The sequence below is a fragment of the Lysinibacillus sp. NPDC093712 genome, from assembly GCF_050280025.1.
In the GTDB taxonomy this organism is placed as follows: Bacteria; Bacillota; Bacilli; order Bacillales_A; family Planococcaceae; genus Lysinibacillus.
Window position 1 is genome coordinate 1 of sequence record NZ_JBNNUU010000005.1, and the last position, 56,868, is coordinate 56,868.

Below are 56,868 nucleotides of genomic sequence, written 5' to 3' on the forward strand. Positions count from 1 at the left end.
GCCAGGATCAAACTCTCCATAAAAGAAATTTGATTAGCTCAAATTGTTTTGCTGGCATCAATTTTGATGTCCAAAATTTTGTTTCGTTCACTAACATATGTTAGTTAATAAAAACTATATTGATTACGTTTTGCTTGTTCAGTTTTCAAGGTTCATTTTGTTTCGCTTGTCGCGTCATCTCTTGGCGACTTATACATAATAACATCGATTAATCATGAAAGTCAACACAAAATCATAAGTTTTTTTAAAGAGTTTATTTTTATGTTTAAAATTATAGAAATGGGGTTTTTAATATGCTTCGTAAAACGTTGATATCACTGGTTGTCATAGTAGTATTGTTTATCTTTATTAAACCAATAAATTCTACGATGATTTCTGTCTTTAATATTGCTAATGCACCAACGGTTGTAACAAAAGGGCATTATGGCACTTCGCTTATTGTCGAAATTTCCTTTTCTGATGATAAACTTTTAGATTGGCTTAAAAATGTAAAAGCACCTTATCCGCTTCTTCTTTTAGATGCAGCATGGATTGAACGATCACCTGAGCATATAAAAGTAATACAAGAAAGAAAACTACCCACAGGATTACTAGGGCCCGAGGATTCAGTAGAAGAACCAATTGATATTGCATTGCTGCAAAAAGATGTTGGTACTTATGAAAAATATTTAAAGACAGCACCACTTTGGTTTGCTACACGAAATCATCAGTATTCTCAGGATTTACAAAAAAGCTTATTTCAAAAACAAATAAATATTCTTTCTCCTTCACTCATTTGGCAAGGAGAAAAAACGCCCGAATTACAAAAAGGAGATTTTTTATTTTTTTCTTTACATCAAGATACTAAGATCACTTTTAAAGAGCTAAATACATTATTGCAACAAAATAAATTTATGTCGATTGAAGAAAATATATTCGGTTACTCCGTGCAATCTAAAAAAACCCCATAATAAAAGTAGCCTCATCATATTTGAGGCTACTCATTTTTTACATTAACTATGCATTTTTTGCCTGATTAAGTCGCGCTTTACGTCGTTCCTCTAATTTTTTGCGATCTTCATCGGATTTTGCGTTGTATTTTGGTAATACTAATAATTGATAAGCATTTACAGCTAGTAATGGGAATAACAATAATGCAACATACTCGTTAATATTTTCATCGCGCCCCATTAATGCAATTGTCCACTCTAATGTTGTAACAACAATCATAAAGAATAATGCAGACACTAGAACATGTTTTTTCCCTGTCATTTTAACTTTTTGTACAGCTGTAGCAATTGAAGCGAAAATTAATACAATTAACAGCCCTAAATAAAATACCCAGCTTTGTCCATCCTTTATACCAGGTACAAATCGGAAGAACACAATATCAAAAATGGTAATAACAATTAATAATAGCTGTACCCAATTCCATAATGTCAGTGTTCTAAAGATGTTAACACCTACCTGATGAAGCGTTAAATAGGCGAAAAAACCTGCCTGTGCGATAACACTCATCGTAAACCCTAGGAATACCATCCATAAAATCCCTGCTGAAAATTCTCCCCATTGACCATTTGCTACATATGGTTGAAAGAAGCTCCATCGAATAAACAAACTAAAAATTCCGTTGACTACGCCACCAACGAGCATTGCAAAGAAGAAAAACTTTGCCCAATTTCGTATCGTCACAACTCAAAGTCCCCCAATTTCTTCATATATCTGTAATCATTTTAACAATGCATTGTTAAAAAAGCTATTTCTCTTCGCAAGCTATACATAAAGTCATCATAAATGTGAACAATAATTGAAAGAGTCTATCTATAGAAAGGACTGATGTTTCATGCGAAAATTGACTTTATTACTGATTTTGACGCTTTTTCTTGCTGCCTGCTCTCAACAAGATAAAACCTCTACGATGTCTTATGATGAGATAAAAAAAATTATGATTGACTCTCTACAAACAGAGGATGGTAAAAAGGCGTTACGACAGCTTCTAGAGGAACCGAGTTTTCGTGAATTATTGATATTAGAACATGATGAAGTGAAAAAGGCGACAGAAGAGACTTTGCTTTCAAAAGAAGCTGAGGATTTTTGGAAAAAGACATTCGAGGATCCAAAGTTTAAAGAAACTGTAGCCAAAAGTATGCAAAAGCAGCAATCGGATATTATGAAGGAACTAATAAAAGATCCGACATTCCAAAAGGATATGGAGTCATTCTTTGGTCAACCTGATATGCAAAAGCAAATGGAGACGATTTTAAAATCATCCAATCTTCGCAAGCAAATGGAGGAAGTCGTAAAGGAAACGATTGAAAGTCCACTAATGCAAGCGAAATGGCTGGAGCTTATCAAAAAAAGCGGTGAAAGTACTTCATCGGAAAGCGATAGTAAAAAAGATGCTAGCGATGAAAGTGATGGCAGCGCAAATAAGGATGACAAAAGCAAATAACTTCACAAAACAAAAAGGATTTCCTCAGCTATTCGAGGAAATCCTTTTTATTTATTTATTTATTTAATTTTGCAATGATTTTCGAAGCAATATCTAAATAAGTTTGTCCTGTAGAATGATTTTCAGCATACACAGAAGGCGCGAAATCTTCATCAGTCCAATCTGGCTGACCTAGTGGAATTTGTCCAAGTAGCTCTGTACGAAGTTCTTCAGTTAATTTTGCACCGCCACCTTGGCCAAATACAAATTCACGCTCTCCTGATTTTGACTCAAACCACGCCATATTTTCAATAACGCCTAAAATCTCATGTTCTGTTTGTAGAGCCATTGCACCTGCACGAGCCGCAACAAATGCTGCTGTTGGATGAGGCGTTGTCACAACAATTTCTTTTGAAGAAGGTAACATTTGATGAATATCTAAAGCGACGTCGCCTGTTCCTGGTGGTAAATCTAATAGAAGGTAATCTAGTTCGCCCCATTCTACATCACGGAAAAATTGATCTAATACCTTTCCAAGCATTGGCCCACGCCAAACGATTGGTGCGTTATTCTCAACGAAGAATCCCATTGAAATCACTTTTACACCAAAACGGTCAACAGGGTAAATACGATTATCCACTACTTTCGGCATATCTGTAACACCCATCATATCGGGCACACTGAATCCATAAATGTCAGCATCAATCAAGCCTACTTTTTTACCAAGGCGTGCTAAAGCTACCGCTAAGTTAACAGATACTGTAGATTTCCCTACGCCACCTTTACCAGATGCAATTGAAATTACCTGCACTGTGCTTAGTGGTGATAAAATATCTTGAGCTTCTGCTTCTGTTGCTGTTCCACGGAAGCTTTGCAGTTTTTCTGCCGATAACTCTTCAAAACGAATACCAACAGTGTTAGCGCCCGCTTCTTTTAATACATCCACAATTTTCATTTGAAGTTGCATTTGTTCAGGTGTATTTGTTTTAGCAATAGCTATTTTTACACTCACATGATTTTTTTCTTCTTTAATTGATACATTCGTAATACCGTCTGTTTCTGCTAAGGTTTTATGTAAAAATGGATCTTGTAGTTGTCCCAATTTTTCTCGTACTTGTTGTTCAGTTATCACGACGAACACTCCCCTTATTTTCTGTCAATGTTAGTATATCATAATGCTCTGATTTACATAGCAGCTGTTGCTCTATTCAATTTTCCCAAGTAAGTAGTCTTCAATACCTTCAACAATAGCAGTTGCCATTTTCTCTTGATATTTTTTATCTACTAATAGTGCACGTTCCTCATCATTACTGATAAATCCAGTCTCCACTAACGCAGCAGGTACTTCTGCCTTTTTCAGTAAGTAGATTTGTTTGATTGATAAAGCTTCCCGATCCGTATTTTGTAAGTTCGTGCGAATAGATTGCTGAATGCTCTTCGCTAACAATTCCCCATCAGCATGTCCGTCTTTATGATAAAACACCTGCGCTCCACGCCACTTTGTTTCAGGAATTGCATTAGCGTGAATTGTAATAAAAATATCTGGTTGTTCTTTTGCAACAATATCCTTTCGTAAAAAGATATCCTGCTTTTTTCGTTCCCTCAGTGTGCCAAATTTTTCTGATGGCGCGTGTTCTTCAATAACATCTTCATCCGTTGTACGTGTCATCACGACCGTAGCGCCCTTCTTCTTTAATTGCTTCTCCACATGCTGAGCAATTGCAAGTGTAATTTCCTTTTCAATTACTTCGCCCTTTGAAGCACCTCCATCCTGACCACCGTGTCCCGCATCAATGACAATTTTTATGCCACCTAGTGGGTCAGGTAAGAAGAAGTTGCGGTCCGAAGCATTCGTTTCATATGCCACGACCACTATACTCATCAGCATAATTACTCCTAGTGCAAGCCAGCGCTTCACCCATATCCACCACCCTTTATATGTAGTGTACGAAGTTAGTGATGGAACTATGCTAGAAAGTAAACAAAAAAACTCCCAAGCATAGGCTTGAGAGTTTGGGATATATTATTCATGTTTCGAGATACGCAGTGAACACAGCTTCTAGTCAATCAACTTTCATCTTCCCATTTCAGTTCACTTTCTGGCGCGATTAAATCTTTAAAAACCTTACCTTCAAAAACGAAACGATTCGCTTCTATAAAGAAACAATCTTTATTGTTGATGTGAAAGCTAAAATTAGTAGTAGATGAAATTTCTTCAATGCCTTTTAATTCAGGATCTAAACTTTCGATTGTAATTTTGTCAAAGCCATTTGGATGATAGCTAATCCCTGTTAGCAATAACTCATCTCCGTAATCGTAGTCATTTAAACGAAAGCCCTCTATATCTTCGAGCTGACACATGTAGAGGGACAGTACTTGTTCAAAGAATACGACCTTTTTCAACACTTCTTGTTTGTATTTTTTAGCGACAACTAATTTAACGGTTTCTCCAAAATAACCTATATCTACATTCATCACGACACCGAACTCTACTTCTTCTATTAATAGTGTTTGAATTTCTTCCATTATTTTTTCTTGTTCCATAATATCTCCTTCACTTAAAAGAATTCACGTTTTTAAAGCACTAACAAATTATTAAACACTTTATTATTGATGACTAAACGATTCGCTTCCAAAAAGAAATAATCTTTATTGTTTACTTGGAAATAAAAATTGGTATTTGAAGTAATTTCTTTTATACCTTTTAATTTTGCATTTATAGTCTCCACTTTAATTTTGCCAAATCCATATGGGTGGTAGCTGATTTCTGATAATAATGCTTCGTCCTTATCATTCAGCTCGTTTAAACGAAAGCCCTCTGCATCCTCAGACTTACACACGTACACAGAAAGTACTTGTTCAAATAATAGAATGGTCTTTTTAATGCATTTTCTGCTTGTACTAAGCACATCTAATCTTACAGTTTCCTTTAAATAATCGATTTGAACATCAAAAAGCCCTCCAAACTCAGCTTCTGTAAATAACAGTGACTTTATTTCTTCGATTATTTTTTCTCTCGTCATAGTATCTCCACACTACAATCAATTTTAAATATTTTTAGCTCATGTATCCTTTTTAAACTTTAAAAGATTATTAAACTCTCTATCATTGATTACTAAGCGATTCGCTTCAAGAAAGAAATAATCTTTGTCGTTTAATTGAAAATAAAAGTTTGTATCAGCTACATTTTCTTTTATTATATTTGATTTTAAATCTATTTTTTCCAATTTAATTTTACCGAATCCATTAGGATGATAGCCTATCTCTGATAACAATACATCATCTGCATATCCTAGTTCATTTAAACGAATCCCTTCTGCTTCGTCAAACTGACACATGTATAGTGAAAGCACTTGTTCAAATAAAATCATTGTTTTTTCAATTTGTTCTTCACCTAAACTAACTACAACTAATTTTACAGCTTTCTTCATATAATCAATTTTAATATCAAAAACTCTCCCGAACTCTGCTTCAGTGAATAAAAGATTTTCTATTTGTTTAATTATTTTTTCTCTCCTCATAGTAAACTCCTATTTTTTAAATTTTTTTATCAAATTGATAATTGTAGCAGGTGAAGTTTCATCCAAGTCTATATGTGTCTTTTCTCTTTGATGTTCGTATTTACCAGTTATATCAATTGACTTACCCCCCACAGACATACGCCAATACGCTTTTGACCTACCACCTGAACCAGCCTCCATTAAGCGAATAACAATCTTTTGTTTTTTATTTGGAATGGTAATTACCTTACCTTTATTATTTTGGGCAGTTTTCACAGAAATTAACATTAGATTTTGTCACAGGCAAAGGGTGGGGTTGTTCATATAGAGCGAATAAAACTTTCTTAGTATGGTAATGAAAGATTGATGTTTCTCTATAGTGTGTTCGTTATATGATTTGTCAATATTTTCAGATATTTTTTAAAGATCTTATTACATAAAAGTTATTCCGATTTTTTATCTTTAAATTTATTACGTAAAAATAAAGAAATGAGGAAACAAATGAAGTAGCCTGTATATCTCAACTGTTTTGATGTAGCAAAAATTTCAGTAGTTAAGAAATTAAAAATAACAAAGCATATTAGTAAACACTTTGCTGCAACGTCTCGCTTCTTTTCCATATTCATTAGAATGTTTACACATCCTTTGCATATTCCTTATTATTTTCTAGTTAGTAGATGCAGAGATTCATAAATAATGATATTAAAAAGAGGGGACCATACGTAAGCTTTAATTCTTAGGATTTATTCCGATTTTTTACAATCAATTTATAACGTAAAAATGCTGCGATGAGGAATCCAATGATGGGAACAGCATAATTAACCAGCCTTGAAAAAGTAAATATTTCTTTTAAGATAATGAAAACAATAAAGTAGGCGAGAATAAACTTGAAAGCAAGGTCTTGCTTCTTCTTCATATCCATAAGAAACTTACCACATCCTTTGCTATGTAATTTTAAATCTCTAAATACCCCACGCATCCCATCATTCTTTTTTTAAAATTTCACTAAAAATATCGGAGATTTTTCAATATTTTTAATAACTGAACTTTACTAAAAACACAAAAAACCCTCCCCCACAAAAGTGGGAAAGGGTTTTGAAAACGCATATAAATCGGTTGATTAACGTTTTGAGAACTGAGGTGCACGACGAGCGCCGCGTAGACCTGGTTTTTTACGTTCTTTCATGCGTGAATCACGAGTAAGTAATCCAGCTGATTTAAGTGCAGCACGGAAATCTGGGTCTACTTGAAGTAGAGCACGAGCGATACCATGACGTACAGCTCCAGCTTGACCAGTATATCCACCACCGTTAACGTTTACGTGGATGTCATAGCTTCCTGTAGTTTCAGTAGCTACTAATGGTTGTTTAATTACTTCACGTAATGCAGCGAATGGTACGTATTCTTCGATTTCACGTTTGTTGATAACAATTTTACCTGTACCTGGTACTAAACGTACACGAGCTACAGAGCTTTTACGGCGACCAGTGCCGATGTATTGAACTTGTGCCAAAGTAATATCCTCCTCTTAATTTATATTATCCGCGAAGCTCATAAGCTTCTGGTTTTTGTGCAGCATGTGGGTGCTCAGTTCCAGTGTAAACGTTAAGTTTACCGAACATTTTACGACCTAAAGAGTTTTTAGGAAGCATCCCTTTAATAGCTAATTCGATCATACGTGTTGGGTACTTTTCTAACATTTCACCAGCAGTACGAGTTTTTAAACCACCCGCAAATTGAGTATGGTGACGGTAAAGTTTACCCTCTAATTTGTTACCAGTTAAATGGATTTTGTCAGCGTTGATGATGATTACGTGATCACCTGTGTCAACGTTTGGTGTGAATGTTGGTTTATGTTTACCACGTAAGATTGCAGCTACTTCAGAAGCTAAACGTCCAAGAGTTTGGCCTTCTGCATCAACTACTAACCATTTACGGTCTACTTCGTGACCTTTAGCCATGAATGTTGTACGCATGTATATATCCTCCTAATCGATTCGATTACCGTTATTTTTCATTAGTCTACACTATAAGTTTCGGGGCTTATTTTGTGGTGGTAATGAAAATACCATCTGTTATCATATAATGAATGGCTTTTAAAGTCAAGCAATTTCATTAAACACCTGGTGAAGTTGTACAGGGTAACGTTTGGCATTTGCATTGGCATTTTGCCCCTCATATTTTGTTCCATTTAAAGTGAAAATCCGCTCTTAGAAAACATACAATATTCTTTTAAACATTTTGCTCTAATAGAATACTTTTTCAAGGTATAAACCTTGTGGTGGCGCCGTTTTGCCAGCCTTGTCACGATCCATCGATGCAACAACGGTCTCGACATTTTCCACTTCTCTGCGCCCTATGCCAACTTCCCATAAAGTGCCGGCAATGATGCGTACCATATTGTATAAGAAGCCACTACCTTCAATGACCATATGGAGCTCTTCACCATGCCACTCAAATTCGAGCAAATTTACTGTTCGTACTTTATTTTGCACACTAGTATTCGCCGCGCAAAAGCATGAGAAGTCATGCGTCCCGATAATAGCACTTGCAGCCTCCTGCATCGCTTTCACGTCTGGTTTCACACCATTAGTCTCTACTGCGTAATGTCTACGGAACGGGCTTTGTACAGGCTCACAGGACCATATATAGCGATAGCGTTTTCCTGTTACACTATAACGCGCATGAAAATCCTCTGCTACTTCCTCAATTGATAATACACGGATATCTCTTGGAAGCTGGACATTTAACGCCTTCATATATTTTTCTACTGGTATTGCAAGCGGCGTATCAAAATGCAGTGTTTGTCCAGTTGCATGTACTCTTGCATCAGTGCGACCACTTGCCGTTATTTTGACCTTGTTACCTTTATGCATAACAGCAAGTACACGCTCAACTTCTGCTTGTACTGTACGCTCTCCTGGTTGCACTTGATAACCAGAAAATTGCGTTCCATCATAACTAATAATTGCTTTTAATCGTCGCATAAAGCTACTCCTTTAACTTCTATAGAAAAATAATAAAACAGCCATTGCTACTAATAAGGCAAGCGCAAATGTATCACCTATATCCCACTTCAGCTTACGATAGCGCGTACGCCCTTCACCACCACGATAGCCTCGAACCTCCATCGCAGTCGCTAAGTCCTCTGCACGTTTAAAGGCACTTACAAAGAGCGGTACTAACAGTGGTACAACCGCTTTAATACGGTCTTTTATCGGCCCTGAGGATAAATCAGAACCACGCGCCATTTGCGCCTTCATAATCTTATCTGTCTCATCCATCAAAGTTGGAATAAAGCGCAGTGAAATAGACATCATTAGTGCTAGCTCATGAACAGGTACTTTTATTTTTTTCAATGGATTTAGCAATACCTCAATCCCATCTGTAATGGAAATCGGAGATGTTGTCAGTGTTAAAATAGACGTCATAAACACTAAAACTAGGAAACGTGTTGAAATATAAATCCCTTGGCGAACGCCTCCCTCGTAGATGGAGATAAATTTCCAATGAAATAATAGGTCGCCTTCCTTCGTCATAAAAATATGTAGCAAGAAAGTAAACGCCATTAAAAAGAGAACAGGCTTCAAGCCATTTATTAAAAAGTACAAACGTATACGTGACACTAAAACAATGAGTAACGTAAATGCTAATAGCATTGCATATGTTATTGTATTATTAGCTAAAAATACAATAATGATAAATGCAAAAACGAATACGAGTTTAGATCGTGGGTCAAGCCTATGAACAGGAGAATCTCCTGGCAGGAAGCGCCCGAAAATCATCTTCTCCATCATGACTCTGCACGCTCCTCTCTCAATAATCGAGCCATTTCAATCGCTAGCTCCTCTTCTGTTAAACATACCTTTGCTAGAGGTGTATTGATCATCTTTTCAATCTTTTGTTGGAAGCGTACAATACGTGGTGGCTCTAAACGAAATTGCTTTAATGTCTCAACATCCTTGAAAATATCACGTGGTGTTCCACTTAATACATTTTTCCCCTCATGCATAATGACGATATTGTCAGCATAACGAGCTGCATCCTCCATACTGTGCGTAACGAGAATCGTCGTTAAACTACGCTCCCGATGTAATGCATAAAACATATCCATAATTTCTTTTTGTCCACGAGGATCTAGCCCAGCTGTTGGTTCGTCTAAAACAATCACCTCTGGCTCCATAGCCAACACACCCGCAATTGCTACACGTCGCATTTGTCCGCCCGATAGATCAAATGGCGATTTGTCGAGTACATTTTCAGGCAATCCAACTAAACGAACAAGCTCTCTAGCACGTATATCGGCTTCTTTCTCTGAGACACCGAAATTCATCGGACCGAACATAATATCCTTTAATACCGTTTCTTCAAACAGCTGATGCTCTGGAAATTGAAAAACAATACCTACACGTTGGCGAACTGCCTTTAAATTCTTTGCCTTTTTACCAGCTTCCACTGTGCGATCTCCTATTTGCACCTTCCCTGAGGTAGGCTTTAGGAGTGCGTTAAAATGCTGAAGAATAGTCGATTTACCGGACCCCGTATGGCCAATAATCGCTTGGTACGTGTGAGATGGAATCTCAAAGTCCACATCGAATAATGCACGTTTTTCAAAAGGTGTTCCTTGAGAGTATGCATAGCTTACTTGTTGAAGTTTGATGTCCATAAATCATTCACCAACTCTTCTTCTGTCATATGTTGTCCCATTAACGGAACACCTTCCTTTTGCAATAACTTTGATAACTTCATGGCAAATGGCAGATCAAGACCTAACTCCGTTAACTTGTCCCCCAACGAAAAAATTTCGGCAGGTGGGCCTTCTGCAAACTTCTTGCCATCATTCATGAAAAGTATACGATCGGCCAACATGGCTTCTTCTAAATCGTGTGTAATCGATAAAACCGTTAGCCCTGTTTCTGCGCGTAATGTTTGTACAGTTTGTAAAACCTCTACACGTCCTTGTGGATCTAACATAGACGTTGCCTCATCTAAAATGAGCAACTTTGGCTTTAAAGCTAATGCCCCTGCAATAGCGACACGTTGCTTCTGTCCACCCGATAAATGATGTGGCTCATGATCCAAAAAACTGCTCATCTTTACTTGTTCTAGTGATGCATGTACACGCTTTACCATCTCTTCAAACGGTATGCCGTTATTTTCAAGAGCAAAGGCAACATCATCTTGTACTGTAGCTCCTACAAATTGATTGTCTGGATTTTGAAAAACCATCCCCATTTGCGAGCGACATTCCCACAGATTATCTTCATTTAATACTTCTCGTAATATACGTACATCTCCCTGCTGCGGGAATAGTAAACCATTCATTAGTTTGGCTATCGTTGATTTACCAGAACCATTATGGCCAACTATAGCAATCCATTCACCTTCCTGTACGGCGAAGCTTACATTTTCGACAGCATTTCGCAGCTCTGGATTTTCAGGTGTATATGAAAACGTCACATTATTTAACGATAAAATTTCGGGCATTTCTAGAACTCCTCTCTACATGCTCAGCTATACTAACTAACTTACACTTTTTTATGTATGAATTCTACCACAATCAATATGTCGGTATAAGAAAAGTGCCTAAGCGCTTATTCCTATATATTAAAAAAAGCACCATCAATTGGCGCTGTTAATAATAAAAAAGCGCGCACCTCATTCGATAGAAATGCGCTAGTCGTTACATTTACAAGAAACACGGGTGCTCAAGCCCTTGTTCTTTTGAATGAGGTGCGGAGAGCTAAACGAGACGCCACACAAAAGTGTCCGCTCATCATAACGCTCAGCTTAATTATTTGTCGTATAAATCGTTTTATAAAGAAAGAGGGTGGTGGTTCCACCCTCTTCACCACTTGTTTTCTCTTATGATTAAACTAATTCAATCACAACAACAGGTGCACCGTCACCACGACGAGGACCTACTTTAAGAATACGAGTGTAACCACCTTGACGTTCTGCGTAACGTGGTGCAACATCATCAAATAGCTTTTGTAGCGCAAATGAAGTTGTTTCGTTACCTTCTTCGTCAGTAGTTGTTACTAGTTCACGACGGATGAATGCAGCAGCTTGACGGCGTGCATGTAAATCTCCGCGTTTACCTAAAGTAATCATTTTTTCAACAGCTTTACGTACTTCTTTAGCGCGAGCCTCAGTAGTTTCGATACGCTCGTTGATGATTAAATCAGTAGCTAAGTCACGTAACATCGCTTTACGTTGAGAACTTGTACGACCAAGTTTTCTGTAACCCATGGATGTTTCCCTCCTTTATAAAAAATATCTGATCTTATAAGTTTTGTTTAAATCGCTTAGTCTTCTTTGCGTAACCCTAAACCAAGCTCTTCTAACTTCGCTTTTACCTCTTCTAATGACTTACGTCCAAGGTTACGAACTTTCATCATGTCGTCTTCTGACTTATTCGCAAGTTCTAGTACTGTATTAATACCAGCGCGTTTTAAGCAGTTGTAAGAACGAACAGAAAGATCAAGTTCTTCAATAGTCATCTCTAAAACTTTTTCTTTTTGATCTTCTTCTTTTTCGACCATGATTTCAGCAGTTTGTGCCTCATCTGTCATGCCAACGAAGATGTTTAGATGCTCGGTTAAAATTTTTGCTCCGAGCGAAATCGCCTCTTTCGGACCGATGCTACCATCTGTCCACACATCAAGAGAAAGTTTATCGTAGTCAGAAGACTGACCTACACGAGTATTTTCCACTTGGAAATTGACGCGTGATACTGGAGTGTAAATAGAGTCGATCGGGATCACGCCGATAGGAAGATCCTCACGTTTGTTTTGATCAGCAGGAGTGTAACCACGGCCGCGTTGAGCGTACATACGCATACGTAAATGACCGTTTTTAGCGATTGTTGCAATATATAGATCTGGGTTTAAAATTTCTACGTCACTGTCATGTGTAATGTCAGCAGCCGTAACTGTACCATCGCCCTTTACATCAATCTCAATAACTTTTTCTTCGTCAGAGTAGATTTTAAGAGCAAGCTTTTTCACGTTCAAAATAATTGAAGCTACATCTTCTACAACGCCTTCTACAGTAGAGAATTCGTGAAGTACACCATCAATTTGGATTGAAGTGACAGCAGCTCCTGGTAATGAAGACAGAAGGATACGACGTAAAGAATTACCCAAAGTGTTTCCATATCCGCGTTCAAGCGGTTCTACAACAAACTTTCCATATTTGGAATCTTCGCTGATCTCCACCGTTTCAATCTTTGGTTTTTCAATTTCGATCATTTCATTTACCCTCCTTCAAAACATCGAATGTATAGGTTCTTTCCATCATAGATTCGATCGTCATTGACGTATCGTTTAATATCTGCACAAGACAGTCTGTACAAAAAATGATGTTCTCATACAATATGAGACGCACCCATTACACGCGACGACGTTTTGGCGGACGGCAACCATTGTGAGGAACTGGAGTAACGTCTTTAATAGCAGTTACTTCTAAACCAGCAGCTTGAAGTGCACGAATTGCAGCTTCACGACCAGCACCAGGACCTTTAACAGTTACTTCCAACGTTTTCAGACCATGTTCAAGGGATGTTTTAGCAGCAGTTTCTGCAGCCATTTGTGCAGCGAATGGTGTAGATTTACGTGAACCACGGAAACCAAGAGCACCAGCACTTGACCAAGATACAGCGTTACCTTGCATATCTGTAATCGTTACAATTGTATTGTTAAATGTAGAACGAATGTGTGCAATACCAGATTCGATATTCTTTTTCACACGACGTTTACGAGTTTGTTGTTTACGAGCCATGTTAAGAAGGAACCTCCTTTACGTATTATTTTTTCTTGTTCGCAACTGTTTTACGAGGACCTTTACGCGTACGCGCATTGTTCTTCGTATTTTGACCACGAACAGGTAAACCACGACGGTGACGGATACCACGGAATGAACCGATTTCCATCAGACGTTTAATATTTAATGAAGTTTCGCGACGTAAGTCACCTTCAAGTTTGTAAGAATCTAATTGTTCACGGATTAGGTTTAACTGATCTTCAGTTAAGTCGCGTACGCGTGTATCTTCTGAAATACCTGCGCCAGCTAATACTTTCTGAGCTGTAGTTTTACCAATACCGTAAATGTAAGTTAATGAAATTACCACGCGTTTGTCGCGAGGAATGTCAACACCAGCAATACGTGCCATGTACGTTGTGCACCTCCTTTAGAATCAACCTTGTTTTTGTTTGTGTTTAGGATTTTCACAGATTACCATTACTTTACCGCGTCGGCGAATTACTTTACATTTTTCGCAGATCGGTTTCACAGATGGTCTCACTTTCATCTAACCTAACCTCCTTAATAGTCCGGAGCGCAAAAGATTATTTAAAACGGTATGTGATACGACCGCGAGTTAAATCATAAGGAGATAACTCGATAGTAACCTTATCTCCAGGTAGAATGCGGATAAAGTGCATACGGATCTTACCAGATACGTGTGCTAAAATCACATGTCCATTTTCTAATTCTACCTTAAACATCGCGTTTGGCAAAGTCTCAACAACTGTTCCTTCGACTTCAATTACATCATCTTTCGCCATCTACTCTGTCTCTCCTCTCTATATGCAAATTAAAGTTCTCATCGTTACATCAAACGGATATCTGCTGCAACTATAGAAGCAACCTCGTTTCAACATATGTTTGGATTGTATGAGAGATGTTTGAAAGACGCTCGTCTGGTTTCGCTTCACACAATCCACGGAATATACAGGACCAGTCTGGGCACTGAATTTCCCATGTTTACACGAATACCGGAATGTCTTTGATGAGATATTCATACCCGTTACACAGATGCTTCCACGAAACCCATTATACTCTCCCAAAAGTAATGTTGCACTTTTTAAAAGAAATATATACCGGGCACAATATGCTTTTGCAACTCTCAAAAAAATTATGTTTCGGTGTTGCTCCCGCATGCCTCCCGCGGAAGCAGTATTCTGCGCCCGGAGCCGGGTATCAGCTGCGGCTGCTCTGTAAAAGAGCATCAAGATCAGCAAACACTTTATTAATATCTTGCTGTCCATCAATATTTGTTAACACGCCTTTTGCTTCATAGAAGTTAAGCAAAGGTTGTGCTTGATTCATATTTACTTCCAGACGGTTTGCAACCGTTTCAGGATTATCATCCGCACGTGTGTAAAGTTCGCCGCCATCTTTATCACATTTACCTTCCACAGCTGGTGGATTGAAAATTAAATGATAAGACGTACCACATGTTTTACAAATACGACGACCTGATAAACGAGCAATAAGCTCATCTTTTTCAACTTGAATGTTTAACGTATGCTCGATTGCTTTACCAAGATCAGCTAAAATGCTATCTAATGCTTCAGCTTGTGGAACAGTACGTGGGAATCCATCTAATAAGAAGCCCTTTTCACAATCAGGTTTAGCAAGTCGCTCACGAACAATACCAATCGTTACTTCATCAGGTACTAGAGCACCTTGATCCATAAACGATTTAGCCTGTAAGCCTAGTTCTGTACCATCTTTAATAGCGGCACGGAACATATCTCCTGTAGAAATATGAGGAATTGCGTACTTTTCTACAATTTTATCTGCCTGTGTACCTTTACCAGCACCTGGCAGACCCATTAAAACGATATTCATCGGAAATAGTCCTCCCACAAAAGGTTTGCTGATTTCAGGAAACGAAGATCGTTCCCTAAAATCAACATTATTTCATAAAGCCTTTGTAGTGACGTTTAACAAGTTGGGATTCTAGCTGTTTCATCGTTTCTAGCGCTACGCCGACTACGATAATTATACTAGTACCACCGATTTGCACTGAAGCAGGTAGATTCATAAGGTTGATGAATATAATCGGCATTACAGCAATTACAGTTAAGAATATCGCGCCAACAAAAGTCAGACGATATAACACGCTTGTTAAATACGTTTGAGTGTTTTCACCCGGGCGAATACCTGGAATGTAAGCACCTTGTTTTTTCAAGTTGTCTGCCACATTTTCCGGATTCACTTGTACGAATGCATAGAAATATGTGAACGCGACGATCAATGCAACGTAAATCAACATCCCAACAGGTTTCTGATAATCAAACGTGTTTTCAATGAATGCTGTTACATCATTTTGACCAAAGAACGCTGCTAACGTACGAGGCGTAACAAGGAACGCTACTGAGAAGATTACCGGAATAACCCCTGCAGCATTTACTTTTAACGGTAAGTGCGTTTGTTGACCACCTGTTTGTTGGTTGCGTCCAGTAACTCGTTTTGCATATTGAATTGGGATTTTACGAAGTGCTTGTTGCACGTAAATTACACCAACGACAATTGCAAGTAAAATCAAAGCAAGTAATGCAAGGATGATAATGTTAATAAACAGTTTATCACCAGCACCCTCTATTTGTTGTGCATAAATTTGGTTTATTCCTGTAGGTAATGCTGCAACGATACCTGCGAAAATTACAACAGAAATACCATTACCAACACCATGTGCAGTAATTTGCTCAGCAAGCCATACAAGGAAAGCTGTACCAGCTGTCAATACAATTGAAATTGTAACGTAAGTTAGAATTCCCTCTTCTTTAATCAAAGATCCACCATACATTTTGTTGAAACCAAATGACATCGCGAATGATTGAATAAAAGCAAGAATAATTGTAAAGTAGCGAGTAAATTGTGCAAGTTTACGTCTTCCGACTTCACCTTGCTTTGCCCACTCAGCAAACTTCGGTACTACGTCCATTTGCAATAACTGAACAATAATTGAGGCTGTGATGTATGGCATAATTCCCATCGCGAAGATAGAGAAGTTTTTCAAAGCACCACCGCCAAAAGTATTGAGGAAACCAACGAGGTTAAACTCATCAGTTGCCTTTAATACATTTGCGTCAACGTTCGGTACTGGTATGAATGTACCAATACGGAAAACGATTAACATTAAAAGAGTGAAAATGATTTTATTTCTTATATCTCGAACACGCATAAAGTTAGAGATTGTCTGAAACATTAAATCACCTCAGTAGTTCCGCCGGCATTCTCAATTGCTTCTTTCGCTGAAGCTGAGAATTTATGAGCTTTAACTGTAAGCTTTTTGTTAAGTGTTCCGTTTCCAAGAACTTTAATTCCAGCTTTTTCATTGCTCACAAGACCAGTTTCAAGTAATAATGCAGTTGTTACTTCTGCACCGTCTTCGAAACGGTTTAATGTGTCAAGGTTAACGATAGCGTATTCTTTACGGTTAATGTTCGTAAAGCCACGTTTTGGTAAACGACGGAATAACGGGTTTTGTCCGCCCTCAAATCCTGGGCGTACACCGCCGCCAGATCGAGAGTTTTGACCTTTATGACCTCTACCCGCAGTTTTACCGTTACCAGAACCGATACCACGACCAACGCGATTGCGTTGCTTACGAGAACCTTCTGCTGGTTTTAACTCATGCAGTTTCATAGTGGGTGGCACCTCCTTGTTCATTAATTAAAAATTAATTTTCTTTTACAGTAACTAAGTGAGCTACTTTATCAAGCATACCGCGAGTAGCTGCATTATCAGCTTTCTCAACAGTTTGATTTAATTTACGTAAACCAAGTGCTTCAATAGTTTTACGTTGTGCCGGTTTAGAACCGATCACAGATTTTGTAAGGGTGATTTCTAATTTGTTAGCCATTATTATTCCCCCCTTATCCTAATATTTCTTCCACTGATTTGCCACGTAATTTTGCAACGTCCTCTACGCGTTTTAATTCAGTTAAACCTTGAACAGTAGCACGCACCATGTTAATTGGTGTGTTAGATCCAAGTGATTTTGAAAGAATATCAGTAATACCAGCAAGTTCTAGTACGGCACGTACTGGACCACCAGCGATAACCCCTGTACCAGGAGCAGCAGGTTTGATTAGGATTTCTCCTGCACCGAAGCGACCAAGCACTAAGTGTGGAGTTGTTCCACCTACACGTGGCACTTCGATTAAGTTTTTCTTCGCATCTTCAACAGCTTTACGTATAGCATCTGGCACCTCTTGAGCTTTACCAGTACCGAAACCAACATGTCCGTTTCTATCGCCAACTACAACTAATGCTGTGAAGCGGAAGCGACGTCCACCTTTAACAACTTTAGCAACACGGTTAATAGTAACTACGCGTTCTTCAAGTTCTCCAAGTTTGTTTGCGTCAATTCGACTCATGAAATGTGTCCCTCCTTCTTATTAAAATTCTAAACCGTTCTCACGTGCAGCTTCAGCTAAAGCTTTAACACGTCCATGATATAAGTAACCACCACGGTCAAATACTATAGCAGTAATATTTTTTTCCGCAGCGCGTTTCGCGATTGTTTCACCGATTTTTGATGCAGCCTCAACGTTGTTACCAGCACCTTCAAAATCATTCTCTTGAGAAGATGCGCTAACAATAGTTACGCCTGCTACGTCATCGATAAGTTGAGCGTAGATGTTCTTGTTAGAACGGAATACGTTTAAGCGTGGACGCTCAGCAGTACCCGAAATTTTAGAACGTACACGCGCATGACGTTTTTTACGAACTTGATTTTTATCCTGTTTCGTAATCACAAGGGTCACTCCTTTCTAATGCTTAGGCAGCATTATTTACCTGTTTTACCTTCTTTACGACGAACGTATTCGCCTTCGTAACGGATACCTTTACCTTTATACGGCTCTGGTGGACGAACGTCACGGATATTAGATGCAAGAGCGCCAACGCGTTCTTTGCTGATACCTTTAACAATGATTTTCGTATTAGTCGGAACTTCTACTTCAAGACCATCTTCTGGTGTGAACTCAACTGGGTGAGAGTAACCTACGTTAAGTACAAGCTTTTTACCTTGTAATTGCGCACGGTAACCGACACCGATAAGTTCTAATGATTTTTCGAAACCTACAGAAACACCAGTAACCATGTTCGCTAAAAGCGCACGAGTTGTACCGTGGTTTGTGCGGTGTTCTTTTGAATCAGAAGGACGAGTTACAGAAACCGCATTACCTTCTTGATCAATTTTCATATCTTGGTGGAAAGAACGAACAAGTTCGCCTTTAGGACCTTTAACAGTAACAGTGTTGTCATCTGCGACAGTAACAGTTACGTTAGCTGGTACCTCGATAATTTTTTTACCTACACGAGACATTTAGTTGCACCTCCATTCATTTATTGCTAATTACCAAACGTATGCTAGAACTTCGCCGCCAACTTGTTTAGCGCGAGCTTCTTTATCTGTTAATAAACCTTGTGAAGTTGACACTAAAGCGATACCAAGACCGTTTAGTACTTTAGGAACTTCATTTGTTTTAGCATATACACGTAGACCAGGTTTAGAAATACGTTTTAGGCCAGTGATAACGCGTTCGTTTTCTTTTCCGTATTTTAAGAAGATACGGATAATACCTTGTTTGTTGTCTTCCACGTATTCTACGTCACGTACGAAACCTTCACGCTTTAAAATTTCAGCGATTTCTTTTTTCACGTTGGAAGCGGGTACTTCTAACTTCTCGTGACGAACCATGTTCGCATTACGAATGCGAGTTAGCATATCTGCAATCGGATCAGTCATTGTCATTACATTTACCTCCTTCCCAAATTAGGGGATTACCAGCTGGCTTTTTTCACGCCAGGAATTTGTCCCTTATATGCAAGTTCTCGGAAACAAATACGGCAAAGTTTGAATTTGCGATATACTGAGTGTGGACGACCACAGCGTTCACAACGTGTATACTCTTGCACTTTAAACTTTTGCTTACGTTGTTGTTTAACGATCATAGATTTTTTAGCCACGTTTTCGCCCTCCTTGTTTAAATTACTTTTGGAACGGCATACCGAATTGTGTCAATAACTCGCGAGATTCTTCGTCAGAGTTCGCTGTCGTTACGATCACGATGTCCATACCGCGTACTTTTGAAACTTTATCGTAATCGATTTCTGGGAAAATTAATTGCTCTTTAACACCTAGTGTGTAGTTACCGCGACCATCGAATGCTTTTTTAGAAACACCACGGAAGTCACGTACACGAGGTAATGCGATTGCGATTAATTTATCCAAGAATTCATACATACGCTCACCGCGTAATGTAACTTTAGCACCGATAGGCATACCTTCACGTAAACGGAAACCTGCGATCGATTTTTTTGCTTTAGTTACTACTGGTTTTTGACCAGTGATAATTGTCAATTCTTCTACAGCAGCATCTAGCGCTTTAGAGTTTTGAACTGCGTCGCCAACACCCATATTGATAACGATTTTATCAACTTTTGGAAGTTGCATTACTGATTTATATCCAAACTTGCTCATTAGAGCAGGAGAAACTTCATTTAAATATTTTTCTTTTAGGCGGCTCATGTGTGTACCTCCCTTCTTATATTTGCTAATTAGTCGATTACTGCACCTGATTTTTTTGCAACACGAACTTTTTTACCGTTTTCGATTTTATAACCTACACGAGTCGGCTCGCCAGATTTAGGATCGATTAGCATTACGTTCGAAACGTGAATTGCAGCCTCTTGGCTTACAATCCCACCTTGTGGATTCAATTGGTTAGGTTTAACGTGTTTTTTCACGATATTTACACCTTCAACAAGAACGCGATCTTGTCGAGGGAAAGAAGCTAGAATTACTCCTTCTTTGCCTTTGTCCTTACCAGTGATAACCTTAACCTTGTCACCTTTTTTTACATGCATGCTGTCGCACCTCCTTGATTGGCACTATCATGAAATTAAAGAACTTCTGGAGCTAGAGAAACGATTTTCATGAAGTTGCTGTCACGTAATTCACGTGCAACAGGTCCGAAAATACGAGTTCCGCGTGGTGATTTATCATCACGAATAATAACACAAGCATTTTCATCAAATTTGATGTAAGTACCGTCTTTACGACGTACTCCTGATTTAGTACGAACGATAACAGCTTTAACAACGTCACCCTTCTTGACAACGCCACCTGGTGTTGCTTTCTTAACTGTACAAACTACGATATCACCGATATTAGCAGTTTTACGTCCAGAGCCACCAAGCACTTTAATTGTAAGAACTTCACGTGCACCTGAGTTGTCAGCAACTTTCATACGGCTTTCTTGTTGGATCACTTAGGTTACCTCCCTTCGGAAATTGGTTGTTCCGAAATAGTTATTAAATAATAACCGCTTTTTCTACAACTTCAACTAGACGGAAACGTTTAGTTGCTGATAGCGGGCGAGTCTCCATGATACGTACGATATCACCGATTTTCGCTTGGTTTTGCTCATCATGAGTTTTAAACTTTTTAGAGTACTTTACACGTTTGCCATAAAGCTTATGCTTTTTATGAGTTTCAACTAAAACAGAAATTGTTTTATCCATTTTATCTGAAACAACGCGGCCCGTGTAAACTTTGCGTTGATTACGCTCAGTCATACTTGAAAACCTCCTTTATCAGTTATTTGCACTGATTTCTCTTTCACGAATAACAGTTTTCATACGCGCGATTGCTTTACGCACTTCACGAATACGAGCTGTGTTTTCTAATTGACCAGTCGCCAATTGGAAGCGAAGGTTGAAAAGCTCTTCTTTCAGTGATTTCACTTTTAATTCAATTTCAGAAGTGGCAAGGTCACGGATTTCATTAGCTTTCATTAGATTCACCACCAGTTTCTTGACGTTTTACGATCTTACATTTCACAGGAAGCTTATGTGATGCTAAACGAAGTGCTTCACGTGCAATCTCTTCAGATACACCAGCAATTTCGAACATTACTTTTCCTGGTTTAACAACTGCTACCCAACCTTCAGGAGAACCTTTACCAGAACCCATGCGGACTTCTAGAGGTTTTTTCGTGTAAGGTTTGTGCGGGAAAATTTTAATCCAAACTTTACCGCCACGTTTCATGTAACGAGTCATCGCGATACGTGCAGATTCGATTTGACGGTTAGTAATCCAACTAGCTGTTTGAGCTTGTAAGCCCCATTCGCCGAAAGATACTTCTTTGCCGCCTTTCGCTTCGCCACGCATGTTTCCGCGGTGTTCACGACGGTATTTTACGCGTTTAGGCAATAACATATTATTTGCCTCCTTCCACAGATTTCTTCGTAGGAAGAACTTCACCACGGTAGATCCATACTTTAACGCCTAATTTACCGTAAGTAGTGTCAGCTTCTGCGTGTGCATAATCGATGTCAGCACGTAGAGTATGAAGTGGAACAGTTCCTTCACTATAGTGTTCAGCACGCGCGATATCAGCGCCACCTAAACGACCAGATACTTGTGTTTTAATTCCTTTTGCACCAGCACGAATTGTGCGTTGGATCGCTTGCTTTTGCGCACGACGGAATGAAACACGGTTTTCTAATTGACGAGCGATGTTTTCAGCTACTAGACGAGCATCAAGATCAGCGCGTTTAATTTCGATAATGTTGATGTGTACACGTTTACCAGTTAGTTCGCCAAGGTATTTACGAAGGTTTTCAACTTCCGTACCACCTTTACCGATTACCATCCCTGGTTTAGCAGTGTGAATTGTAATGTTTACACGGTTTGCAGCACGTTCGATTTCAACTTTAGAAACAGAAGCGTCTTTAAGAGCCGTTTCAATATATTTACGCACTTTGATGTCTTCGTGAAGTAGAGTTGCATAGTCTTTTTCAGCGTACCATTTTGACTCCCAGTCACGAATAATACCAATGCGCAGTCCTATTGGATGTACTTTTTGACCCACGGATTAGCCCTCCTTCTTCTCAGATACCACTAAAGTAATGTGGCTTGTGCGTTTGTTAATTGCGCTTGCACGTCCTTGTGCACGTGGACGGAAACGTTTTAATGTTGGACCTTCATCAACAAATACTTCAGAAACTACTAAAGAGTTGATATCTAGATCGTAGTTGTGCTCAGCATTAGCAACTGCAGATTTTAATACTTTCTCAACGACTGGAGACGCCGCTTTTGGAGTATGACGTAAAATTGCAACTGCCTCACCTACTTGCTTACCTCGGATTAAGTCTACAACTAGACGAACTTTACGAGGAGCAATACGTACTGTGCGAGCGATAGCTTTAGCTTGTGTCATTAGGATTTACCTCCTCTCAAAATTAGCGTCTTGTTTTCTTGTCGTCTGCACCGTGACCTTTATAAGTACGTGTCGGTGCGAATTCACCAAGTTTGTGGCCTACCATATCTTCTGTTACGTATACAGGAACATGTTTACGTCCATCATATACAGCAATAGTTAGTCCGATGAAGTTCGGGAAGATTGTAGAACGGCGAGACCAAGTTTTAATAACTTGTTTCTTCTCTGAAGCCTCTTGTGCTTCCACTTTTTTCAATAAGTGGTCATCAACAAAAGGTCCTTTTTTCAAACTGCGACCCATGTAGGAACCTCCCTCTGTGATTCCACCACGGCTCTCACATAGAACCGTAGTTTAACCACTTTATTTTTTACGACTACGGATGATGAATTTATCCGATTTATTTTTCTTATTACGAGTTTTGTAACCAAGTGCTGGTTTACCCCAAGGAGTCATCGGTGATTTACGTCCGATTGGAGAACGTCCTTCACCACCACCGTGTGGGTGATCGTTAGGGTTCATTACAGAACCACGAACAGTTGGGCGTTTACCTAACCAACGGCTACGACCTGCTTTACCGATGTGTACAAGTTCATGTTGTTCGTTACCAACTTGACCGATTGTAGCGCGGCAAGTAGCAAGAACTAAACGTACTTCACCAGATTGTAGACGAACGATTACGTATTTGTCTTCACGACCAAGTACTTGCGCAGAAGTACCAGCAGAACGTACTAATTGTCCACCTTTACCAGGTTTTAACTCGATGTTATGGATTGTTGTACCCATTGGAATGTTTGCTAATGGTAATGCGTTACCTACTTTAATATCAGCATCTGGACCAGATACAATTGTTTGACCAACCTCTAGGCCTTTTGGTGCTAAGATGTAAGCTTTTGCTCCATCAGCGTAATTGATTAATGCGATATTCGCAGAACGGTTTGGATCATATTCAATAGTAGCAACTTTCGCTGGAATGCCATCTTTAATACGCTTGAAATCGATGACACGATATTGCTTCTTATGACCACCACCATGATGACGAACAGTGATTTTACCTTGGTTGTTACGACCAGCTTTGCGTTTAGTTGGTTCAAGCAATGATTTCTCAGGCTTGTTAGTTGTAATTTCCGCAAAGTCTAAAGACGTCATATTACGACGACCATTAGAGGTAGGTTTATACTTTTTAATCGCCATTGTGTTTCCCTCCTTCTTGATTGTTCAAATCATAAATCCCTAAAGGATTACATTTCGAATAATTCGATGTCTTTGCTGTCCGCAGTTAGTTTAACAATCGCTTTACGACGTTTGTTAGTGTAACCACCGTAACGGCCAACGCGTTTGAATTTACCTTTGTAGTTAAGAACGTTTACTTTCTCAACGTTTACGCCAAAGATTTCTTCTACAGCGTCTTTTACTTGAGTTTTGTTAGCGCGAGTGTCTACTTCGAAAGTATACTTTTTCTCTGCCATAAGTTCTGAAGAACGCTCAGTAATGACTGGACGTTTTAAAATATCACGTGCTTCCATTATCCAAGCACCTCCTCAACTTTTTCTACTGCAGATTTAGTGAATACAACTTTTTCGTGACCTAATAAATCAAGAACGTTGATTCCGTTTGCAGTTAAAACTGTTACACCAGGGATGTTACGAGCTGATAATGCTACGTTTTCATCTAGGTCAGCAGTTACGAATAAAGATTTTTTCTCTAAAGAAAGATCTTTAAGGATTTTTGTAAATTCTTTTGTTTTTGGTGCTGCTAGTGTAAGAGCATCAAGAACTAAGAAGTTTTGTTCTACTACTTTAGCTGATAAAGCTGATTTAAGAGCTAAACGGCGAACTTTTTTAGGTAATTTGTAAGAATAGCTACGTGGAGTTGGACCGAATACAACACCACCGCCGCGCCATTGTGGAGAACGGATAGAACCTTGTCGAGCACGACCAGTTCCTTTTTGACGCCATGGTTTACGACCACCGCCAGCAACTTCAGAACGGTTTTTAACCTTATGATTACCTTGACGTAAAGAAGCACGTTGTGCAACCACAGCGTCGAATAATACTGCTTCATTTGGCTCGATTCCGAAGATCGCTTCGTTTAACTCGATTTCACCAACTGAAGCACCTGTTTGACTAAGTACAGATACTTTTGTCATTCCTGTTTCCTCCTTTCTTGAAGTGATTAGTTAGCTTTAATTGCAGTTTTAACTGTAATTAGAGCTTTTTTAGAACCAGGAACATTACCTTTAACAAGTAGTAGGTTACGTTCCGCATCAACTTTTACGATTTCTAAGTTTTGGATTGTAACTACTGTGCCACCCATTTGACCAGGTAATTTCTTTTGTTTGAATACGCGGTTCGGAGCAACTGGACCCATTGAACCAGGACGACGGTGGTAACGAGAACCGTGGGCCATTGGACCACGAGATTGTCCGTGGCGTTTAATAACACCTTGGAAACCTTTACCTTTAGTAACTCCTGTTACATCAATTACATCGCCTTCTGCGAAAATTTCTACTTTGACTTCTTGACCAACTTCGTATTCTCCAACGTTCACGTTGCGGAATTCACGAATGAAGCGCTTAGGAGCAGTATTCGCTTTTGCTACGTGACCTTGCGCTGGTTTGTTAGAAAGCTTAACGCGCTTATCTTCGAAACCGACTTGGATCGCTTCGTAGCCGTCAGTTTCAACAGTTTTCTTTTGAAGAACTACGTTTGGAGTAGCTTCGATAACTGTTACCGGGATTAAATCGCCGTTTTCAGCGAAAACTTGTGTCATACCAATTTTTCTACCTAAGATTCCTTTAGCCATTTGTCACACCTCCTGTAAGTTTTAAAAGTTATATTGTTTTTACCATTAAAGTTTGATTTCGATATCAACGCCAGATGGTAAATCAAGTTTCATTAACGCATCAACAGTTTGTGGTGTTGGGTTAACGATATCGATCAGACGTTTATGCGTACGCATCTCGAATTGTTCACGAGAATCTTTGTACTTGTGAACAGCACGTAGAATTGTGTACACAGACTTCTCAGTTGGAAGTGGAATCGGACCTGATACACTTGCACCTGAACGTTTTGCAGTCTCCACAATTTTCTCAGCAGACTGATCTAAAATACGGTGATCATACGCTTTTAAACGAATACGAATTTTTTGTTTTGCCATTATTTTCCCTCCTTCTCGCCTATTTTCTAGACATTCTCCACGAAAATTTTCCAACGCACCGCCATGGCAAAGCGGCCGGGTGTGTCGGCAACCTCTCGTTTCATCGCAGTCAAAGACCAACATTCAACATTATATACAATAAAAAAAGAATAAGCAAGTCTTTTCGCTAAATTCTTTTAAATGTTGTAGATTTTCTTTACTACTAATATTTCTCGCTTATTTAAGCCTTCACTAGTATATATAATTTCTATTCATTTTGCAACACATAACCTGATACACCAGCATTTTCGGACATTTCGAACAATTAATACTGCCCCATGTAAAGTATAAAAGCAGTTTCTATAATAATAGAAACTGCTTACTAACTTTATAGGAAGAACACACAAGCAATCCAACCGAAAATAACAAGTGGAATATTGATAAAGATAAATGTCGGTACACACGTATCCCAAATATGATTATGCTGGCCATCAACATTTAAGCCTGCAGTTGGTCCTAACGTCGAATCTGATGCTGGCGACCCCGCGTCGCCTAAAGCACCTGCTGTTCCTATTAAGCAAAGTATTGCTAAAGGGCTCATACCTAATCCCTGTGCTAACGGAACAAATAGCGTTGCAATAATCGGCACCGTAGCAAAAGAAGAACCAATCCCCATTGTGACAACTAACCCGATTACTAACATGATGAATACCGCTAAGCTTTTGTTGCCTTGAAGGAACGTTAGTGAACTTGTAATTAAACTATCTACATCACCCGTTGCATTGATGACTGATGCAAATCCATTTGCTGCAATCATTACAAAGCCAATGAACGCCATCATTTTCATTCCCTCTGATATAATCTCATCTGCCTCTTTCCATTTAAGAGCACCTGTGAAATACATAATCATTATCCCTATAAAGGCTCCGACAATCATAGAATCCGTACTGATTTGTGCACATAGCGAAACAATTAACGCTATCACGGTTGAAATGATAACCGATTTACGTACCTTCACATTTAAAGTTGTTGTTTCAACATCATTATTTTGATATTTGCGTGGTTTGCGATAGACAAAGAACGCAATACCTAATCCAACCAACATACCCAAGATAGGAATGGCCATTGCTGCTGGAACATCACTCGCTTTTGCAACCATGCCAGCATTCGTAACTTGTGTTGACACAATCTCTTGGAAAATGGCTCCGAAGCCAGCGGGCACAAAGCTATACGTACCAATCAAACCAACCGCAATCAATGTTGCTATAATTCTACGATCCACTTCCAGCATATTTAAAACCTTTAAAATAGGCGGTATTAGTAATGGAATAAAAGCAATATGAATCGGAATTAAATTTTGAGAGAAAATCGCCATCATAAAAATAAGAAGAAAAATTAATACTTTTACTAAGCCCTTCCTATTACTAGAGCCATTTTTATTTAACATGCTTAAAATACCCGAAATCATTAACTCAGGTATTCCCGTCTTAGAGATGGCTATAGCAAATCCACCAAGTAAGCCATAGCTTAGCGCGATAGTGGCACCTGCACCTAATCCTTCTGTAAATGACTCAACCGTTGCTTGAATACCCATACCACTTGCTAAGCCTCCTACAAAGGCTCCTAAAACAAGTGAAAGGACTACATTGATCCGAAGCAAACTTAATATTAACATGACAGCTACTGCCACAATTACCGCATTCATAAAGACACTTCACTTTCACACACTAGATTGTTAATACGTTAAACTTTAATGTTCTGACAAACGAAAGTCAAGCGGTTTTTATTTATTACAAAAAGCCAGAAAAGTATGAAATCTATCCTCCCACGTCACATTAACAAAAAAAACAGCATGATCTATATAAGATCCCACTGTTTTTTGGAGTTTCTACCTATTTAAATGTCTATAGAGACTCTCTGATTACTTTTCTATAATAACCAACTGAAAGTACCGCAAAGATTGCATATAACGCTATATAACAGCTCATAGCAATCCACAATGGAGCTGTTAACTCCGTACCAAATAAAAACCATCCTGATTTCACCGCAAAATAACTATGGAGGAGTCCAATCAATAATGGAACACCAAAATTAAAAGCTTGTTTCATAAAGATTCCCTTCATAATGTCTCGTTCTGAAAAGCCTATTTTTCTTAAAATTGTATATGCTCCTCGTTCCTCTTCTGCTTCAGACATTTGTTTAAAGTACAGGATGCTACCAGTTGTCATTAAAAATGCTAAACCTAAAAACGCTGTTGTAAAAATTGTTAACCCAAGGGATTCAATATTACCTTTACGCTCTGCTTCAAACGAATCGATAATATAATTTTGGGTATTGCCATCAGTGTCTACAAAAGATAAAACATTTGCGCTCGTTTCTTTATATAATCTCTCAGCAAGCGCTAAGTCTTTTTTTGACTGTAACGTAATAGAAGTTTGTTTATGCCAAGGAAAAAGCTTTGCTTGAGTAGACAATCTGTCAAATAGGGAGTCTGATACTACGAAAATTGGTCCCCCACCTCCAGCAGTAATAGTTCCACCAATAATACTTTCATCGTGAATCGCTTTGACATGCAATTTTTCTTCAAGACCACCTGCAGATACTACTAAGTCTCGATCCTTTTCTAAAGGAAACATCTCGGCCATATAGCCTCCGTAGTTTGTTAAAATCACATCATTACCCGAAATTGATGCATTTGGTGTTTTTTGTTGATAATCAGAAAGCGGAATCGTGTATATCGTCCCTTTCATATTATAAAAAGGGCTATCTTGTTGTCCATCAGCCATTAATTGAGCTATTGAAGCTGTAACTCCTTGTAAACGATATTCAACCTTGTCATAAGCTATATTATTTTCCTCTAGCTTATTTAAAAATGCCTGACCTTGATCCTCATGCAAAATATAATCTCCCGGTACTTGGCTATAGGCTGATGCTTCTGAAGAATAATACGAAATATATGATAGTGTTGTAATCCCAAGAGATACACCTGTTAAAACGGTAATGAGCGTCAATGATTTAGCATTACTTTTCATACGATGCATAATCGGTGTTAATGCTAATACGTCATGGACAGACAAATGACCATTTTTCTTTAAACGAACGGTATTCATTATAAATGCTACGGAGAAACGAAAAACTAGGAACGTTCCCCCAATTGTAGTAGCCAAAATAATTATCATATTTAAAAATAGATTGCCTGCAGTATTAATATCAAATAGCTTTGTTGATGCATAGTAGCCATATGCAATAAACACTAGCCCTAAGAAGCCAATAACCATTTGTAATGGATTGAATCGTTTTACACGCTCATCCGCTTGTTTAGCAGCACTAAATAAGGATAGTAGCGATACACGGTGGATCATCCACGTCATTTGTAGCAATACAACTACTAATAAAATAGCGAAAACAACGATAGATTGCTGTAATGCCTGTGTACTAAAGGTCATAGTCACAAGCGTTTCTTTTTCAAGTAGACGCAATAAAATCATTGCGATTAAGCGGGAGCTAAAGAAGCCTACTAGCATCCCTACAACGACAGCTCCTACAAATAATAAAATACTTTCTAACGCCAATAATCGTACAATCAGGCCCTTCGTCATTCCAATTAGCTGATATAAGCCAATTTCTTTACTGCGACGCTTCATAAATAAATGGTTAGCATACAAGACGAAAAATAAAATAATAAAGTACAAAATATACGTTGCAGCCTCAAAACCTGCTGATGCTGTGCCACTCTTCTGAACTGTATTGAAAACTTCACCATTATGCTGTAATGTCACGAAGGAAAAGTAGAGTGTCACACTGAAAATAAGTGCAAAAAAGTATAAATAATAATGCTTCATGTTTTTCTTCATGCTTCGGAATACAAGCTTACTAAGACTCATAACCGTCACCACCTAGCACACTTTGCGTATGCATGATTTCTTGGAAAAACGCCTGTCTAGTCTTATCACCTTTATACAACTCACTGTAAATAAGCCCATCTTTTAAAAACAAAACACGTGTACAGAAACTTGCAGCCACCGCATCATGTGTGACCATCATAATCGTCGCCTTTTTAGTTTCATTAATGCCTTGTAAGTTTTTCAGCAATGCTGTTGCTGATTTTGAATCGAGTGCACCGGTAGGCTCATCTGCAAATACCATTGATGGATTTGTAATTAAAGCTCGTGCAGCAGATGTTCGTTGCTTCTGACCACCTGATATTTCGTTCGGATATTTATTTAAAATATCTGCAATACCAAGTAGATATGTCAGCTCCTTCACGCGACTTTCTGCAACAGCTTTTGGTAGTTTTCCGATTGCTAATGGCAATAAAATATTTTCTTTGACCGTTAACGTGTCCAATAAATTATAGTCTTGGAAAATGAATCCGAGCTGCTCACGACGGAAATTAGCTAACGCCTTTTCCTTCATACCGCGTAAACTTTGGCCATTTATTTCAATTACACCTTCTGTTGCAAAGTCAATCGAACACAAAACATTTAATAGTGTTGTCTTGCCTGAGCCTGATGGACCCATAATGCCAACAAATTCACCTTCATTTACTTCTAAATCTATACCTTTCAGCACCTCTTGCGCTGTTGATTTTTTACCATATACTTTTTTTACTTTACGTCCGATTAAAACTGCCATAGGTTAACTCCCCTTTCTATACTACAAGTGTACCCCGTCTGCTTATTCTTTTCGTGCGTTTTACATGACAATATAAAAAGGTAGGTGACGATTTCGTCATCTACCTGTTAGTTTGACATATTCATTTTGTAATGGAAAGCGTAGCGTAAATATAGAGCCTTTTCCTACAACTGACTGTACACTAATTCGCACACCAATTTTTTGAGCAATATTCTGTGCTAAATACAAGCCCATACCCGTTGATTGTGTAGATTCTCTTCCTACCGTACCTGTATACGATTTTTGAAAAATTCGCGGCATATCTTCTTTACGAATGCCTATACCTGCATCCTTAATATGAAGCAAAGTTGCCCCAGTTAAATCAACTTCAGTAAAAATAAAAATCTCTGTATTTACAGGGCTATATTTTATGGCATTGGATAATAGTTGTCTAACAATGAATGCTATCCACTTACTATCTGTCATCACTACTTCAGTTAATTCTCCTACATCGAAGCCAATATCTTTTTCTAAACACCAAGCTTGCATTGAACGGATTTCTTTATAGACAACTGTCCGAAGCTCAATTTCTGTTAAATAATTATCTTTTTCCATAGAAGCTAGCCGTGTTTGATGTAACTGCTGATCAACCAATAGATGGAGCCTTAACCACTCCGTCTCTAATTTTCTACGTAAAGATAAATCCTCGACATGATCTAACATCAAATTTATTGTTGTTAACGGAGCCTTCACCTCATGTACCCAAGCAAGGAGCTCATCTGAATATTCTTGTAGTTGCACCTTCGCATCATTTAGTTCTGCATCCTTATCATAGAAGACGTCTTCAATTTTTTTGTAATAAGCCTCTTGAAATGGTGATAAAGCTAAACTTCGAGTATGGGGCTCATCAAGTCGACTATCCACATTTCCCAGGAAATCTTTCAACTGTCCGACTTCTCTTACATAACGCCATAATAAAAATATAGAAAAAGTGACGACCATGATGATATTCACGTACCAAATGGATATGGCTACTAATCCAACATCTAAAGAAAATAATATGTTAAGAATAATAAGAAGAAACACAAAAAATCCAATCCACGCAAGCCGTTCTCTTAAAAACAATAATGCCATTCTCATTCACGTCACCTGCGTTACGGCAATATAACCAAGTCCCTTTTTTGTTACAATGACTTCCTGTAAACCAATATCCTCTAGCTTTGTACGTAATCGATTAACATTTACAGATAATGTATTATCATTGACGAAACGCTCGTCGTCCCATAATTTTCTCATTAAGTCTTCTCTCGAAACAATTTGATTAGCCTTTTCCAACAAAATACGTAAAATAAACAATTCGTTTTTAGTTAAGGAAACAAGCTCCCCATTAAACATAATCTCACTTCTCGCATAATCGAGAACAGCACCATTAAATCGGGTAACATCCATTGCCTCTTCAACATAATCATAAGTACGACGTAAAATAGCTTGTACTTTTGCAAGTAACACTTCCATATGGAAAGGCTTTTGTATAAAATCATCGGCACCCATTTGCATAGCCATCACCATATCCATAGGATGATCTCGTGAGGATAGAAAGAGAATGGGTACTTTCGAAATATGCCGTATTTCACGACACCAATGAAAGCCATCATATGCTGGTAATTGAATATCAATTAATACTAGTTGAGGCTTCTCTTCTATAAAATCATCCATCACCTTTTGAAAATCATTTGGACCTACCACTTGTAAGGACCATTGCGAAAAACGCTCTTGAATCATTGCAAAAATTGATGGATCATCTTCTATCAACAAAACCTTCATTTCCATATACATACACTCCTTCCACAATTATATTTTAACATAAAAAACCAATCTGTAAGCGTTCCTACAGATTGGTTTTATAATTAGCATAGGCTAAAAATTATTTTTGGATAGTAGCAACTACGCCAGCGCCTACAGTACGGCCACCCTCACGGATAGAGAATTTAGTACCTTCTTCAAGAGCGATTGGAGCAATAAGTTCTACTGTCATTTCGATGTTATCACCAGGCATTACCATTTCAACGCCTTCTGGTAAGTTACAGATACCTGTTACGTCAGTTGTACGGAAGTAGAACTGAGGACGGTAGTTAGAGAAGAATGGAGTATGACGGCCACCCTCTTCTTTAGATAAAACGTAAACTTCAGCTTTGAAGTTAGTGTGTGGAGTAATTGAGCCTGGTTTAGCTAATACTTGTCCACGTTGGATATCTTCACGAGCTACACCACGAAGTAAAGCACCGATGTTGTCACCAGCTTCAGCGTAGTCTAATAATTTACGGAACATTTCAACGCCAGTTACAGTTGTAGATTTAGCTTCTTCAGAAATACCTACGATTTCAATTACGTCACCAACTTTAACTTGACCACGTTCAACACGGCCAGTTGCAACTGTACCACGACCAGTGATAGAGAATACGTCCTCTACTGGCATCATGAATGGTTTGTCAGTTTGACGTTCTGGAGTTGGGATGTAAGAATCTACAGCGTCCATTAATTCAACGATTTTTTCTTCCCATTCTGCTTCGCCTTCAAGAGCTTTAAGAGCAGAACCTTTGATTACAGGGATATCGTCGCCTGGGAAGTCATATTCAGATAGTAGGTCACGGATTTCCATTTCTACTAATTCTAATAATTCTTCGTCGTCTACCATATCACATTTGTTCATGAATACTACTAAGTATGGAACACCTACTTGACGAGATAAAAGGATGTGTTCACGAGTTTGTGGCATTGGGCCATCAGCAGCAGATACTACTAAGATACCGCCGTCCATTTGTGCAGCACCAGTGATCATGTTTTTAACATAGTCAGCGTGTCCTGGGCAGTCAACGTGTGCATAGTGACGAGATTCTGTTTCATATTCTACGTGAGAAGTGTTGATTGTGATACCACGTTCTTTTTCTTCTGGTGCGTTATCGATATCAGCGTATGATTTAGCTGTACCACCCATTTTTTTAGAAAGAACTGTAGCGATTGCAGCAGTTAAAGTTGTTTTACCATGGTCAACGTGTCCGATTGTACCAATGTTAGCATGCGTTTTTGAACGGTCAAATTTTTCTTTAGCCATTAGAGATTGCCTCCTCGAAATTGTATGTTTTATTTTTAAAATTTATAGAATGAATGCTGATAGAGAACGGGCCCATCCTCTATCCTGCAAACATAGCTTACAAATTAGTTATACTTTATGCAAGATGAAAATTCAATTATTCACCTTTATTTTTTTTGATGATTTCAGCAGCAATTGATTTTGGTACTTCTTCATAATGATCAAATGTCATTGAGAATACACCACGACCTTGAGTTGCTGAACGAAGAGTTGTTGCGTAACCAAACATTTCCGCTAACGGAACCATTGCACGAACAACTTGTGAGTTACCGCGAGCGTCCATACCCTCAACGCGTCCGCGACGAGATGTAATGTTACCCATGATATCACCAAGGTACTCTTCAGGAATTACTACTTCAACTTTCATCATTGGTTCTAAGATTACAGCATCACATTGTTTAGATGCTTCTTTAAGAGCCATAGATGCAGCGATTTTGAACGCCATCTCATTCGAGTCAACGTCATGGTAAGAACCGAATACTAATTTCGCTTTAATGTCGATTAATGGGTAACCAGCTACTACACCGCGGTCAAGAGAGTCACGAAGACCAGCTTCAACTGCAGGAATGTATTCACGAGGAATTACACCACCAACGATAGCGTTTTCGAATTCAAAGCCTTTACCTTCTTCATTTGGAGAGAACTCAATCGTTACGTCACCATATTGTCCACGACCACCAGATTGGCGAGTGAATTTACCTTGAACTTTTGCAGAGCTACGGAATGTTTCACGGTAAGATACCATTGGAGCACCTACGTTAGCTTCTACTTTAAATTCACGGCGCATACGGTCAACTAAGATATCAAGGTGAAGCTCACCCATACCTGAGATGATTGTTTGTCCAGTTTCTGTGTCAGTGTGAGCACGGAAAGTTGGATCCTCTTCTTGAAGTTTTTGTAAAGCTTGACCCATTTTATCTTGGTCAGCTTTTGATTTTGGTTCTACAGAAAGAGAGATTACTGGTTCTGGGAATTCCATTGATTCAAGAATAACTAGGTTTTTCTCGTCACATAGTGTATCACCAGTAGTAGTATCTTTAAGACCTACTGCTGCTGCGATATCCCCAGAGAATACTTTAGAAATCTCTTCACGAGAGTTAGCGTGCATTTGTAGGATACGACCTACACGTTCACGTTTACCTTTAGAAGAGTTTTGTACGTATGAACCTGCATCTAATGTTCCAGAGTACACACGGAAGAAAGTTAATTTACCTACGAATGGGTCAGTCATAACTTTGAATGCAAGAGCTGAGAATGGCTCTTCATCAGAAGATTTACGTTCTAACTCTTCGTCACCATCAACTGAAGTACCTTTAATTGCTGGTACATCAACTGGAGATGGTAAGTAATCGATAACTGCATTTAACATTGGGCGTACGCCTTTGTGTTTGAATGCTGTACCACAGATTACTGGGTAGAATTCTACTGCAATTGTAGCACGACGGATAGCCGCTTTAAGCTCAGCAACAGTGATTTCTTCGCCTTCTAAATATTTTTCCATGATTTCTTCATCAACACTTGCAACAGCATCAATTAATTTTTCACGGTATTCTTCAGCTAATTCGCGGTGTTCTTCAGGAATTTCTCCTTCAGTTACTGCAGTACCTTTTTCGTCGCCGTAGAAAGTTGCTTTCATTTCAACTAAGTCAATGATAGCAGAGAACTGATCTTCAGAGCCGATAGGTAATTGGATTGGGTGAGCGTTTGCTTGTAAACGATCATGTAGAGTTCCTACTGAATACAAGAAGTCTGCACCTGTTTTATCCATTTTGTTAATGAATACGATACGTGGAACGCCGTACGTTGTAGCTTGACGCCATACAGTTTCAGTTTGAGGCTCAACACCTGATTGAGCATCAAGTACTGTTACAGCACCGTCAAGTACGCGTAATGAACGTTCTACTTCAACTGTGAAGTCTACGTGTCCAGGAGTATCGATGATGTTTACACGGTGGCCTGCCCATTGAGCTGTTGTAGCAGCAGAAGTGATAGTGATACCACGTTCTTGTTCTTGCTCCATCCAGTCCATTTGAGAAGCGCCTTCATGAGTTTCACCGATTTTGTGAATCTTACCTGTGTAATAAAGGATACGCTCAGTTGTTGTTGTTTTACCAGCATCAATGTGAGCCATGATCCCAATATTACGAGTATTCTCTAGAGAGAATTCGCGTTTCATTAGGTATTTCTCCTTCCATATTGGGCTTATGCTATGTTTAGATTACCAACGGTAGTGTGCGAATGCTTTGTTCGCTTCTGCCATTTTATGCATATCTTCACGTTTCTTAACTGATGCACCAGTGTTGTTAGAAGCATCTAGAATTTCGTTAGCTAAACGCTCTTCCATAGTTTTTTCACCACGAAGACGAGAATAGTTAACTAGGTAACGAAGACCTAAAGTTGTACGGCGTTCTGGACGAACTTCAACCGGTACTTGGTAGTTAGAACCACCAACACGGCGAGCACGTACTTCAAGAACTGGCATTACGTTGTTTAGAGCAGCTTCGAATACTTCGATTGGATTTTCACCAGAACGTTCTTTAACTAGTTCGAACGCACCGTATAAAATCTTTTGAGAAGTACCTCTTTTACCATCAACCATCATTTTATTGATTAAACGAGTTACTAGTTTTGAATTATAAATTGGATCTGGTAACACGTCACGTTTGGAAACAGGACCTTTACGAGGCATGTGTTTTCCTCCTTTCGAATAATTATCGATTTATTTTTATACGTCGGCCTTGTACGAAGTTATCACTTAATCTTAATCAGCTAGCATGATTTAAATATGGTGATATCAACGTAAGACTCAACAACTAATTAACACTTAACGTGTTAAATTATTTTTTTTCTTTAGGGCGTTTTGTTCCGTATTTAGAACGTGATTGTAAACGACCGTTTACACCAGCTGTATCAAGAGCACCACGTACGATATGGTAACGAACACCCGCTAAGTCTTTTACGCGTCCGCCACGGATAAGAACAACACTGTGCTCTTGTAAGTTGTGGCCTTCACCTGGGATATAAGCTGTAACCTCGATTTGGTTAGTTAAACGTACACGAGCGTATTTACGTAACGCTGAGTTTGGTTTACGAGGTGTCATTGTACCTACACGAGTACAAACACCACGTTTTTGTGGAGATTTAACATCAGTTAAAGATTTTTTAAATGAGTTATATCCTTTGTTTAACGCTGGTGATTTTGATTTCGTGATTTTAGATTGACGAGGCTTACGTACTAATTGGTTAATTGTAGGCATCGGTATTTCCTCCCTTCATTTATTCCTTGTTAATACCACACATCCAGGTGGTTCATTTTTTGGGTAAAAACAAAGTCTTTGTGTTTTATACACAAAAACTAATCTACAGCAATAGCAACAACCGCAGCACCAACATGGATTCCGCAGGCTTTGCCCAGTTCCTTTTTGGACTCGACAAGAATAACTGGTATACCGTTCTCTCTCGCGAAAGTTATGGCCGAATCGGTTACCCAATTGTCTGCATCAAGTGCCACAAAAAGCTCTTTCACTAAACCAGCTTGCATTGCTTTTACTGCTTGCTTTGTACCAATGATTGTTTTACTAGCCCTTACTTTATCATAAGACATTTTCATATCCTCCGAAGTACAGACAGTTAACTATCAACCTTCAATATATTATCATTATCAATTTCTACTGTCAACTAATATCTTTAAAAAGTCCGAAGAGATGCGCTTTTGCCATCTCTTCGGAGCTTAGTTAAATTATTCAGCAGAAACTAAATCTTCTGCGTCAAGCTCATCTTTTTCAATGCGGATTTGACGATAACGTTGCATACCAGTACCTGCTGGAACAAGTTTACCAATAATTACGTTCTCTTTTAATCCTAGAAGTTCATCACGTTTACCTTTAATTGCAGCATCCGTTAACACACGAGTTGTTTCTTGGAATGATGCAGCAGATAAGAATGATTCAGTTTCTAGTGAAGCTTTAGTAATACCTAGGATTACAGGGCGACAAGTTGCAGGATTTTTGCCGTTCATAACAGCATCTACGTTTGCCTCTGAGAATTGGTGAATATCTAATAATGAGCCAGGTAATAAATCTGTATCTCCAGCTTCAATTACGCGAACTTTACGAAGCATTTGACGTACCATTACTTCGATATGTTTGTCTCCAATTTCTACCCCTTGCATACGGTATACTTTTTGTACTTCTTTTAGTAAATATTCTTGAACTGTTGAAACGTCTTTTACTTTTAATAATTGTTTTGGATCGATAGAACCTTCTGTTAATACTTGACCACGTTCGATTGAGTCACCTTCGATAACTTTCAGACGTGCATTATAAGGTGCTTGGTATTTACGAGTTTCTACGTCACCTTGAACTGTAATTTCTTTTAGACCTTCACGGATTTCAGTAATATCTGAAACCGTACCAGCAATCTCAGAAATGACAGATTGACCTTTTGGATTACGCGCTTCGAAAATCTCTTGGATACGTGGAAGACCTTGAGTAATATCGTCTCCGGCTACCCCACCTGTATGGAATGTACGCATTGTTAACTGAGTACCTGGTTCACCGATTGATTGAGCAGCAATAATACCAACTGCTTCCCCAACTTCAACTTTTTCACCAGTTGCTAAGTTCATGCCGTAACATTTTTTACATACACCATGTTTTGTATTACATGTGAACGCTGAACGGATTGTTACTTCCTCGATACCTACTTCAGTAATAACACGAGCGATATCTTGGTCGATTAAACCGTCTTTTTCTAAAATTACATCGCCTGTTTCTGGATGGAAAATCGTTTTCTTCGTATGACGACCAACAATACGTTCGTCTAACGCTTCGATTAGTTCTGTACCTTCCATTAACGCACCGATAGTTAAGCCGCGGTCAGTTCCACAATCATCTTCACGAACGATTACATCTTGTGCAACGTCTACTAGACGACGTGTTAAGTAACCTGAGTCGGCAGTTTTTAGGGCTGTATCGGCAAGACCTTTACGAGCACCATGTGTTGAGATGAAGTATTCCAATACTGTTAAACCCTCACGGAATGAAGACTTGATTGGAAGTTCGATAATACGACCAGCCGGGTTGGCCATCAGACCACGCATACCAGCTAACTGTGTAAAGTTAGACGCGTTACCACGGGCACCTGAGTCAGACATCATGAAGATTGGGTTTGTTTTCTCAAGTGATTTCATCAGTTTTGATTGAATTTCATCTTTCGCTGCACTCCAGCTAGAGATAACACGGTCATAACGCTCTTCTTCTGTAATGAAACCACGACGGAATTGCGCTTGAACTTTATCTACTTTCTCTTGTGCTACTGCTAAGATTTCACCTTTGTCTGGTAATACCACGATGTCAGATACACCAACAGTGATACCAGCGCGAGTTGAGTATTTGAAACCTAAGTTTTTCATGCGGTCAAGCATTTTAGATGTTTCAGTAATGTGGAAACGTTTGAACACTTCTGCAATGATATTTCCTAAGAATTTCTTGCGGAATGGGTTTACAACAGGTACTGATGCAAAATGTTTGCGAAGTACTGCTGAGCGTTGTGCCTCTACTTTACCTTTTTCATCTAATTGGCTGTAAGCGGAATCTGCTTCAAGCTCTGCTAAAGTTTCTTCGTCAATTGTTAAGTTAACGAAGTATTTATCTGGTGTTACTTGCTCTAAGTTGAAATCAGTAGGTTCGTTAATGAACGGGAATGATTCAGGCAAGATTTCGTTAAAGATTACTTTACCAACAGTTGTTAATAAGAACATATTATTTTGTTCTTCTGTAAATGTTGGGTTGTTCAGTGAACTTGCTTTGATCGCGATACGTGTATGCAAGTGAACATGACCTGTATCATATGCAATTAAAACTTCGTTTGGTCCATAGAAAATGGAACCTTCACCACGAGCATCTTCACGCTCAAGTGTTAAATAGTAGTTACCTAATACCATATCTTGAGATGGTGTTACAACTGGCTTACCATCTTTCGGGTTTAGGATGTTTTGTGCAGCAAGCATTAGAAGTCGAGCTTCTGCTTGTGCTTCCGCTGATAAAGGTACGTGAACCGCCATTTGGTCACCATCGAAGTCAGCGTTGTAAGCTGTACATACTAATGGGTGAAGACGGATCGCACGACCTTCAACAAGTGTTGGTTCAAACGCTTGAATACCAAGACGGTGAAGCGTCGGTGCACGGTTTAGTAATACTGGATGCTCACGGATTACATCTTCTAAAACGTCCCATACGTCGTTGTTTAAACGTTCGATTTTACGTTTAGCAGATTTAATATTATGTGCAAGACCACGTTCTACTAGCTCTTTCATAACGAAAGGTTTAAATAGCTCGATTGCCATTTCCTTCGGTAGACCACATTGGTACATTTTTAAGTTTGGACCTACTACGATAACGGAACGACCAGAATAGTCAACACGTTTACCAAGTAAGTTTTGACGGAAACGACCTTGTTTCCCTTTTAACATATGTGAAAGTGATTTTAACGGACGGTTACCTGGTCCAGTTACTGGACGACCACGACGACCGTTATCGATTAATGCATCAACAGCTTCTTGTAACATACGTTTCTCGTTTTGAACGATAATGCTTGGTGCGCCAAGATCTAATAAACGTTTTAAACGGTTATTACGGTTGATTACACGACGATATAAATCATTTAAGTCAGATGTTGCAAAACGACCACCATCTAATTGAACCATTGGACGAAGCTCCGGTGGAATAACAGGCAGTACGTCTAAAATCATCCACTCTGGAGAGTTACCTGAGTTACGGAATGATTCTACCACTTCAAGACGTTTAATCGCACGTGTACGGCGTTGACCTTGTGCAGATTTTAACTCTTCTTTTAATGAATGTGTTTCATCTTCAAGATCGATTTTACCAAGAAGTCTTTTAATTGCTTCTGCACCCATTGCTGCTTCGAATGTCGCACCGAATTTTTCACGGTATGCACGGTACTCTTTTTCAGAAAGTAATTGCTTGCTTTCTAAGTTAGTAGCGCCTGGTTCGATTACAACGTAAGATGCAAAGTAAATTACTTCTTCTAAAGCACGTGGAGACATATCTAAGATAAGGCCCATACGGCTTGGGATACCTTTGAAGTACCAGATATGAGAAACTGGTGCTGCTAATTCGATGTGACCCATACGTTCACGACGAACTTTTGCACGTGTTACTTCAACACCACAGCGGTCACAAACTACGCCTTTATAGCGAACACGTTTGTATTTACCACAGTGACATTCCCAGTCTTTCGTAGGACCGAAAATACGTTCACAGAATAAACCATCTTTTTCTGGTTTTAAAGTACGATAGTTAATTGTTTCTGGTTTTTTTACTTCTCCATATGACCAAGAACGAATCTTGTCAGGGGAAGCTAAACCAATTTTCATAAATTCAAATTCATTAACGTCTATCAAGGAGCCTACCTCCCTCTAGTTATAGGTCTTTATAAAGACTCTTTTACGCAGCTCGACAATCGTTTGCAAAAATACCCTTTGGCAAAAGATTAAAAATAGATTGATTTCATTCGTAAAGAAAAGTCGGGCAGGGCGTTAAATCCTGCCCGACTAATTGAAAAATAAGTTTGACCATATTCACACGAATGTGAACTTAACCTTATCCATTATTCAAAAGACTTTACTGGCTCTTCTTCTGTATCAGGCTGTGGCGCAATATTAAGTGCGTCAGCTGGTTGAAGATCTTCTTCTTCGTCTAGATCGCGAAGCTCTACTTCTTCATCATTGATTGTTAACATTTTAACATCCATACCAAGAGATTGTAGCTCTTTAATCAATACTTTGAATGATTCTGGAACGCCTGGCTCTGGTACGCTTTCTCCTTTAACGATAGCTTCGTATGTTTTTACACGACCTACAACGTCATCGGATTTAACAGTTAAAATTTCTTGAAGTGTGTATGCCGCACCGTATGCTTCAAGTGCCCATACTTCCATCTCACCAAAGCGTTGTCCACCGAACTGCGCTTTACCACCAAGTGGTTGTTGTGTAACAAGTGAGTAAGGACCAGTTGAACGGGCGTGAAGTTTATCGTCAACCATGTGTGCAAGTTTGATCATGTACATAATCCCAACAGATACACGGTTATCGAACGGTTCACCTGAACGTCCATCATACAGAATTGTTTTACCATCACGGTTCATCCCTGCTTCTTCCATTGTTTCCCATACGTCATTTTCGTTGGCACCATCAAATACTGGAGTTGCCATATGAACACCTAAGTAACGAGAAGCCATACCTAAGTGTAGCTCTAAAACTTGTCCGATATTCATACGAGAAGGTACGCCTAATGGGTTTAACATGATATCTACAGGAGTACCATCTGGCATAAATGGCATATCCTCTTCTGGTAAGATACGAGAGATAACACCTTTGTTACCATGACGTCCGGCCATTTTGTCCCCAACGCGAATTTTACGTTTTTGAACAATGTAAGCACGAACTAATTGGTTAACACCTGGTGGTAACTCATCGCCGTCCTCACGGTTAAATACTTTGACGTCAAGGATGATACCACCCGCACCATGTGGTACGCGTAATGAAGTATCACGAACTTCACGTGCTTTTTCACCAAAGATTGCGTGTAATAATCGCTCTTCAGCTGTTAACTCTGTAACCCCTTTAGGCGTTACTTTACCTACAAGAATATCACCATCACGTACTTCCGCACCGATACGGATAATACCACGTTCGTCTAAGTTACGAAGTGCATCTTCCCCAACGTTTGGAATGTCGCGTGTAATTTCTTCAGGTCCTAATTTTGTATCACGAGATTCTGACTCGTATTCTTCAATATGAACTGAAGTATATACATCGTCTTTTACAAGGCGTTCACTCATAATAACAGCATCCTCATAGTTGTACCCGTTCCAAGTCATGAATGCAACAAGTACGTTACGACCTAGTGCAAGTTCACCATTTTCCATAGATGGACCGTCTGCTAAAATATCGCGAGGCTTCACACGTTCCCCAACTTTTACAAGTGGACGTTGGTTGTATGAAGTACCTTGGTTTGAACGAATGAATTTTTGTAATTTATATTTTGTTAAATCGCCTTTAACTTCTTTACCGTCGACTGTTTCAATACGTCGTACGTGGATTGAACGAGCTTCTACATGCTCAACAATACCATCGTATTTCGCTACTACAGCAGCACCTGAGTCACGCGCATCTACGTGTTCCATACCAGTACCAACAAACGGAGCTTCTGGATTTAAAAGAGGAACCGCTTGACGTTGCATGTTGGCACCCATAAGTGCACGGTTTGAGTCATCGTTTTCTAAGAATGGAATACATGCAGTCGCAGCAGAAACTACTTGTTTAGGAGATACGTCCATATAGTCCATTTGAGCCTTATTGAAAACTGTATTATCTCCACGGAAACGACCCACAATTTCATCATTTGTGAATGTACCATCTGGATTTAATAGCGAGTTCGCTTGTGCTACATAATAGTTATCTTCTTCATCAGCTGTTAAGTAATCAATTTGATCCGTTACTTTACCAGTTTCGTGATCAATACGACGATATGGCGTTTCAATGAATCCGAATTTATTTACTTTAGCGAATGAAGACAATGAGTTGATTAAACCAATGTTTGGACCCTCAGGTGTCTCAATCGGACACATACGACCATAGTGAGAATAGTGAACGTCACGCACTTCGAAACCAGCGCGCTCACGCGTTAAACCACCAGGTCCTAATGCAGATAGACGACGTTTATGCGTTAACTCTGCCAGCGGGTTTGTTTGGTCCATGAATTGAGATAATTGAGAGCTACCAAAGAATTCTTTAATAGACGCAATTACTGGACGAATATTGATTAATTGTTGCGGTACGATAGCGGCTGTATCATTAATAGACATACGCTCGCGCACTACACGTTCCATACGAGATAAACCGATACGGAATTGATTTTGTAATAGTTCACCAACAGAGCGCAGACGACGGTTACCTAAATGGTCAATATCATCTGTTGCTCCTACTTGGTAAAGTAGGTTGAAGAAATAACTTACTGAAGATAATACATCAGCAGGTGTAATATTCTTCACTTCTTCGTCAATGTAGGCATTGCTAATAACATTGATTTCTTTTTGCGCTTCATCTTTAGGTGCATAAATTTTAATAGATTGGATTGTTACGTCATCTTCAAGCACTCCGCCAACTTGTGATAAAGTGCGGTAGCCAATGCCTTTAGAAGTATCCTCTAGGTAAGGTAAAATCTTATCTAAAGTACGACGATCAAGTACTGTGCCCTTCTCTACTAAAATTTCGCCTGTTTCTGGATCAACAAGCGTTTCAGCAATCGTTTGATTGAATAAACGATTTTTGATGTGAAGCTTTTTGTTCATTTTGTAACGACCAACATTCGCTAAATCATAGCGTTTAGCATCGAAGAAACGAGAGTATAATAAACTTTTCGCACTTTCTACTGTTGGTGGCTCACCTGGGCGTAAACGCTCATAGATTTCTAAAAGTGCTTTTTCAGTACTTTCAGAGTTATCTTTTTCTAGCGTATTACGTAAATACTCGTTATCACCAATAATATCGATAATTTCTTGATCTGAACCGAATCCTAATGCACGAAGTAACACTGTTACTGGTAGCTTACGAGTACGATCAATACGTACATATACTACGTCCTTCGCGTCAGTTTCATATTCTAACCAAGCACCACGGTTTGGAATTACTGTCGCACCGAAGCCTTTTTTACCGTTTTTATCAGTTTTATCATGGAAATACACACTTGGTGATCGAACTAATTGTGAAACAATAACACGTTCAGCACCGTTGATAATGAACGTACCTGTTTCTGTCATTAATGGGAAGTCACCCATAAATACATCTTGTTCTTTCACTTCGTCTGTTTCTTTGTTGTAAAGACGTACTTTCACACGTAATGGAGCTGCGTAAGTAACGTCTCGCTCTTTACACTCATCAACATCGTACTTAGGATCACCTAATGCATAATCGATGAATTCTAATGAAAGATTACCTGTAAAGTCCTCGATCGGCGAAATGTCACGGAACATTTCACGTAAACCTTCTTCAAGGAACCACTCGTAAGACGCCGTTTGAATCTCAATCAGATTTGGAAGCTCAAGCACCTCTTTAATACGCGCAAAGCTTCTACGCTGGCGGTGTTGTCCGTACTGAACTAGTTGACCTGTCAACTCATTCACCCCTCAATAAAGCGATATTAGGTCTTTGCAAAATCATCCAAATAGTGTATGATTTCGAAAGACAAAAAGAAAACGAGTCTTCAAAAAGATCTCATTTTCGGTTAACTAAACTTATCTTGGCAAGTATACCCATATTAAATCATTCATATACCAAAAGGGCACACGACCTCAAAATAATATTTTTGCATTGTATCATGTTATCATAGCCGTTTTGTCAAGTCAATATTTTATACATATTTCATTTATTTTTTTGCACGCACTATCCAGTAGCCTTTTTTCTTATCCACAACATCGACTTCAGAAAATTTTTCTTCTAAATAGCTAACCGTTGATGGCGCACCTTGCTTCTTCTGAATTACTACCCATAACTCTCCAGAAGGCACTAACTTATTATAAGCACCATCGTAAAAGCGGAAAACCGTTTCCTTTCCTGCTCGAATGGGAGGATTGGTTAAAATAGCTGCAGCCTTCGCCTCATCATCGACATTCGATAGTCCGTCACTGACAAATATTCGTACATTTTGAACACCGTTTACTTGCGCATTTTTTTGAGAAAGCACAACAGCTCGTTCATTAATATCCATCATCAAAACAGTGCGCTCAGGGTTTGCTTTGGCAACAGATAACCCAATTGGGCCATAGCCACAACCTACATCAAATATCTCCCCATCTACATCAGGCACTTGAAACGCATCTATTAATACACGGGATCCAAAATCTACTTCGCTTTTACTAAATACACCTGCATCCGTTTCAAAGGAAAACGTATGCCCAAGTAACTTAAACGTCCAGTGACGAGGTTTACTTTCAGTTTGAGGCTTACTTGTATAATAGTGATCTGACATTTTCACGCCTCCTCAGAATGTAGAAAAAGCTCGCCATAATGACGAGCTTTCCTTTTGTATAGAAGTAATACGAGATTACTTAACTTCTACAGATGCGCCAACTTCTTCAAGTTTAGCTTTGATTGTTTCAGCTTCATCTTTAGAAACGCCTTCTTTAAGAGCTTTAGGAGCGTTATCTACAACTTCTTTAGCTTCTTTAAGACCTAAACCAGTGATTTCGCGAACTGCTTTGATTACTTTAATTTTTTCTGCACCTGCAGATGCTAATACTACGTCGAATTCTGTTTTCTCTTCAACTGCAGCAGCACCGCCAGCAACTACTGCTACTGGAGCAGCAGCTGTTACACCGAATTCTTCTTCGATAGCTTTTACTAAATCGTTTAATTCAAGAACTGTCATAGCTTTGATAGCTTCTAAGATTTGCTCTTTGTTCATTATAATTTCCTCCTAATTGGATATGTTTTAGTTTTTTTGTGCGGTCAAGCCGCGGAAGTTAAGAGACGTAAAGAATTACGCGCCTTGTTCTTCTTTTTGTTCTGCAACAGCTTTTGTTGCAAGTGCGAAGTTGCGCACTGGAGCTTGAAGTACAGATAAAAGCATTGAAAGAAGACCTTCGCGTGATGGAAGTTCTGCAAGTGCTTTAACATCTTCAACAGAAGAGATCGTACCTTCAATAATACCCGCTTTAATTTCTAAAGCTTCGTTTTTCTTAGCGAACTCATTGATGATTTTAGCAGGAGCTACAACATCTTCAGTTGAGAACGCGATTGCGTTAGGACCAGTTAATACTTCATTGATTCCTTCAACGCCAGCAGCTTCAGCAGCACGACGAGTTAAAGTGTTTTTGTAAACTTTAAACTCAACACCAGCTTCACGAAGTTGTTTACGAAGTTCAGTCACTTGTGCAACGTTAAGACCACGATAATCCACTACTACTACAGAAGCAGCGCCTTGGAATTTTTCAGTGATTTCTTGTACTTGTGATTGTTTGTTTTCGATTGCTTTGCTCATGATGACACCTCCTATTAGAATGGGTCATTTATACCGACAAAAGTAAAGCCTCTGGGTCATATAGACACAGAGGCTGAAAGTCATCATCTTTAAAATAAGAATCCGAATTCCGATGTCCTCGGTAGGATCATTAAGTGACAAGTCACTCCTACTGTCTACGGTACAAATGGATGATTCACAACAGCATCCATCTTACCAAAGATACGGATAACTGTCAATCGATTTATATAAAATTATTTTACTACTACGTTAGCAGCGTCAATTTTAATAGCTGGGCCCATTGTAGTTGTAACGTTTACAGATTTCATGTAAACACCTTTAGCTGCAGCAGGTTTTGCTTTTTGAACAACGTCAAATACAGTTAAGAAGTTTTCTACAAGTTTTTCTGTAGCAAAAGAAACTTTACCGATAGGAGCGTGGATAATACCAGCTTTGTCAGCGCGGTATTCTACTTTACCAGCTTTGATTTCTTCGATTGCTTTTGTTACGTCAAATGTAACTGTACCAGTTTTAGGGTTTGGCATTAAACCTTTAGGTCCTAATACGCGACCAAGTTTACCAACTTCACCCATCATGTCAGGAGTTGCTACGATTACATCGAAGTCAAACCAACCTTGTTGGATTTTTTGGATGTATTCTGCATCGCCTACATAGTCAGCGCCAGCAGCTTCTGCTTCTTTAAGTTTTTCACCTTTAGCGAAAACTAATACGCGTTGAGTTTTACCAGTTCCGTTTGGTAGTACTACTGCACCACGGATTTGTTGGTCATTTTTACGAGTATCGATTCCTAAACGGAAAGCAACTTCTACAGTAGCGTCGAAGTTTACTGTGCTAGTTTTTTGAGCAAGTTCAATTGCTTCTTGTGCGCCGTATACGTTGTTACGGTCGATTAATTTCACTGCATCTTGCAGCTTTTTACCTTTTTTAGCCATTATATATTTCCTCCTTGATTGTGGTTATAGCGGATTTTACCTCCCACGAATAAAGGTTGCGCGTTCACAAAGAAACTCCGCAACCTTCCAAAAACAAAAACATCAAGTAACTGGGATTAGTCTTCGATAACAATACCCATGCTTCGTGCAGTACCTTCAACCATTAACATAGCAGCTTCAACTGAAGCAGCGTTAAGGTCTGGCATTTTAGTTTCAGCGATTTCGCGAACTTTATCACGTTTAACCGTTGCAACTTTTTTACGGTTTGGTTCACCAGATCCAGATTGGATACCAGCTGCTACTTTAAGTAAAACTGCTGCAGGTGGAGTTTTCGTAATGAAAGTAAATGAACGGTCTTCGAATACTGAAATTTCAACTGGAATAATAAGACCAGCTTGATCAGCAGTACGCGCATTGAATTCTTTACAGAATCCCATGATGTTCACACCTGCTTGACCTAATGCAGGACCAACCGGTGGAGCTGGGTTTGCTTTACCAGCAGGGATTTGAAGTTTAACAACTTTAATAACTTTTTTAGCCACGAGACACACCTCCTTAAGTCCGTGATGTGGTAATTGGGTTGCCCCTCCCACTCAATATCTGTCTGTCAGCTAAGTGCCGATAACATTAAAATTATCATTACAGACGTCATCCGAAGTATGACAGTCTGACCTTTGAAATGATACCACTTTTAATTTTTTTAAGCAAGTAGTAATTAACAAAATCTGCGATATACGCTCAATCATACGTAATATTGTAACTAGAATGGAAAACTATAATTTTTGAATTTGTTCAAAATCCAGTTCCATAATCGTTTCGCGACCAAACATATCAACAGATACTTTCAGTTTTCCTTTTTCAGCGTCGATTTCTTCAACACGTCCTTGGAAGTGCGCAAATGGTCCTTCTAATACTTCAACTGCTTCACCAATAGTAATATCGATTTCAACAATTTTATCAGTCATGCCCATTTGCTCTAATAGACGATCTGCTTCTTCTGGTAATAAAGGTGTTGGTTTTGCCCCGCCACCTGATGAACCAATGAATCCAGTTACGCCTGGTGTATTGCGGACAACATACCAAGAATCATCTGTCATAATTAGCTCTACTAGGACATAACCAGGAAAGACTTTACGCATCATTGTCTTCTTTTTGCCGTCCTTCATTTCTGTTTCCTCGTGCTCAGGCACGATAACGCGGAAGATTTTATCTTGCATCCCCATTGTTTCAACACGTTTTTCTAGGTTTGCTTTTACACGGTTTTCATACCCTGAATACGTATGAACAACATACCAATTTTTCTCCATAACTGCTAGGACTACTCGTCCGTCCCTCCCTTACAAATAAAAGTGAAAATGATCGCGATATGCAAAAGTGCATCCTTTATTCTTTTCACAAACTTCCCAATAGAAAAACATAGCTTTCGCCGTAGCAAGCGAAAGCTCGATGATATATACCTAATTAGCATAGTCATCTATCGCTACCAACATACTTTCGCTGGTAGTCACACTTAATCATAATGAGAACATTTTACTGCTCTTCACTTAATAAAACAAACGAAAAAACCCGTTATTGTAATGGACGGGCTATTTTCAAAAGTATTAACATGCTCTTTTCTAAATTATAAATCTAAGTACCAGCGGAATAATGATGAAATACCTAAGTCTACTAACACAAAAAATAAAGCCATAATTACTACAGTTGAAATTACAACGACTGTATATTTCGTCAGTTCTTTACTTTTTGGCCAGCTAGTTTTTCGCATTTCCGACATTACGTCGCTGAAAAAACTTTTAATCTTGCCCATTCTAGCCTAACCTCCGAATCAATCATATCTGTCTATTTACAAAAATATTTTATAACGTTTGTTTATGCACTGTATGTTCATTGCAATGCGAACAAAATTTCTTTAATTCGAGGCGTACAGTAGTATCTCCCTTAGCAGGAAATGTGTAATTTCTCGATCCGCATTTTTCACAGTTTAGCACGACTTTCTTTGCCATGTAATCACCTTTTTTTTCGGCACTTTGTCCTTTAAAGACTAACACCTAAAATTGTCAATGTCAACAAGGGCAGGTGACCTCTAGGACATTTCCTCAAGCACTAAATGTCGCTCTAATTTCCGCTTTACTCGTTGCAAAGCATTATCAATTGACTTCACATGACGATTCAATTTTGCAGAAATTTCATGATAAGATTGCCCATCTAAGTATAGAGCTAACACTTGTAGCTCCAATTCACTTAAAATTTCACTCATTTTTTCTTCTAAATAACCAAACTCTTCTCTATGAATCATTAACTCTTCTGGATCATCCATAATAGCGCCTGTTAACACATCCATTAATGTGCGATCTGATTCCTCATCAAAAATAGGCTTATCTAAAGAAACGTAGGAATTTAGTGGAATATGTTTTTGCCTCGTTGCTGTCTTAATAGCTGTAATAATTTGTCTTGTAATACATAACTCCGCAAAAGCTCGAAAAGAAGCCAGCTTGTCCCCTTTAAAATCACGAACAGCTTTATACAAGCCAATCATACCTTCTTGTATAATATCTTCTTTATCAGCACCAATTAAAAAATAGGATCTCGCCTTTGCTCTTACTAACAAACGGTATTTTGTAATTAAAAAATCCAACGCATCTGTATTACCTTGATGCACCATTTCAATAAGCTCTTCATCATTGAATCGTTCAAAATCTTGTGTCACTTGTACAATACTATTTTTAAACATGGTATCACCTCAGCTACAACAGATAATTAGGAATAGTATAACGGAATTGGAAAATATGCGTCAATCAATCATTTTAATCCACGACGCCATTTTTCGAAGGCTAGCGCCACATCCGGCTTTAACTCAATGCGCGAAGGTGGCTTACTATCCTGCTTACGTTTTACATCGTGAGAAATTTTATGCTGGATAATGCTCATATCAATTTCCAGCTCTCTTGCCGATTTGCGTAGTGCACCATTACCAAAAATAACACTTTGCTCAGCCATATCGGAAGTTGCCACGTGAATTTGTACATGTCTTGCTTTTAGCTCATGTGTCATCTTTTCAATGCGTTCATCTGCTGTTTCATTTTTCCTTGTATAAATGATTTCGACACCATTCACTATATAAGATTGCTCCACACCCGGCACAAGATGGGCGTCAAAAACTACGATTACCCGCCATCCTATCGCCGCTTTATATTCAGCCATAAGCTCAATTAATCGCTTACGTGCATCTTCAAAATTTGTGTCACGTAATGGACGTAGCTCTTTCCAAGCTCCAATCATATTATAGCCGTCAACAAGCAAAATGTTTTTCATCGTTACTCATTCGCTTCTTGACGTTTACGATACACTTCGTACATTAAAAGTGCGGCAGCTACAGAAGCATTTAATGATGTGACATGCCCAACCATAGGCAGATGATATAAAAAGTCACATTTCTCTTTTAACAGGCGACCCATCCCTTTGCCCTCGCTACCAATAATAATAGCAAGTGGTAAGGTTGCATCCATTTTCCGATAATCCGCAGAACCTTTTGCATCTGTACCGGCAATCCATACGCCACGCTCTTTTAACTCATCTACTGTTTGTGCTAGGTTATTAACACGCACAACTGGTACATGCTCAATTGCTCCTGTAGAAGCTTTCGCCACAACCGCTGTCAAGCTCACTGAGCGACGCTTTGGAATAATTATACCATGAACGCCAATTGCATCTGCTGTTCGCATAATAGAGCCTAAATTATGTGGATCTTCTAACTCATCTAATATTAAGAAAAACGGATCTTCTTGTTTTTTTTGTGCCGCTGCAAATAAATCATCTAACTCTGCATAACTATACGCTGCAACAGAGGCAACAATTCCTTGATGATTAGCATCCGTTAATTGATCGACCTTTTTTTTCGGTACAAATTGAACAATTATGCCACGTTCACGCGCTAAATCAAGCAGTTCATTGACCCCTGACTTTTTAACACCTTCTGCAATCCATACTTTATTCATATCGCGGCCTGAACGAAGTGCTTCTAACACTGGGTTTTTACCGGCAATAATTTCACCATTTTGTTCTGCCATTATTTTGACACTCCTTTTAATTCCTCGATTATTTGAATAGCGTATGCAATGATGTCATAAACGCGTTCTAATTCACCTAGTAAATACAAGCTTCCGAGTACCGCCTCAAAGCCGGAGCTATTCCGGTATGTTTGTACATCTGTATTTTTTGGAACAGAACCGGACTTGGCATTGCGTCCTCGTCGGAACACTGCCAATTCCTGCTCTGTTAAAAAGTTTTCATCCATCATGCGATGTACAATCGTAGACTGTGCCTTTGCTGATACATAATGTGTTGCTTCTCTATGGAGTGTATTCGGCTTTACACGGCCACTACGCAGTAAATACTCACGGACCTTTTGTTCTAAAACCGCATCTCCCATATATGCGAGCGCTAATGCATTTAATTGCTTAACATCTTCATTTCGGAGTTTATCCAAGTTACTTACCCTCGTTTCCATCTTGTCCCTTGGCGTGTATCCTCTAAAATGATACCTTGCGCTTGTAAATGGTCGCGGATTTCATCTGAACGAGCAAAGTCACGATTTTTTCGTGCATCTACGCGTTCCTGCAAAAGTGCTTCAACCTCTTCGTCTAGCAGTTCAGCCTCTTTTGCAAATTCAATACCTAAGACGTCACCTAATACCTCAAAAGTTTCAACAAAAGTTAATAATACTTTTTCATCAGTATTCGTCTCATTCAAGTAAATATTAGCAATACGAGCTAATTCAAATAATACTGAAATAGCATTTGCTGTATTGAAATCATCATCCATCGCTTCTTCAAATTGTGCTTTTTGTGTAGCGATTTGTTGGAGCCATTCGTCCGAGTGTTCACCGAGACTTGCAGTAGCAGATAAGCGGTACTTAACGTTATTATAGGAAGTGCGAATACGCTCTAAACCAGTAGCTGCAGCATCTACTAAATCTTTAGCAAAGTTAATTGGGTGACGATAATGTACAGATAACATAAAGAAACGCAAAATTTGCGGATCAATTTGTTTACGAATATCGTTCACGAGCACAAAATTACCAAGGGATTTAGACATTTTTTCATTATCAATATTAATATATCCATTATGCATCCAGTAACGCGCAAATGTTTTATCGTTATGCGCTTCGGATTGCGCAATTTCATTTTCATGATGCGGGAATGTTAAATCTTGACCACCTGCATGTATATCAATTGTATCACCTAAATGCTCCCGTGCCATGACCGAGCATTCAATATGCCATCCTGGACGTCCGTTGCCCCAAGGACTTTCCCAATAAATCTCACCAGGTTTTGCTGCTTTCCATAATGCAAAGTCTAATGCATCGTCTTTTTTCTCACCCGCTTCGATACGTGCACCGATTTTTAAATCATCCACCGATTGATGTGAAAGCTTACCGTAGCCGTTAAATTTTCGAGTTCGGTAATACACATCGCCAGCCGATTCATATGCGTAACCTTTTTCGATTAACACTTTAATAAATTCAATAATGTCATCCATGTGATCCGTTACACGAGGATGCACATCGGCCTTTTTGCATCCTAATGCCGTAACATCTTCAAAATATGCAGCAATAAAACGGTCGGTAAGCTCATGAACTTCTTCACCAAGCTCGTTTGCTGCTTTAATAATTTTATCGTCCACATCCGTGAAATTTGATACAAATTTCACATCGTAGCCTTTATATTGAAAATATCGTCGTACAGTATCGTACACAATTACAGGACGTGAATTCCCAATATGAATATAGTTATAAACAGTCGGACCGCAAACATACATTTTAACTTTGCCTTCTTCTAGCGGTACGAAAGTTTCTTTTTGTCTTGTTAATGAGTTAAAAATTTGAATACTCATTGTGTTTCTCTCTCCTTTTGTAAGCGTCCGATTTCTTCTTGCAATGCTGCTATTTGCTTTTCGAAACCTTGACAACGTTCCTCTACAGGGTCAGGAATATTTTGATGGTCTAGTTTTTTCTCCAAACGAACGCCATCTCTCATCACTACTTTACCAGGGATACCGACTACCGTAGAATTTGGTGGCACTTCTTTTAATACGACTGAACCCGCACCAATTTTACTATTCTCACCAATTGTAATAGAACCTAATACTTTTGCACCAGTGGCAACTAACACATTATCTTCTAATGTCGGGTGGCGCTTGCCTTTTTCTTTCCCTGTACCGCCAAGTGTAACACCTTGATAAAGTGTAACATTATCACCTATCTCACATGTTTCCCCTATAACAACGCCCATGCCGTGGTCAATAAAGAAGCGACGACCAATTTTAGCACCAGGGTGTATTTCAATTCCTGTAAAGAAGCGACTTATTTGTGAAATCACGCGTGCGATAAAATAAAAACGTCTTTTAAAAAACCAGTGTGCCACACGATGCGCCCATGTAGCATGCAGCCCTGAATATGTTAACACAACTTCAAGTACACTGCGCGCTGCTGGATCATTTTCAAAAATAGTCTCTACATCTTCCTTTATTCTTTTAAACATCAAAACTCCCCCTTTTCGATTCAATGTGTGTTTGTGATCTCGACCACGTTATTACCAACCCTTACAATAACCCCACGCAAAAAATGACGTTAAAACCTATTGTTAATAGTAATGATTTCCCTTTTTTATCTAACACCAGAAAATCATAAAAAAATAATAAAAAGCGCCCCTATCATTCCTAAAAAGAAATGACAGAGACGCTGAATTTGCGCGGTTCCACTCTGATTGAAGGCGTATGCCTTCCACTTTGGACGTCCTATAACGGGAACGACCCGATAAAGCCTACTATTGTTCAGCTTTATGCTCAAAGGTGCATTTCGGTTTTGCCTTGGCTCAGACCACTTTCAGCCGGTGATGGTCCTCTCTTTAGAGCTTGCGCCACGTACTTCTCCTTATCAACGCTTTCTCAATGTACATTCATTTTACATCGAAGAAACAGTTTGTCAATAAATTTCTATTATTTTGCGTATTTTTCTACACGGTCAATTGTTTTCTCTTTACCGATTAAACAAATAGCATTCGGAAGCTCCGGACCGTGCGTTTCACCTGTCGTCACAACACGGATTGGCATAAATAAATTTTTACCTTTATGACCCGTTTCTTTTTGTACAGCTTTAATAGCTGCTTTGACAGTTTCAGGTGTAAATTCTTGTAAATTTTCAAGTTGCACTTTAAATGCAGCCATTACCTCTGGTACCTGCTCTCCAGCTAAAACTGCTTTTGCTTCCTCATCATATTCAATATGATCGTTAAAGAATAGGCGAGTTAGCTCAACGATTTCAGCACCAAAGCTCATTTGTTCATGGTACAACGAGATTAAATCAGTTGCCCAAGCGCGCTCTTCTGTTGTTAGCTCATCTGGTAATAAGCCAGCTTTTTGTAAGTGTGGTAAAGATAAAGCCACTACTTCTTCTAAAGATAATTTTTTGATGTACTGATTATTCATCCAAGTAAGCTTTTGCTTATCAAACATAGATGGCGATTTTGATAAACGTTTCTCATCAAACATTTTAATAAATTCTTCTTTTGAGAAAATCTCTTCTTCACCTTCAGGAGACCAACCTAGTAAAGCGAAGAAATTAAACATAGCTTCTGGTAAATAACCAAGGTCTTTATATTGCGTTACGAATTGAATAATTGACTCGTCACGTTTTGATAATTTTTTGCGATTCTCGTTAATGATTAATGTCATATGGCCAAAGCGAGGATACTCCCAGCCAAACGCATCAAAAATCATCATTTGTTTTGGTGTATTCGATAAATGTTCTTCACCACGGAAAACGTGTGAGATTTCCATAAAGTGATCGTCTAACACTACCGCATAGTTGTACGTCGGAATACCATTTGCTTTCACAAGTACCCAGTCACCAACATCTTTTGATTCAAACGATACTTGTCCACGCACTAAATCATCAAATTCATATGTTACGTTTTCAGGTACACGCATACGAATTGTATATTGCTCGCCTGCCGCTTCTTTAGCAGCTACTTCTTCAGCAGATAAATGACGGCAAGTACCATCATAAGTTGGTGCTGCAACGCCACGAGCTTTTTGCTCTTCACGAGATGCCTCTAATTTTTCTGATGAACAGAAACATTTATAAGCTTTACCTTCTTGTAATAACTTTTCAGCATGCTCTTTATAAATATCTAAACGTTCCATTTGACGATAAGGCGCATAAGGACCACCAATATCGATTGACTCGTCATATTCGATACCTAACCATTTTAAGTTATCTAACTGAGACGCTTCTCCACCTTCTACATTACGCTCAATATCCGTATCTTCAATACGCACGATGAATTTACCGTTATGATGTTTTGCATATAAATAGTTGAATAACGCTGTACGAGCACCGCCAATATGTAAAAATCCAGTTGGTGATGGCGCGTAACGAACGCGAACTTCTTTCGTCATAATTAAATGCCTCCTAAATGTTCGTCTGAAAATAATTCCGACCTTTTTTAACTTTGTTCATTTTACCACTGTAGTATAGGAAATAAAAGTAGCGCGTGCTTAGGAATTGGACACGCGCCATTTTTTATTTTTTTATCAATAGAATCGTTGCCATTGAAGCGATGCCTTCTTCTCGACCTGTGAAGCCCAGTCTTTCAGTAGTTGTCGCTTTGACATTTACTTGTGATGCGTCTGCATTTAATAACGTTGCAATGCGATTTCTCATTTGCTCAATGTAGGGTGCCATTTTTGGACGTTGTGCCATAATGGTGCAATCTACATTGCCAAGCACATAGCCTTTGTCTTCAACGATTTTCCAAATATACTCTAGTAACTTTGCTGAATCCGCATCCTTCCATTCAGGATCTGTATCTGGAAAATGACGACCAATATCACCTTCACCTATTGCCCCAAGTGCTGCGTCTGTTACTGTGTGTAATAATACATCTGCGTCCGAATGCCCTACTAAGCCTTTTTCATGCGGAATTGTAATACCACCAATAATTAGTGGACGCCCTTCTTCAAATGCATGTACGTC

General features: G+C 38.9%; 72 protein-coding genes, 1 pseudogene and 2 other annotated features (1 of these 75 only partly in view). Of the genes and pseudogenes, 2 read left to right on the forward strand and 71 right to left on the reverse strand.

Going from position 1 to position 56,868, the window contains the following annotated elements; genetic code table 11:
* Positions 1-293 precede the first annotated feature (293 nt).
* Entirely contained in the window at positions 294-950 is a 657-nt protein-coding gene (locus tag ACQKNX_RS17880) for a hypothetical protein (RefSeq protein ID WP_427430039.1), read from the forward strand.
* A 46-nt stretch (positions 951-996) separates the two neighbouring features.
* On the opposite strand, the gene ACQKNX_RS17885 is transcribed toward ACQKNX_RS17880, so the two are convergent.
* Entirely contained in the window at positions 997-1,671 is a 675-nt protein-coding gene (locus ACQKNX_RS17885) for a KinB-signaling pathway activation protein (RefSeq protein WP_427430040.1), read from the reverse strand.
* 151 nt (positions 1,672-1,822) lie between these two features.
* Between ACQKNX_RS17885 and gerD the strand changes: the two genes are divergently transcribed.
* Complete coding sequence (gene gerD, locus ACQKNX_RS17890) at positions 1,823-2,431, forward strand: spore germination lipoprotein GerD (protein WP_427430041.1); 609 nt, start codon at positions 1,823-1,825, stop codon at positions 2,429-2,431.
* Between the two features lie 55 nt (positions 2,432-2,486).
* Here the strand turns inward: gerD and ACQKNX_RS17895 are convergent, their stop codons facing one another.
* From ACQKNX_RS17895 to ispF, 70 genes and pseudogenes are all read right to left on the reverse strand, one after another.
* Positions 2,487-3,542 carry a P-loop NTPase gene (locus ACQKNX_RS17895; protein ID WP_427430042.1) on the reverse strand — a complete coding sequence of 352 codons (1,056 nt, stop codon included), beginning with the start codon at positions 3,540-3,542 and terminating at the stop codon, positions 2,487-2,489.
* Positions 3,543-3,614: 72 nt separating this feature from the next.
* A complete protein-coding gene (locus ACQKNX_RS17900; protein ID WP_427430043.1) occupies positions 3,615-4,328 on the reverse strand; it encodes an N-acetylmuramoyl-L-alanine amidase in 714 nt (237 codons plus the stop codon).
* Positions 4,329-4,477: 149 nt separating this feature from the next.
* Positions 4,478-4,954 carry a YxiG family protein gene (locus tag ACQKNX_RS17905; protein ID WP_427430044.1) on the reverse strand — a complete coding sequence of 159 codons (477 nt, stop codon included), beginning with the start codon at positions 4,952-4,954 and terminating at the stop codon, positions 4,478-4,480.
* Between the two features lie 32 nt (positions 4,955-4,986).
* On the reverse strand, positions 4,987-5,433 hold the full coding sequence (locus tag ACQKNX_RS17910; protein ID WP_427430045.1) for a YxiG family protein: 447 nt from the start codon (positions 5,431-5,433) through the stop codon (positions 4,987-4,989).
* 39 nt (positions 5,434-5,472) lie between these two features.
* Positions 5,473-5,931 carry a YxiG family protein gene (locus ACQKNX_RS17915; protein ID WP_427430046.1) on the reverse strand — a complete coding sequence of 153 codons (459 nt, stop codon included), beginning with the start codon at positions 5,929-5,931 and terminating at the stop codon, positions 5,473-5,475.
* Positions 5,932-5,940: 9 nt separating this feature from the next.
* Entirely contained in the window at positions 5,941-6,198 is a 258-nt protein-coding gene (locus ACQKNX_RS17920; protein ID WP_427430047.1) for a hypothetical protein, read from the reverse strand.
* Positions 6,199-7,030: 832 nt separating this feature from the next.
* A complete protein-coding gene (gene rpsI / locus ACQKNX_RS17925) occupies positions 7,031-7,423 on the reverse strand; it encodes a 30S ribosomal protein S9 (protein WP_004233744.1) in 393 nt (130 codons plus the stop codon).
* A 25-nt stretch (positions 7,424-7,448) separates the two neighbouring features.
* Positions 7,449-7,886: a 50S ribosomal protein L13 gene (rplM, locus tag ACQKNX_RS17930; protein WP_173479261.1), complete on the reverse strand. Its 438-nt coding sequence runs from the start codon at positions 7,884-7,886 to the stop codon at positions 7,449-7,451.
* 270 nt (positions 7,887-8,156) lie between these two features.
* The gene (gene truA, locus ACQKNX_RS17935) at positions 8,157-8,897 is read right to left on the reverse strand and encodes a tRNA pseudouridine(38-40) synthase TruA (RefSeq protein WP_427430048.1); all 741 of its coding nucleotides are present in this window, start codon (positions 8,895-8,897) and stop codon (positions 8,157-8,159) included.
* Positions 8,898-8,909: 12 nt separating this feature from the next.
* Positions 8,910-9,707: an energy-coupling factor transporter transmembrane component T family protein gene (locus tag ACQKNX_RS17940; protein WP_403057447.1), complete on the reverse strand. Its 798-nt coding sequence runs from the start codon at positions 9,705-9,707 to the stop codon at positions 8,910-8,912.
* Positions 9,704-10,576, reverse strand: a complete 873-nt coding sequence (locus ACQKNX_RS17945) for an energy-coupling factor ABC transporter ATP-binding protein (RefSeq protein WP_427430049.1) — start codon at positions 10,574-10,576, stop codon at positions 9,704-9,706. The genes ACQKNX_RS17940 and ACQKNX_RS17945 overlap by 4 nt, the downstream gene beginning before the upstream one ends.
* Positions 10,552-11,397, reverse strand: coding sequence for an energy-coupling factor ABC transporter ATP-binding protein (locus ACQKNX_RS17950; RefSeq protein WP_427430050.1), 846 nt, complete (start codon positions 11,395-11,397; stop codon positions 10,552-10,554). The genes ACQKNX_RS17945 and ACQKNX_RS17950 overlap by 25 nt, the downstream gene beginning before the upstream one ends.
* Positions 11,398-11,781: 384 nt before the next feature.
* Complete coding sequence (gene rplQ / locus ACQKNX_RS17955) at positions 11,782-12,162, reverse strand: 50S ribosomal protein L17 (protein ID WP_010860588.1); 381 nt, start codon at positions 12,160-12,162, stop codon at positions 11,782-11,784.
* 56 nt (positions 12,163-12,218) lie between these two features.
* Entirely contained in the window at positions 12,219-13,163 is a 945-nt protein-coding gene (locus ACQKNX_RS17960; protein WP_004233733.1) for a DNA-directed RNA polymerase subunit alpha, read from the reverse strand.
* A 139-nt stretch (positions 13,164-13,302) separates the two neighbouring features.
* Entirely contained in the window at positions 13,303-13,692 is a 390-nt protein-coding gene (gene rpsK, locus ACQKNX_RS17965; protein WP_004233731.1) for a 30S ribosomal protein S11, read from the reverse strand.
* A 25-nt stretch (positions 13,693-13,717) separates the two neighbouring features.
* Positions 13,718-14,083 (reverse strand): 30S ribosomal protein S13, encoded by a 366-nt coding sequence (gene rpsM, locus ACQKNX_RS17970; RefSeq protein ID WP_024364357.1) that lies wholly within the window; start codon positions 14,081-14,083, stop codon positions 13,718-13,720.
* A 24-nt stretch (positions 14,084-14,107) separates the two neighbouring features.
* Complete coding sequence (gene rpmJ, locus ACQKNX_RS17975) at positions 14,108-14,221, reverse strand: 50S ribosomal protein L36 (RefSeq protein WP_000868344.1); 114 nt, start codon at positions 14,219-14,221, stop codon at positions 14,108-14,110.
* A 37-nt stretch (positions 14,222-14,258) separates the two neighbouring features.
* The gene (gene infA, locus ACQKNX_RS17980) at positions 14,259-14,477 is read right to left on the reverse strand and encodes a translation initiation factor IF-1 (RefSeq protein ID WP_004233690.1); all 219 of its coding nucleotides are present in this window, start codon (positions 14,475-14,477) and stop codon (positions 14,259-14,261) included.
* Between the two features lie 88 nt (positions 14,478-14,565).
* A pseudogene (locus ACQKNX_RS17985) lies at positions 14,566-14,643 on the reverse strand (type I methionyl aminopeptidase); the annotation flags it as partial.
* Positions 14,644-14,892: 249 nt separating this feature from the next.
* Entirely contained in the window at positions 14,893-15,546 is a 654-nt protein-coding gene (locus ACQKNX_RS17990) for an adenylate kinase (RefSeq protein WP_340821776.1), read from the reverse strand.
* Between the two features lie 67 nt (positions 15,547-15,613).
* A complete protein-coding gene (gene secY, locus ACQKNX_RS17995) occupies positions 15,614-16,909 on the reverse strand; it encodes a preprotein translocase subunit SecY (RefSeq protein ID WP_427430051.1) in 1,296 nt (431 codons plus the stop codon).
* Complete coding sequence (rplO, locus tag ACQKNX_RS18000; RefSeq protein ID WP_173479258.1) at positions 16,909-17,349, reverse strand: 50S ribosomal protein L15; 441 nt, start codon at positions 17,347-17,349, stop codon at positions 16,909-16,911. The genes secY and rplO overlap by 1 nt, the downstream gene beginning before the upstream one ends.
* Before the next feature lie 34 nt (positions 17,350-17,383).
* On the reverse strand, positions 17,384-17,566 hold the full coding sequence (gene rpmD / locus ACQKNX_RS18005; protein ID WP_024364361.1) for a 50S ribosomal protein L30: 183 nt from the start codon (positions 17,564-17,566) through the stop codon (positions 17,384-17,386).
* A 13-nt stretch (positions 17,567-17,579) separates the two neighbouring features.
* Entirely contained in the window at positions 17,580-18,083 is a 504-nt protein-coding gene (gene rpsE, locus ACQKNX_RS18010) for a 30S ribosomal protein S5 (RefSeq protein WP_024364362.1), read from the reverse strand.
* Between the two features lie 21 nt (positions 18,084-18,104).
* Positions 18,105-18,464: a 50S ribosomal protein L18 gene (gene rplR, locus ACQKNX_RS18015; protein ID WP_340821773.1), complete on the reverse strand. Its 360-nt coding sequence runs from the start codon at positions 18,462-18,464 to the stop codon at positions 18,105-18,107.
* Positions 18,465-18,496: 32 nt separating this feature from the next.
* Positions 18,497-19,036 (reverse strand): 50S ribosomal protein L6, encoded by a 540-nt coding sequence (rplF, locus tag ACQKNX_RS18020; protein WP_427430052.1) that lies wholly within the window; start codon positions 19,034-19,036, stop codon positions 18,497-18,499.
* A 30-nt stretch (positions 19,037-19,066) separates the two neighbouring features.
* Positions 19,067-19,465, reverse strand: coding sequence for a 30S ribosomal protein S8 (rpsH, locus tag ACQKNX_RS18025; RefSeq protein ID WP_401012537.1), 399 nt, complete (start codon positions 19,463-19,465; stop codon positions 19,067-19,069).
* Positions 19,466-19,494: 29 nt separating this feature from the next.
* Complete coding sequence (locus ACQKNX_RS18030; RefSeq protein ID WP_004233656.1) at positions 19,495-19,680, reverse strand: type Z 30S ribosomal protein S14; 186 nt, start codon at positions 19,678-19,680, stop codon at positions 19,495-19,497.
* Positions 19,681-19,702: 22 nt separating this feature from the next.
* On the reverse strand, positions 19,703-20,242 hold the full coding sequence (gene rplE / locus ACQKNX_RS18035) for a 50S ribosomal protein L5 (protein ID WP_340821771.1): 540 nt from the start codon (positions 20,240-20,242) through the stop codon (positions 19,703-19,705).
* 29 nt (positions 20,243-20,271) lie between these two features.
* Complete coding sequence (gene rplX / locus ACQKNX_RS18040; protein WP_427430053.1) at positions 20,272-20,580, reverse strand: 50S ribosomal protein L24; 309 nt, start codon at positions 20,578-20,580, stop codon at positions 20,272-20,274.
* 35 nt (positions 20,581-20,615) lie between these two features.
* On the reverse strand, positions 20,616-20,984 hold the full coding sequence (gene rplN / locus ACQKNX_RS18045) for a 50S ribosomal protein L14 (protein ID WP_004233650.1): 369 nt from the start codon (positions 20,982-20,984) through the stop codon (positions 20,616-20,618).
* Between the two features lie 43 nt (positions 20,985-21,027).
* Complete coding sequence (gene rpsQ, locus ACQKNX_RS18050; RefSeq protein WP_427430054.1) at positions 21,028-21,291, reverse strand: 30S ribosomal protein S17; 264 nt, start codon at positions 21,289-21,291, stop codon at positions 21,028-21,030.
* A gap of 18 nt (positions 21,292-21,309) precedes the next feature.
* Entirely contained in the window at positions 21,310-21,510 is a 201-nt protein-coding gene (gene rpmC, locus ACQKNX_RS18055; protein WP_004233646.1) for a 50S ribosomal protein L29, read from the reverse strand.
* The gene (gene rplP / locus ACQKNX_RS18060; RefSeq protein WP_010860599.1) at positions 21,500-21,934 is read right to left on the reverse strand and encodes a 50S ribosomal protein L16; all 435 of its coding nucleotides are present in this window, start codon (positions 21,932-21,934) and stop codon (positions 21,500-21,502) included. The genes rpmC and rplP overlap by 11 nt, the downstream gene beginning before the upstream one ends.
* A 1-nt stretch (position 21,935) precedes the next feature.
* Positions 21,936-22,589 carry a 30S ribosomal protein S3 gene (gene rpsC, locus ACQKNX_RS18065; protein ID WP_427430055.1) on the reverse strand — a complete coding sequence of 218 codons (654 nt, stop codon included), beginning with the start codon at positions 22,587-22,589 and terminating at the stop codon, positions 21,936-21,938.
* Between the two features lie 3 nt (positions 22,590-22,592).
* Positions 22,593-22,937 carry a 50S ribosomal protein L22 gene (gene rplV, locus ACQKNX_RS18070; RefSeq protein WP_004233639.1) on the reverse strand — a complete coding sequence of 115 codons (345 nt, stop codon included), beginning with the start codon at positions 22,935-22,937 and terminating at the stop codon, positions 22,593-22,595.
* Positions 22,938-22,959: 22 nt separating this feature from the next.
* Positions 22,960-23,238, reverse strand: coding sequence for a 30S ribosomal protein S19 (rpsS, locus tag ACQKNX_RS18075; RefSeq protein ID WP_427430056.1), 279 nt, complete (start codon positions 23,236-23,238; stop codon positions 22,960-22,962).
* 60 nt (positions 23,239-23,298) lie between these two features.
* Complete coding sequence (rplB, locus tag ACQKNX_RS18080) at positions 23,299-24,129, reverse strand: 50S ribosomal protein L2 (protein WP_340821765.1); 831 nt, start codon at positions 24,127-24,129, stop codon at positions 23,299-23,301.
* 47 nt (positions 24,130-24,176) lie between these two features.
* A complete protein-coding gene (gene rplW, locus ACQKNX_RS18085; RefSeq protein ID WP_036205532.1) occupies positions 24,177-24,461 on the reverse strand; it encodes a 50S ribosomal protein L23 in 285 nt (94 codons plus the stop codon).
* Complete coding sequence (rplD, locus tag ACQKNX_RS18090) at positions 24,461-25,084, reverse strand: 50S ribosomal protein L4 (RefSeq protein ID WP_340821763.1); 624 nt, start codon at positions 25,082-25,084, stop codon at positions 24,461-24,463. The genes rplW and rplD overlap by 1 nt, the downstream gene beginning before the upstream one ends.
* A 26-nt stretch (positions 25,085-25,110) precedes the next feature.
* Entirely contained in the window at positions 25,111-25,740 is a 630-nt protein-coding gene (rplC, locus tag ACQKNX_RS18095) for a 50S ribosomal protein L3 (RefSeq protein WP_427430057.1), read from the reverse strand.
* A 45-nt stretch (positions 25,741-25,785) separates the two neighbouring features.
* Positions 25,786-26,094 carry a 30S ribosomal protein S10 gene (gene rpsJ, locus ACQKNX_RS18100; protein WP_004233624.1) on the reverse strand — a complete coding sequence of 103 codons (309 nt, stop codon included), beginning with the start codon at positions 26,092-26,094 and terminating at the stop codon, positions 25,786-25,788.
* A gap of 367 nt (positions 26,095-26,461) precedes the next feature.
* Entirely contained in the window at positions 26,462-27,778 is a 1,317-nt protein-coding gene (locus tag ACQKNX_RS18105) for a Na+/H+ antiporter family protein (RefSeq protein ID WP_427430058.1), read from the reverse strand.
* Between the two features lie 199 nt (positions 27,779-27,977).
* Positions 27,978-29,957, reverse strand: a complete 1,980-nt coding sequence (locus ACQKNX_RS18110) for an FtsX-like permease family protein (RefSeq protein ID WP_427430059.1) — start codon at positions 29,955-29,957, stop codon at positions 27,978-27,980.
* A complete protein-coding gene (locus tag ACQKNX_RS18115; protein ID WP_340821756.1) occupies positions 29,947-30,708 on the reverse strand; it encodes an ABC transporter ATP-binding protein in 762 nt (253 codons plus the stop codon). Before ACQKNX_RS18115 ends, ACQKNX_RS18110 begins: the two co-directional genes overlap by 11 nt.
* 96 nt (positions 30,709-30,804) lie before the next feature.
* Positions 30,805-31,827 carry a sensor histidine kinase gene (locus ACQKNX_RS18120; protein ID WP_427430060.1) on the reverse strand — a complete coding sequence of 341 codons (1,023 nt, stop codon included), beginning with the start codon at positions 31,825-31,827 and terminating at the stop codon, positions 30,805-30,807.
* Complete coding sequence (locus ACQKNX_RS18125; protein WP_427430200.1) at positions 31,828-32,511, reverse strand: response regulator; 684 nt, start codon at positions 32,509-32,511, stop codon at positions 31,828-31,830.
* Positions 32,512-32,611: 100 nt separating this feature from the next.
* Positions 32,612-33,799 (reverse strand): elongation factor Tu, encoded by a 1,188-nt coding sequence (gene tuf, locus ACQKNX_RS18130; RefSeq protein ID WP_427430061.1) that lies wholly within the window; start codon positions 33,797-33,799, stop codon positions 32,612-32,614.
* A gap of 136 nt (positions 33,800-33,935) precedes the next feature.
* Positions 33,936-36,014 (reverse strand): elongation factor G, encoded by a 2,079-nt coding sequence (gene fusA / locus ACQKNX_RS18135; RefSeq protein ID WP_427430062.1) that lies wholly within the window; start codon positions 36,012-36,014, stop codon positions 33,936-33,938.
* Positions 36,015-36,056: 42 nt separating this feature from the next.
* The gene (gene rpsG, locus ACQKNX_RS18140; RefSeq protein WP_024364378.1) at positions 36,057-36,527 is read right to left on the reverse strand and encodes a 30S ribosomal protein S7; all 471 of its coding nucleotides are present in this window, start codon (positions 36,525-36,527) and stop codon (positions 36,057-36,059) included.
* A 148-nt stretch (positions 36,528-36,675) separates the two neighbouring features.
* Positions 36,676-37,095 carry a 30S ribosomal protein S12 gene (gene rpsL / locus ACQKNX_RS18145; RefSeq protein ID WP_010860613.1) on the reverse strand — a complete coding sequence of 140 codons (420 nt, stop codon included), beginning with the start codon at positions 37,093-37,095 and terminating at the stop codon, positions 36,676-36,678.
* A 98-nt stretch (positions 37,096-37,193) separates the two neighbouring features.
* Positions 37,194-37,442, reverse strand: coding sequence for a ribosomal L7Ae/L30e/S12e/Gadd45 family protein (locus ACQKNX_RS18150; protein ID WP_340821750.1), 249 nt, complete (start codon positions 37,440-37,442; stop codon positions 37,194-37,196).
* 135 nt (positions 37,443-37,577) lie between these two features.
* A complete protein-coding gene (rpoC, locus tag ACQKNX_RS18155) occupies positions 37,578-41,264 on the reverse strand; it encodes a DNA-directed RNA polymerase subunit beta' (protein ID WP_427430063.1) in 3,687 nt (1,228 codons plus the stop codon).
* Between the two features lie 206 nt (positions 41,265-41,470).
* Positions 41,471-45,046, reverse strand: coding sequence for a DNA-directed RNA polymerase subunit beta (gene rpoB / locus ACQKNX_RS18160; RefSeq protein ID WP_427430064.1), 3,576 nt, complete (start codon positions 45,044-45,046; stop codon positions 41,471-41,473).
* Between the two features lie 242 nt (positions 45,047-45,288).
* Entirely contained in the window at positions 45,289-45,891 is a 603-nt protein-coding gene (locus tag ACQKNX_RS18165) for a class I SAM-dependent methyltransferase (RefSeq protein ID WP_427430065.1), read from the reverse strand.
* Between the two features lie 75 nt (positions 45,892-45,966).
* Entirely contained in the window at positions 45,967-46,326 is a 360-nt protein-coding gene (rplL, locus tag ACQKNX_RS18170; protein WP_427430066.1) for a 50S ribosomal protein L7/L12, read from the reverse strand.
* A gap of 75 nt (positions 46,327-46,401) precedes the next feature.
* Positions 46,402-46,902, reverse strand: coding sequence for a 50S ribosomal protein L10 (gene rplJ / locus ACQKNX_RS18175; RefSeq protein WP_010860619.1), 501 nt, complete (start codon positions 46,900-46,902; stop codon positions 46,402-46,404).
* 32 nt (positions 46,903-46,934) lie between these two features.
* Positions 46,935-47,081 (reverse strand) — a sequence feature (ribosomal protein L10 leader region).
* Positions 47,082-47,135: 54 nt separating this feature from the next.
* Positions 47,136-47,834: a 50S ribosomal protein L1 gene (gene rplA, locus ACQKNX_RS18180; protein ID WP_340821744.1), complete on the reverse strand. Its 699-nt coding sequence runs from the start codon at positions 47,832-47,834 to the stop codon at positions 47,136-47,138.
* A gap of 116 nt (positions 47,835-47,950) precedes the next feature.
* Positions 47,951-48,376 carry a 50S ribosomal protein L11 gene (rplK, locus tag ACQKNX_RS18185; protein WP_004233593.1) on the reverse strand — a complete coding sequence of 142 codons (426 nt, stop codon included), beginning with the start codon at positions 48,374-48,376 and terminating at the stop codon, positions 47,951-47,953.
* 231 nt (positions 48,377-48,607) lie between these two features.
* Entirely contained in the window at positions 48,608-49,141 is a 534-nt protein-coding gene (gene nusG, locus ACQKNX_RS18190) for a transcription termination/antitermination protein NusG (protein WP_139859436.1), read from the reverse strand.
* Positions 49,142-49,455: 314 nt separating this feature from the next.
* The gene (secE, locus tag ACQKNX_RS18195; RefSeq protein ID WP_004233589.1) at positions 49,456-49,641 is read right to left on the reverse strand and encodes a preprotein translocase subunit SecE; all 186 of its coding nucleotides are present in this window, start codon (positions 49,639-49,641) and stop codon (positions 49,456-49,458) included.
* Positions 49,642-49,690: 49 nt separating this feature from the next.
* The gene (gene rpmG / locus ACQKNX_RS18200; protein WP_340821740.1) at positions 49,691-49,837 is read right to left on the reverse strand and encodes a 50S ribosomal protein L33; all 147 of its coding nucleotides are present in this window, start codon (positions 49,835-49,837) and stop codon (positions 49,691-49,693) included.
* 80 nt (positions 49,838-49,917) lie between these two features.
* Entirely contained in the window at positions 49,918-50,565 is a 648-nt protein-coding gene (gene sigH, locus ACQKNX_RS18205) for an RNA polymerase sporulation sigma factor SigH (protein WP_427430067.1), read from the reverse strand.
* Positions 50,566-50,633: 68 nt separating this feature from the next.
* Positions 50,634-51,146, reverse strand: a complete 513-nt coding sequence (locus tag ACQKNX_RS18210) for an NYN domain-containing protein (protein ID WP_427430068.1) — start codon at positions 51,144-51,146, stop codon at positions 50,634-50,636.
* A 2-nt stretch (positions 51,147-51,148) separates the two neighbouring features.
* Positions 51,149-51,901 carry a 23S rRNA (guanosine(2251)-2'-O)-methyltransferase RlmB gene (gene rlmB, locus ACQKNX_RS18215; protein WP_427430069.1) on the reverse strand — a complete coding sequence of 251 codons (753 nt, stop codon included), beginning with the start codon at positions 51,899-51,901 and terminating at the stop codon, positions 51,149-51,151.
* Complete coding sequence (locus tag ACQKNX_RS18220) at positions 51,901-52,320, reverse strand: Mini-ribonuclease 3 (RefSeq protein ID WP_427430070.1); 420 nt, start codon at positions 52,318-52,320, stop codon at positions 51,901-51,903. Before ACQKNX_RS18220 ends, rlmB begins: the two co-directional genes overlap by 1 nt.
* 5 nt (positions 52,321-52,325) lie before the next feature.
* Positions 52,326-53,726 (reverse strand): cysteine--tRNA ligase, encoded by a 1,401-nt coding sequence (cysS, locus tag ACQKNX_RS18225; RefSeq protein ID WP_427430071.1) that lies wholly within the window; start codon positions 53,724-53,726, stop codon positions 52,326-52,328.
* Positions 53,723-54,373, reverse strand: a complete 651-nt coding sequence (gene epsC, locus ACQKNX_RS18230; protein ID WP_340821735.1) for a serine O-acetyltransferase EpsC — start codon at positions 54,371-54,373, stop codon at positions 53,723-53,725. Before epsC ends, cysS begins: the two co-directional genes overlap by 4 nt.
* A gap of 190 nt (positions 54,374-54,563) precedes the next feature.
* Positions 54,564-54,781, reverse strand: a binding site (T-box leader).
* A 49-nt stretch (positions 54,782-54,830) separates the two neighbouring features.
* Positions 54,831-56,291, reverse strand: coding sequence for a glutamate--tRNA ligase (gene gltX, locus ACQKNX_RS18235; RefSeq protein WP_427430072.1), 1,461 nt, complete (start codon positions 56,289-56,291; stop codon positions 54,831-54,833).
* A 124-nt stretch (positions 56,292-56,415) separates the two neighbouring features.
* Positions 56,416-56,868, reverse strand: partial view of a 2-C-methyl-D-erythritol 2,4-cyclodiphosphate synthase gene (gene ispF, locus ACQKNX_RS18240; protein ID WP_024364393.1) — the 3' portion only. It continues 24 nt past the right edge of the window; only the last 453 of its 477 coding nucleotides appear in the window; its start codon lies beyond the right edge, outside the window; it ends in the stop codon at positions 56,416-56,418.

Coding starts and splice junctions, on each gene's coding strand:
- ACQKNX_RS17880 (WP_427430039.1), top strand. CDS start 294: ATGCTTCGTAAAACGTTGATATCACTGGTTGTCATAGTAGTATTGTTT.
- gerD (WP_427430041.1), top strand. CDS start 1,823: ATGCGAAAATTGACTTTATTACTGATTTTGACGCTTTTTCTTGCTGCC.
- ACQKNX_RS17905 (WP_427430044.1), bottom strand. CDS start 4,954: ATGGAACAAGAAAAAATAATGGAAGAAATTCAAACACTATTAATAGAA.
- ACQKNX_RS17910 (WP_427430045.1), bottom strand. CDS start 5,433: ATGACGAGAGAAAAAATAATCGAAGAAATAAAGTCACTGTTATTTACA.
- ACQKNX_RS17915 (WP_427430046.1), bottom strand. CDS start 5,931: ATGAGGAGAGAAAAAATAATTAAACAAATAGAAAATCTTTTATTCACT.
- ACQKNX_RS17920 (WP_427430047.1), bottom strand. CDS start 6,198: ATGTTAATTTCTGTGAAAACTGCCCAAAATAATAAAGGTAAGGTAATT.
- rplM (WP_173479261.1), bottom strand. CDS start 7,886: ATGCGTACAACATTCATGGCTAAAGGTCACGAAGTAGACCGTAAATGG.
- truA (WP_427430048.1), bottom strand. CDS start 8,897: ATGCGACGATTAAAAGCAATTATTAGTTATGATGGAACGCAATTTTCT.
- ACQKNX_RS17940 (WP_403057447.1), bottom strand. CDS start 9,707: ATGATGGAGAAGATGATTTTCGGGCGCTTCCTGCCAGGAGATTCTCCT.
- ACQKNX_RS17945 (WP_427430049.1), bottom strand. CDS start 10,576: ATGGACATCAAACTTCAACAAGTAAGCTATGCATACTCTCAAGGAACA.
- ACQKNX_RS17950 (WP_427430050.1), bottom strand. CDS start 11,397: ATGCCCGAAATTTTATCGTTAAATAATGTGACGTTTTCATATACACCT.
- rplQ (WP_010860588.1), bottom strand. CDS start 12,162: ATGGGTTACAGAAAACTTGGTCGTACAAGTTCTCAACGTAAAGCGATG.
- ACQKNX_RS17960 (WP_004233733.1), bottom strand. CDS start 13,163: ATGATCGAAATTGAAAAACCAAAGATTGAAACGGTGGAGATCAGCGAA.
- rpsK (WP_004233731.1), bottom strand. CDS start 13,692: ATGGCTCGTAAACAACAAACTCGTAAACGTCGTGTGAAAAAGAATATC.
- rpsM (WP_024364357.1), bottom strand. CDS start 14,083: ATGGCACGTATTGCTGGTGTTGACATTCCTCGCGACAAACGCGTGGTA.
- rpmJ (WP_000868344.1), bottom strand. CDS start 14,221: ATGAAAGTGAGACCATCTGTGAAACCGATCTGCGAAAAATGTAAAGTA.
- infA (WP_004233690.1), bottom strand. CDS start 14,477: ATGGCGAAAGATGATGTAATTGAAGTCGAAGGAACAGTTGTTGAGACT.
- ACQKNX_RS17990 (WP_340821776.1), bottom strand. CDS start 15,546: ATGAATATCGTTTTAATGGGTCTGCCAGGTGCTGGTAAAGGTACACAG.
- secY (WP_427430051.1), bottom strand. CDS start 16,909: ATGTTTCAGACAATCTCTAACTTTATGCGTGTTCGAGATATAAGAAAT.
- rplO (WP_173479258.1), bottom strand. CDS start 17,349: ATGAAACTGCATGAGTTAAAACCAGCAGAAGGTTCTCGTAAGCAACGC.
- rpmD (WP_024364361.1), bottom strand. CDS start 17,566: ATGGCTAACAAATTAGAAATCACCCTTACAAAATCTGTGATCGGTTCT.
- rpsE (WP_024364362.1), bottom strand. CDS start 18,083: ATGAGTCGAATTGACGCAAACAAACTTGGAGAACTTGAAGAACGCGTA.
- rplF (WP_427430052.1), bottom strand. CDS start 19,036: ATGTCTCGTGTAGGTAAAAAAATTATCGAGGTACCAGCTAACGTAACT.
- rpsH (WP_401012537.1), bottom strand. CDS start 19,465: ATGACAATGACTGATCCGATTGCAGATATGCTAACTCGCATTCGTAAT.
- rplE (WP_340821771.1), bottom strand. CDS start 20,242: ATGAGCCGCCTAAAAGAAAAATATTTAAATGAAGTTTCTCCTGCTCTA.
- rplX (WP_427430053.1), bottom strand. CDS start 20,580: ATGCATGTAAAAAAAGGTGACAAGGTTAAGGTTATCACTGGTAAGGAC.
- rpsQ (WP_427430054.1), bottom strand. CDS start 21,291: ATGACTGAGCGTAATCAACGCAAAGTTTACACGGGCCGCGTTGTTTCA.
- rpmC (WP_004233646.1), bottom strand. CDS start 21,510: ATGAAAGCTAATGAAATCCGTGACCTTGCCACTTCTGAAATTGAATTA.
- rplP (WP_010860599.1), bottom strand. CDS start 21,934: ATGTTATTGCCTAAACGCGTAAAATACCGTCGTGAACACCGCGGAAAC.
- rplV (WP_004233639.1), bottom strand. CDS start 22,937: ATGACACAAGCTAAAGCTATCGCTCGCACAGTACGTATTGCTCCTCGT.
- rpsS (WP_427430056.1), bottom strand. CDS start 23,238: ATGGGTCGCAGTTTGAAAAAAGGACCTTTTGTTGATGACCACTTATTG.
- rplB (WP_340821765.1), bottom strand. CDS start 24,129: ATGGCGATTAAAAAGTATAAACCTACCTCTAATGGTCGTCGTAATATG.
- rplW (WP_036205532.1), bottom strand. CDS start 24,461: ATGGAAGCACGTGATATTTTAAAACGTCCAGTCATTACTGAGCGTTCT.
- rplD (WP_340821763.1), bottom strand. CDS start 25,084: ATGACAAAAGTATCTGTACTTAGTCAAACAGGTGCTTCAGTTGGTGAA.
- rplC (WP_427430057.1), bottom strand. CDS start 25,740: ATGGCTAAAGGAATCTTAGGTAGAAAAATTGGTATGACACAAGTTTTC.
- rpsJ (WP_004233624.1), bottom strand. CDS start 26,094: ATGGCAAAACAAAAAATTCGTATTCGTTTAAAAGCGTATGATCACCGT.
- ACQKNX_RS18105 (WP_427430058.1), bottom strand. CDS start 27,778: ATGAATGCGGTAATTGTGGCAGTAGCTGTCATGTTAATATTAAGTTTG.
- ACQKNX_RS18110 (WP_427430059.1), bottom strand. CDS start 29,957: ATGAGTCTTAGTAAGCTTGTATTCCGAAGCATGAAGAAAAACATGAAG.
- ACQKNX_RS18115 (WP_340821756.1), bottom strand. CDS start 30,708: ATGGCAGTTTTAATCGGACGTAAAGTAAAAAAAGTATATGGTAAAAAA.
- ACQKNX_RS18120 (WP_427430060.1), bottom strand. CDS start 31,827: ATGAGAATGGCATTATTGTTTTTAAGAGAACGGCTTGCGTGGATTGGA.
- ACQKNX_RS18125 (WP_427430200.1), bottom strand. CDS start 32,511: ATGAAGGTTTTGTTGATAGAAGATGATCCATCAATTTTTGCAATGATT.
- tuf (WP_427430061.1), bottom strand. CDS start 33,799: ATGGCTAAAGAAAAATTTGACCGTTCAAAAACGCATGCTAACATTGGT.
- fusA (WP_427430062.1), bottom strand. CDS start 36,014: ATGAAACGCGAATTCTCTCTAGAGAATACTCGTAATATTGGGATCATG.
- rpsG (WP_024364378.1), bottom strand. CDS start 36,527: ATGCCTCGTAAAGGTCCTGTTTCCAAACGTGACGTGTTACCAGATCCA.
- rpsL (WP_010860613.1), bottom strand. CDS start 37,095: ATGCCTACAATTAACCAATTAGTACGTAAGCCTCGTCAATCTAAAATC.
- ACQKNX_RS18150 (WP_340821750.1), bottom strand. CDS start 37,442: ATGTCTTATGATAAAGTAAGGGCTAGTAAAACAATCATTGGTACAAAG.
- ACQKNX_RS18165 (WP_427430065.1), bottom strand. CDS start 45,891: ATGTCAGATCACTATTATACAAGTAAGCCTCAAACTGAAAGTAAACCT.
- rplL (WP_427430066.1), bottom strand. CDS start 46,326: ATGAACAAAGAGCAAATCTTAGAAGCTATCAAAGCTATGACAGTTCTT.
- rplJ (WP_010860619.1), bottom strand. CDS start 46,902: ATGAGCAAAGCAATCGAAAACAAACAATCACAAGTACAAGAAATCACT.
- rplA (WP_340821744.1), bottom strand. CDS start 47,834: ATGGCTAAAAAAGGTAAAAAGCTGCAAGATGCAGTGAAATTAATCGAC.
- nusG (WP_139859436.1), bottom strand. CDS start 49,141: ATGGAGAAAAATTGGTATGTTGTTCATACGTATTCAGGGTATGAAAAC.
- secE (WP_004233589.1), bottom strand. CDS start 49,641: ATGGGCAAGATTAAAAGTTTTTTCAGCGACGTAATGTCGGAAATGCGA.
- rpmG (WP_340821740.1), bottom strand. CDS start 49,837: ATGGCAAAGAAAGTCGTGCTAAACTGTGAAAAATGCGGATCGAGAAAT.
- sigH (WP_427430067.1), bottom strand. CDS start 50,565: ATGTTTAAAAATAGTATTGTACAAGTGACACAAGATTTTGAACGATTC.
- ACQKNX_RS18210 (WP_427430068.1), bottom strand. CDS start 51,146: ATGAAAAACATTTTGCTTGTTGACGGCTATAATATGATTGGAGCTTGG.
- rlmB (WP_427430069.1), bottom strand. CDS start 51,901: ATGGCAGAACAAAATGGTGAAATTATTGCCGGTAAAAACCCAGTGTTA.
- cysS (WP_427430071.1), bottom strand. CDS start 53,726: ATGAGTATTCAAATTTTTAACTCATTAACAAGACAAAAAGAAACTTTC.
- epsC (WP_340821735.1), bottom strand. CDS start 54,373: ATGTTTAAAAGAATAAAGGAAGATGTAGAGACTATTTTTGAAAATGAT.
- gltX (WP_427430072.1), bottom strand. CDS start 56,291: ATGACGAAAGAAGTTCGCGTTCGTTACGCGCCATCACCAACTGGATTT.